Source organism: Desulforamulus putei DSM 12395, assembly GCF_900129195.1.
GTDB classification, from domain to species: Bacteria; Bacillota; Desulfotomaculia; order Desulfotomaculales; family Desulfotomaculaceae; genus Desulfotomaculum; species Desulfotomaculum putei.
Genome location: NZ_FQUY01000001.1, coordinates 173015 through 230685, shown reverse-complemented (window position 1 = coordinate 230685; position 57671 = coordinate 173015). Strand labels below are relative to the sequence as shown.

Annotated in this window: 47 protein-coding genes, 1 pseudogene, 1 riboswitch and 2 other annotated features (2 of these 51 running past the window's edge); of the genes and pseudogenes, 10 read left to right on the top strand and 38 right to left on the bottom strand. The window is 50.0% G+C overall.

The annotated features are described in order from the left end of the window. The 5 genes from ruvA to nadE all read right to left on the bottom strand — a co-directional run. Positions 1-364, bottom strand: the 5' portion of a protein-coding gene (gene ruvA, locus BUB67_RS00970) for a Holliday junction branch migration protein RuvA (protein WP_073234274.1). It extends 236 nt beyond the left edge of the window; the window shows 364 of its 600 coding nt (coding positions 1-364); the start codon lies at positions 362-364; its stop codon lies beyond the left edge, outside the window. Then, positions 361-852 (bottom strand): crossover junction endodeoxyribonuclease RuvC, encoded by a 492-nt coding sequence (ruvC, locus tag BUB67_RS00965; RefSeq protein WP_073234271.1) that lies wholly within the window; start codon positions 850-852, stop codon positions 361-363. The genes ruvA and ruvC overlap by 4 nt, the downstream gene beginning before the upstream one ends. A 110-nt stretch (positions 853-962) precedes the next feature. Continuing rightward, entirely contained in the window at positions 963-1580 is a 618-nt protein-coding gene (locus tag BUB67_RS00960; RefSeq protein WP_073234267.1) for a hypothetical protein, read from the bottom strand. Between the two features lie 99 nt (positions 1581-1679). Further along, a complete protein-coding gene (locus BUB67_RS00955; RefSeq protein WP_073234264.1) occupies positions 1680-2411 on the bottom strand; it encodes a YebC/PmpR family DNA-binding transcriptional regulator in 732 nt (243 codons plus the stop codon). Positions 2412-2495: 84 nt separating this feature from the next. Further along, a complete protein-coding gene (nadE, locus tag BUB67_RS00950) occupies positions 2496-3224 on the bottom strand; it encodes an NAD(+) synthase (RefSeq protein WP_073234261.1) in 729 nt (242 codons plus the stop codon). Positions 3225-3860: 636 nt separating this feature from the next. On the opposite strand from nadE, the gene nuoE (BUB67_RS00945) reads away from it, so the two are divergent. From nuoE (BUB67_RS00945) to BUB67_RS00910, 8 genes are all read left to right on the top strand, one after another. Beyond that, positions 3861-4349, top strand: a complete 489-nt coding sequence (nuoE, locus tag BUB67_RS00945) for an NADH-quinone oxidoreductase subunit NuoE (protein WP_073234258.1) — start codon at positions 3861-3863, stop codon at positions 4347-4349. A 13-nt stretch (positions 4350-4362) separates the two neighbouring features. Next, entirely contained in the window at positions 4363-6243 is a 1881-nt protein-coding gene (locus BUB67_RS00940; protein ID WP_073234253.1) for an NADH-quinone oxidoreductase subunit NuoF, read from the top strand. Positions 6244-6275: 32 nt separating this feature from the next. Next, positions 6276-8252, top strand: coding sequence for a [FeFe] hydrogenase, group A (locus BUB67_RS00935; RefSeq protein WP_073234250.1), 1977 nt, complete (start codon positions 6276-6278; stop codon positions 8250-8252). Between the two features lie 81 nt (positions 8253-8333). Then, entirely contained in the window at positions 8334-8792 is a 459-nt protein-coding gene (locus tag BUB67_RS00930; protein ID WP_073234248.1) for a phosphatase, read from the top strand. A 272-nt stretch (positions 8793-9064) separates the two neighbouring features. Beyond that, a complete protein-coding gene (locus tag BUB67_RS00925; protein WP_073234245.1) occupies positions 9065-9268 on the top strand; it encodes a hypothetical protein in 204 nt (67 codons plus the stop codon). 376 nt (positions 9269-9644) lie between these two features. Further along, positions 9645-10124 carry an NADH-quinone oxidoreductase subunit NuoE gene (gene nuoE / locus BUB67_RS00920; RefSeq protein WP_073234241.1) on the top strand — a complete coding sequence of 160 codons (480 nt, stop codon included), beginning with the start codon at positions 9645-9647 and terminating at the stop codon, positions 10122-10124. Between the two features lie 22 nt (positions 10125-10146). Continuing rightward, on the top strand, positions 10147-11856 hold the full coding sequence (nuoF, locus tag BUB67_RS00915; protein WP_073234238.1) for an NADH-quinone oxidoreductase subunit NuoF: 1710 nt from the start codon (positions 10147-10149) through the stop codon (positions 11854-11856). A gap of 20 nt (positions 11857-11876) precedes the next feature. After that, positions 11877-13658 carry an NADH-dependent [FeFe] hydrogenase, group A6 gene (locus tag BUB67_RS00910; protein WP_073234235.1) on the top strand — a complete coding sequence of 594 codons (1782 nt, stop codon included), beginning with the start codon at positions 11877-11879 and terminating at the stop codon, positions 13656-13658. 38 nt (positions 13659-13696) lie between these two features. Here BUB67_RS00910 and BUB67_RS00905 read toward each other — a convergent pair whose 3' ends face one another. The 5 genes from BUB67_RS00905 to tyrS all read right to left on the bottom strand — a co-directional run bounded on the left by BUB67_RS00905 (position 13697) and on the right by tyrS (position 18441). Then, complete coding sequence (locus BUB67_RS00905) at positions 13697-14437, bottom strand: YkgJ family cysteine cluster protein (protein ID WP_073234232.1); 741 nt, start codon at positions 14435-14437, stop codon at positions 13697-13699. 61 nt (positions 14438-14498) lie between these two features. Beyond that, on the bottom strand, positions 14499-15443 hold the full coding sequence (locus tag BUB67_RS00900; RefSeq protein ID WP_073234229.1) for an ABC transporter permease: 945 nt from the start codon (positions 15441-15443) through the stop codon (positions 14499-14501). A gap of 2 nt (positions 15444-15445) precedes the next feature. Next, on the bottom strand, positions 15446-16381 hold the full coding sequence (locus BUB67_RS00895) for an ABC transporter permease (protein ID WP_073234226.1): 936 nt from the start codon (positions 16379-16381) through the stop codon (positions 15446-15448). A 120-nt stretch (positions 16382-16501) separates the two neighbouring features. Then, positions 16502-17155 carry a sporulation protein YunB gene (yunB, locus tag BUB67_RS00890; protein ID WP_238456901.1) on the bottom strand — a complete coding sequence of 218 codons (654 nt, stop codon included), beginning with the start codon at positions 17153-17155 and terminating at the stop codon, positions 16502-16504. Between the two features lie 59 nt (positions 17156-17214). Continuing rightward, positions 17215-18441: a tyrosine--tRNA ligase gene (tyrS, locus tag BUB67_RS00885; protein ID WP_073234221.1), complete on the bottom strand. Its 1227-nt coding sequence runs from the start codon at positions 18439-18441 to the stop codon at positions 17215-17217. Positions 18442-18652: 211 nt separating this feature from the next. On the opposite strand from tyrS, the gene BUB67_RS00880 reads away from it, so the two are divergent. Next, positions 18653-21157 carry a transglycosylase domain-containing protein gene (locus tag BUB67_RS00880; protein WP_073234219.1) on the top strand — a complete coding sequence of 835 codons (2505 nt, stop codon included), beginning with the start codon at positions 18653-18655 and terminating at the stop codon, positions 21155-21157. Positions 21158-21215: 58 nt separating this feature from the next. On the opposite strand, the gene BUB67_RS00875 is transcribed toward BUB67_RS00880, so the two are convergent. Both BUB67_RS00875 and BUB67_RS00870 read right to left on the bottom strand, forming a co-directional pair. Next, complete coding sequence (locus BUB67_RS00875; RefSeq protein WP_084127606.1) at positions 21216-22172, bottom strand: EamA family transporter; 957 nt, start codon at positions 22170-22172, stop codon at positions 21216-21218. Positions 22173-22315: 143 nt separating this feature from the next. Further along, positions 22316-23878: a Na+/H+ antiporter NhaC family protein gene (locus tag BUB67_RS00870; RefSeq protein WP_073234217.1), complete on the bottom strand. Its 1563-nt coding sequence runs from the start codon at positions 23876-23878 to the stop codon at positions 22316-22318. Between the two features lie 100 nt (positions 23879-23978). Then, a riboswitch (Lysine riboswitch) is annotated at positions 23979-24170 on the bottom strand. A gap of 252 nt (positions 24171-24422) precedes the next feature. Between BUB67_RS00870 and BUB67_RS00865 the strand changes: the two are divergent. After that, positions 24423-24560, top strand: a pseudogene (locus tag BUB67_RS00865) (superoxide dismutase family protein); the annotation flags it as partial. Positions 24561-24600: 40 nt separating this feature from the next. Here BUB67_RS00865 and BUB67_RS00860 read toward each other — a convergent pair. The 26 genes from BUB67_RS00860 to thrS all read right to left on the bottom strand — a co-directional run. Next, the gene (locus BUB67_RS00860; RefSeq protein WP_238456900.1) at positions 24601-25932 is read right to left on the bottom strand and encodes a stalk domain-containing protein; all 1332 of its coding nucleotides are present in this window, start codon (positions 25930-25932) and stop codon (positions 24601-24603) included. 233 nt (positions 25933-26165) lie between these two features. Continuing rightward, the gene (gene cydC, locus BUB67_RS00855; RefSeq protein ID WP_073234213.1) at positions 26166-27896 is read right to left on the bottom strand and encodes a thiol reductant ABC exporter subunit CydC; all 1731 of its coding nucleotides are present in this window, start codon (positions 27894-27896) and stop codon (positions 26166-26168) included. Further along, the gene (cydD, locus tag BUB67_RS00850) at positions 27893-29626 is read right to left on the bottom strand and encodes a thiol reductant ABC exporter subunit CydD (RefSeq protein ID WP_073234211.1); all 1734 of its coding nucleotides are present in this window, start codon (positions 29624-29626) and stop codon (positions 27893-27895) included. Before cydD ends, cydC begins: the two co-directional genes overlap by 4 nt. A 134-nt stretch (positions 29627-29760) precedes the next feature. Beyond that, a complete protein-coding gene (gene cydB, locus BUB67_RS00845; protein WP_073234207.1) occupies positions 29761-30765 on the bottom strand; it encodes a cytochrome d ubiquinol oxidase subunit II in 1005 nt (334 codons plus the stop codon). Then, complete coding sequence (locus tag BUB67_RS00840) at positions 30756-32144, bottom strand: cytochrome ubiquinol oxidase subunit I (protein ID WP_073234204.1); 1389 nt, start codon at positions 32142-32144, stop codon at positions 30756-30758. The genes cydB and BUB67_RS00840 overlap by 10 nt, the downstream gene beginning before the upstream one ends. A 471-nt stretch (positions 32145-32615) precedes the next feature. Further along, complete coding sequence (locus BUB67_RS00835) at positions 32616-34964, bottom strand: endonuclease MutS2 (RefSeq protein WP_073234201.1); 2349 nt, start codon at positions 34962-34964, stop codon at positions 32616-32618. Between the two features lie 12 nt (positions 34965-34976). Further along, complete coding sequence (locus BUB67_RS00830; protein WP_073234199.1) at positions 34977-37523, bottom strand: U32 family peptidase; 2547 nt, start codon at positions 37521-37523, stop codon at positions 34977-34979. Positions 37524-37544: 21 nt separating this feature from the next. Next, positions 37545-38495, bottom strand: a complete 951-nt coding sequence (locus BUB67_RS00825) for a Nif3-like dinuclear metal center hexameric protein (RefSeq protein ID WP_073234196.1) — start codon at positions 38493-38495, stop codon at positions 37545-37547. Between the two features lie 42 nt (positions 38496-38537). Continuing rightward, entirely contained in the window at positions 38538-39113 is a 576-nt protein-coding gene (locus BUB67_RS00820) for a DNA-3-methyladenine glycosylase (RefSeq protein ID WP_073234193.1), read from the bottom strand. Next, positions 39113-40822 (bottom strand): DNA polymerase/3'-5' exonuclease PolX, encoded by a 1710-nt coding sequence (gene polX, locus BUB67_RS00815; RefSeq protein WP_073234190.1) that lies wholly within the window; start codon positions 40820-40822, stop codon positions 39113-39115. The genes BUB67_RS00820 and polX overlap by 1 nt, the downstream gene beginning before the upstream one ends. Positions 40823-40968: 146 nt before the next feature. Next, positions 40969-41241 carry a cell division protein ZapA gene (zapA, locus tag BUB67_RS00810; RefSeq protein ID WP_073234188.1) on the bottom strand — a complete coding sequence of 91 codons (273 nt, stop codon included), beginning with the start codon at positions 41239-41241 and terminating at the stop codon, positions 40969-40971. A gap of 214 nt (positions 41242-41455) precedes the next feature. Then, entirely contained in the window at positions 41456-42805 is a 1350-nt protein-coding gene (locus BUB67_RS00805) for a purine-cytosine permease family protein (RefSeq protein ID WP_073234186.1), read from the bottom strand. 28 nt (positions 42806-42833) lie between these two features. Next, positions 42834-43931: a M24 family metallopeptidase gene (locus tag BUB67_RS00800; protein WP_073234183.1), complete on the bottom strand. Its 1098-nt coding sequence runs from the start codon at positions 43929-43931 to the stop codon at positions 42834-42836. A 73-nt stretch (positions 43932-44004) separates the two neighbouring features. Then, on the bottom strand, positions 44005-44337 hold the full coding sequence (locus tag BUB67_RS00795; RefSeq protein WP_073234180.1) for a cupin domain-containing protein: 333 nt from the start codon (positions 44335-44337) through the stop codon (positions 44005-44007). Continuing rightward, positions 44338-46089 carry a hydantoinase B/oxoprolinase family protein gene (locus tag BUB67_RS00790; RefSeq protein WP_073234177.1) on the bottom strand — a complete coding sequence of 584 codons (1752 nt, stop codon included), beginning with the start codon at positions 46087-46089 and terminating at the stop codon, positions 44338-44340. A 3-nt stretch (positions 46090-46092) separates the two neighbouring features. Further along, a complete protein-coding gene (locus tag BUB67_RS00785; RefSeq protein ID WP_073235046.1) occupies positions 46093-48135 on the bottom strand; it encodes a hydantoinase/oxoprolinase family protein in 2043 nt (680 codons plus the stop codon). Between the two features lie 44 nt (positions 48136-48179). Next, positions 48180-48722, bottom strand: a complete 543-nt coding sequence (locus tag BUB67_RS00780) for a helix-turn-helix domain-containing protein (RefSeq protein ID WP_073234173.1) — start codon at positions 48720-48722, stop codon at positions 48180-48182. A 215-nt stretch (positions 48723-48937) separates the two neighbouring features. Then, positions 48938-51358: a phenylalanine--tRNA ligase subunit beta gene (pheT, locus tag BUB67_RS00775; protein ID WP_073234170.1), complete on the bottom strand. Its 2421-nt coding sequence runs from the start codon at positions 51356-51358 to the stop codon at positions 48938-48940. A gap of 29 nt (positions 51359-51387) precedes the next feature. Further along, positions 51388-52410: a phenylalanine--tRNA ligase subunit alpha gene (pheS, locus tag BUB67_RS00770; RefSeq protein WP_073234167.1), complete on the bottom strand. Its 1023-nt coding sequence runs from the start codon at positions 52408-52410 to the stop codon at positions 51388-51390. Between the two features lie 49 nt (positions 52411-52459). After that, positions 52460-52722, bottom strand: a binding site (T-box leader). Between the two features lie 189 nt (positions 52723-52911). After that, entirely contained in the window at positions 52912-53706 is a 795-nt protein-coding gene (locus BUB67_RS00765; RefSeq protein ID WP_416358818.1) for a TrmH family RNA methyltransferase, read from the bottom strand. Then, positions 53706-54359 carry a potassium channel family protein gene (locus tag BUB67_RS00760; protein WP_073234161.1) on the bottom strand — a complete coding sequence of 218 codons (654 nt, stop codon included), beginning with the start codon at positions 54357-54359 and terminating at the stop codon, positions 53706-53708. Before BUB67_RS00760 ends, BUB67_RS00765 begins: the two co-directional genes overlap by 1 nt. 14 nt (positions 54360-54373) lie before the next feature. Further along, positions 54374-55708: a TrkH family potassium uptake protein gene (locus BUB67_RS00755; RefSeq protein WP_073234158.1), complete on the bottom strand. Its 1335-nt coding sequence runs from the start codon at positions 55706-55708 to the stop codon at positions 54374-54376. Positions 55709-55847: 139 nt separating this feature from the next. Continuing rightward, entirely contained in the window at positions 55848-56204 is a 357-nt protein-coding gene (gene rplT, locus BUB67_RS00750; protein WP_073234155.1) for a 50S ribosomal protein L20, read from the bottom strand. Between the two features lie 39 nt (positions 56205-56243). Then, positions 56244-56438, bottom strand: coding sequence for a 50S ribosomal protein L35 (gene rpmI, locus BUB67_RS00745; RefSeq protein WP_008410091.1), 195 nt, complete (start codon positions 56436-56438; stop codon positions 56244-56246). A 16-nt stretch (positions 56439-56454) separates the two neighbouring features. Then, complete coding sequence (infC, locus tag BUB67_RS00740; RefSeq protein ID WP_073234152.1) at positions 56455-56976, bottom strand: translation initiation factor IF-3; 522 nt, start codon at positions 56974-56976, stop codon at positions 56455-56457. 27 nt (positions 56977-57003) lie between these two features. Next, positions 57004-57132: a sequence feature (ribosomal protein L20 leader region), on the bottom strand. A gap of 126 nt (positions 57133-57258) precedes the next feature. Next, a protein-coding gene (gene thrS, locus BUB67_RS00735; RefSeq protein ID WP_073234149.1) for a threonine--tRNA ligase crosses the window boundary here: on the bottom strand, positions 57259-57671 show its 3' end. The gene runs 1498 nt beyond the window's last position; only the last 413 of its 1911 coding nucleotides appear in the window; the start codon falls outside the window, past its right edge — the gene reads right to left on this strand; it ends in the stop codon at positions 57259-57261.

Below are 57671 nucleotides of genomic sequence, written 5' to 3'. Positions count from 1 at the left end.
TACGCTGGGCGGTTTTTTTGCCGACTCCCGGCACCTTCACCAGTTGGTTAACATCTCCGCCGGCAATGACCGCCCGCAAATGGTCGGGTAGCAGGTGGGAAACCACCGCCAGAGCCACCTTGGGACCAACCCCTGCCACATCCAGCAGCGCTAAAAAACAGTCCCGCTGCTCTTCATCGGAAAAGCCGTAAAATTGAATGCCGTCCTCCCTTACAGCCATATGAGTATGGAGTTTAATATCCTGCCCGACGCCGGGCAGCCTGGTTGTTAATGGAATGTGGATATGATAACCGATGCCTTGCACGTCAATCACCGCCCAGCCTGGACCACCGGCGGCCAGCTTTCCGCAAATATAAGCAATCATCTCATAAGTCCTCCCGGGTCTGAACTCCAGTGGGCGTGGCAAATGGCAACGGCCAGGGCATCTGCCACGTCATCTGGTTTGGGAATCTCTTTTAAGGAGAGCAGTGTTTTTACCATAAATTGAACCTGATGTTTATCAGCTTTGCCGTACCCGGTCACTGCTTGCTTAACCTGTAAAGGTGTATATTCCGCCACGGGAATACCGGCATTGGCCCCCGCCAGCAGGGCAATCCCCCTGGCATGGCCCACTGCCAGAGCCGTGCGGGCATTTTTATTAAAGAATAATTGTTCCACAGCCATAAAATCGGGCTTGTATGTTCCAATAATCTCCTGTAAACCCTGGTAAAGTCTTTGCAGTCGTAAATCCAGCGGAAGTTCCGGGTCGGTCCTCAGACAACTGTAAGCGATGGGTTTATAACGGTTTCCCAGGTATTCCACCAGACCAAAACCGGTAATGGCGGTGCCCGGATCTATGCCCAAAATAATCATATGAACCCCCATTTTTACCTGACTGCCAATATTATACTACAAACCTCTGTTCTGTTGGGTTATAAATTCATCAATATAAAAATAAAGACCCGGCTCTTCATCCCGGGTCCTTAGTCCTGCATTTCATCCAAGTTTTCCAAGATGGCGTTGAGTGCGTCCTCATTGGAAAATTCCAACTCATAACGAAGCTTGGCCTGGGTCTCCGGTGTCATGTGGTAAAAATCCATGACCTGTTGAAGTTTTACCTGAAAGGCCGCAGACAGGCTGTTCAGGGGAATTGACTCCTCTACCTTCAGCAGTTTTTGGTGATAGCCAAGGGGTCCCTGGTAAACCGCCAGCTTATTGTCATAAATGCCTAAATGCCTGAAGGAACGGTGGTAGCTGCAAAATTCATTGACCTTTTGCCGGACCAGCACTTCGTCGTTACGGACCTCCACCGAAAAGCCCGGGGCATGATATTTTTCCTTCAATTCCTTTTCGGTCTTGACACCCAAAGAACCTGCCGTTTTTCTGGCTATCTCTTCACTATCCCCGCACAGATAAACGTTCTCTTCTCTAATGATCAAATCCGGGGCGAGAGTCGGCTGAACCTGCTGGGCAAAGACCTGCAAAATTGACATGGCGGCCTTTGTACCATCGCCGGTCACCCTACCGCCCACCATGGCGATGCAGAATAACAATACCGCTAAAAATCCCCCCACACCGATCCACAGGAACCTGCTTATCATACTAACCACTCCTTCAGTTGGTTAGTATTGCCACTTTTTGCTTGATTATACCTGGGAAATGACGTAAAAAAGCCGGGTGTAACCCCGGCTTTAACCATCTTATCCTTCCATTTCAAAATTGGTATAGACGGCTTGCACATCGTCATTGTCTTCCAACAAGTCAATCATCCTGACCATCTTTTCCGCCTCTTCGCCTTGCAGCTTTACGGTGGTCTGGGGCACCATGGTGATTTCCGCATCGGCGATGGGAATACCTTGTTCAGCCAAGGCGGATCTCACATTTTCAAAGTATTCCGGTGCGGTGGTAATTTCAAAACTGTCTTCTTCCGCCTTCACATCCTCTGCACCGGCTTCAAGGGCCGCCAGCATTAAATCATCTTCACTGATATTGGCCTCCAGACGGTCAACGATAATGACGCCTTTCTCTTTAAAGATCCAGCTCACACAACCGGTTTCACCAAGGTTGCCGCCATGTTTGGAAAGAATATGCCGAACTTCTCCGGCAGTGCGGTTGCGATTATCCGTGGCTACATAAAGCAATATGGCAACACCGCCGGGCCCGTAACCTTCATAGGTGAATTCTTCAAAATTAGCTCCTTCGCCACCGCCGACGCCCTTTTGGATGGCCCGCTGAATATTTTCATTGGGTATGTTGGCAGCCTTGGCCTTTTCAATGGCGGCCTTCAGACGCATGTTACCCACCGGATCCGGTCCGCCGTTTCTGGCGGCAATGATAATTTCTTTGGATATTTTGGTGAAGATTTTTCCTCTCTGAGCATCAATTTTGGCCTTTTTACGTTTAATGGTTGACCATTTAGAATGTCCTGACATGAAAAAACCCCTCTTTCTCGAAAAAAGCCCGGTTCATACCAGACTCTCCTGGATGCACCCAGCTTTCATTAGGTTTCTATTCGTTTAAAACATTGGCGGGATTGGCGGCATATACCTCTTATGCGCTCTTTTCTTTTCCAATGTCTGAATGGTTTTCTTAACGGGTTCGGGAGCTTCTCCGGTAAGGATATAACGGTCAAGGTCTTTATAGGTGACACCCATTTCCTGCTCGTCGCAATGACCAAACCATAAACCGGCGGAGGGTGCTTTATCAATGATCCGCCGGGGAATTCCCAACTCTCTGGCCAGTTCCTTCACCTGGCATTTAACCAGATTGGCAATGGGCAGGAGGTCTACCCCGCCGTCGCCATATTTGGTATAGTGCCCCACCACCAGTTCGGCCCTGTTGCTTGTTCCCACGACTAAATAATTATGCCTGGCCGCCAGGTAATATAAGGTAATCATTCTTAACCTGGGCTTTATATTGGCAATGGCCAAATCACAGCTATGCAAGTCATAGTCTTGTCCGGTAAAACGGCGGACAAACCAATCGAAGGGTTCATTAAGGACCACTTCTTCATAGGGAACCGATAAGGTCTCCGCCACTAACTTGGCGTCTTCTGCATCTTGTGGATTGCTGTAACAAGGCATGATCACACCCAGAACATGATCCGGAAAAGCTCTTTTGCAGAGTGCAGCAACACAGGAAGAATCGATACCACCACTTAATCCAACAACTGCACCTTGGGCACCCGCCTTTTGTACTTCTTCTTTTATCCACAGTGTCAGTTTGTCTGCTAAGTCCTTCATCACTATAGACAAGCCCCCCTAGGCCATTGATAAATTCATAATATCATATCCGTCACGCCGGGCGCAAACCAAAACAAAATGAAGAAAAACTTCACAAACAGAAGCTATTTGAATTGTATTAATTTTTTTTATTGCCTGACTTGTTCATATATTTTCACTAGTTAATTAAGTTATACTATTTTATTTATTTGTACAATTTATTAAGCGGTTTTCATCAAGAAATGAGAATCTTTAATTGACAAGGAATTATTTGCAAGCCTATAATATATTCAGAATCTTTGAGATTTAGTAAAAATTTAGGCAAAAACCCTGCGCCTACATCCATTATACCTTGATTTTACTGGTTTCCGGAAGTTTATGTTAGGGTTTTGAATAATAAACCCGCTTTTCTAAGAAGCTTTCTAACTGTCTAACCAATTGTCTAAAAATAAAGACAAGATTATAAATTGTTGCTATTTAGGGAAAGTCAAATTTTCACCTTAAATAGTTAAATTATTTTAAGAAAATTAAAACTTTCCTTTTCTAAAACTAGTTTTTATTTTTTAGAAAAGAGGTGATATTCCAGAATTTGCTTCAGGTTGCGTCGTTGAATTTTTAGCAGATGTTCAAGTGGTTTCCTACACCAAAGGGGGGTTTATGATGGAGAACAGAGATATAAAATTCTTAAAACTACAGCAAATTATCGATTCACATGAAGGTAAGGTTTCTCACCTTATCGCCATACTTCAGGAGACCCAAGCAGAATATGGATATCTTCCAAAAGAAGCGCTGACGTACATAGCCACTGCCATGGGTATTTCCCCTGCCACTGTATTGGGTGTGGCAACTTTCTATGCCCAGTTTTCCCTTATTCCTAAAGGCAAATATGTGATCCGTGTTTGTGACGGCACCGCCTGTCACGTGCGGGGTTCCGAACCGATTATGATGGCGCTCCGTAAAGAGTTATCCCTTACGCCGGACAATCCCACCACCAGCGACCTCATGTTTACCGTTGAGACTGTCTCCTGCTTAGGGGCATGCGGATTGGCCCCGGTTGTCGTAGCCGATGAGGAAGTTCACGGGCAAATGACGCCGGACGGAATCTTAGAAATTATTAAAAAATTGGCAAACGCTGCCAGTGAAAACTAAGGGGGGACCATAGATGCTTAAGTCACGAGAAGATTTATTAAAGCTGCAACAAAAAGCCAAAGCTGCACTGGCCGACCAAAAAATGCGCATCTTGGTCTGTGCCGGTACCGGCTGTGTAGCCAATGGGTCGCTGAAGGTATATGAAAGTTTAAAAAATCTTATTGCTGAAAAAGGTCTGCTGGCCGAAGTTGACCTGGTGAAAGAAGTCAGTCATGAAGGCATAGGCGTAAGCATCAGCGGTTGCCATGGCTTCTGCCAGATGGGTCCCCTGGTACGCTTTGAACCCTCCGGTTTGCTTTACTGCAAAGTTCAGCAAGAGGACTGTGCAGAAATTGTTGAAACAACAATTGTGAATAACGGCATTGTTAACCGTTTGCTTTACGTGGATCCGAACACCGGGGAAAAAGTGAAAACCCAGGACGAGATTCCTTTCTATAAGCGCCAGGTAAGGGTTACTTTGAAAGAATGCGGTCGTATCGACCCCGATAATATCAATGACTACATTGCCCATGGCGGTTACCAGGCCATTGCCAAAATTTTAACCGGTATGAAACCCGAAGAAGTCATTAAAGAAGTTTCTGATTCCGGTCTGCGCGGCCGTGGCGGCGGCGGTTTCCCCACCGGTCGCAAGTGGTCCTTTGCCGCTGCCCAACCGGGCCCCAAAAAATACGTCATCTGCAACGGTGACGAAGGCGACCCGGGCGCTTTCATGGATCGTTCCGTTATGGAAGGCAACCCCCACTCGGTGCTGGAAGGCATGATGATTGCCGGTTTTGCCATCGGAGCGGACGAAGGTTATATTTACGCCCGCGCCGAATATCCGCTAGCCATCAAGCGCATGCGCAAGGCCATTGCCGACGCAGAAGCCTTGGGCTTACTGGGTAGAAACGTTTTAGGCACAGATTTCAACTTTAAGATTCACATTAAGGAGGGCGCCGGCGCTTTCGTCTGCGGTGAGGAAACTGCCCTGATCGCTTCCATCGAGGGTGAGCGCGGTATGCCCCGTCCCCGTCCTCCCTTCCCTGCCGTTAAAGGTCTGTGGGGCTGTCCTACCGTTATTAATAACGTAGAAACACTGGCCAACCTGCCCGCCATTATTATGAACGGCGCCGCATGGTTCAAAGGCTTTGGCACACCTGGCAGCGCCGGTACAAAGACCTTTGCCCTAGCCGGTCAGATCCAAAACACCGGTCTGGTGGAAGTTCCCATGGGTATGACCCTGCGGGAAATCGTATTTGATATCGGCGGCGGTTTGCGGGAGGGGAAAAAATACAAGTCCGTTCAAATCGGCGGTCCCTCCGGCGGCTGCTTAACCGAAGAAAAACTGGATCTGCCCCTGGATTATGATGAGCTCATGAAGGTCGGCGCCATGATCGGTTCCGGCGGTCTGGTGGTGATGGGCGACGATACCTGTATGGTTGAGACAGCCAAGTTCTTTATGGGCTTTGTACAAAACGAATCCTGTGGCAAATGTGTTCCCTGCCGCGAGGGCACCAAGCAAATGCTGGCTTTGTTAACCAAGATTACCGAGGGTAAAGGTACCGAGGAAGACCTGGCTCTGCTGGAGGAACTGGCCCAGAATGTTAAAGACGGCTCCCTTTGCGGTCTCGGTAAGACTGCTCCTAACCCGGTCCTCACCACTCTCCGTTACTTCCGTGATGAGTACATCGCACACGTCCGGGATAAAAAGTGCCCTGCCGGTGCTTGCCAGGCTCTGAAAGAATACTACATTGATCCTGAAAAATGCAAAGGTTGCACTGTTTGTGCCAGAGTATGTCCTGCCGGTGCCATTACCGGTGACAAAAAGCAGCCCCACGTTATCAATGTAGAGCTTTGCCTCAAGTGCGGCGCCTGCATGGAGAAATGTAAGTTTGGAGCCATCATGATCAGGTAGTACCTGAATATTGAGAGAAAGGGCGTGACGTGATGAGTGGTAAAATAACCATTAACGGACAAGTAATAGATTTTACCGATGAGAAAAATATTCTGGCTGTAGCACGTAAGGCCGGTATCGATATCCCTACCCTTTGTTACCACCCGGAACTGACCATTGCCGGCGCTTGCCGCCTCTGTGTAGTGGAAATTGAACGGATGGGCATTCAGGCCTCTTGCTCCACCGCTCCTGTCGACGGCATGGTGGTCTATACCAATTCCGAGCGGGTTAACAGAGTACGTAAAATGGTTCTTGAATTATTGTTGGCCAACCACGACCGTGAGTGCACCACCTGTGACTCCAGCGGCGCTTGCAAACTCCAAAAATATGCCAATGACTACGGCATCAAACGGCTGCGTTATCCCAGCCGCACCGTTAAGGCTCCGCTGGATACTTCCAGCCTGTCGGTGGTCCGCGATCCTAACAAATGCATCCTGTGCGGCCTCTGTGTGCGGGTTTGCAAGGAAAAACAGGGCATCGGCGTTTGGGACTTCAAAAACCGCGGCTCCCGTACCGAAATCGTGGCCGCCATGGACCAGCCCCTGGCTGAATCCTCCTGCATTAACTGCGGCCAGTGTATTGCCGTCTGTCCCTGTGGCGCTCTGACTTCCAATTCTTCTGCTATTGAAGAGGTCTGGGCAGCCATCCGCGATCCCAAGAAGACCGTAGTCTGCCAAATTGCCCCGGCACCCCGGGCTGCTCTGGGCGAAGAATTCGGCCTGGGTTCCGTTGATGTCACCGGTAAGATTGTTGCTGCCCTGCGCAGAATCGGTTTCAACAAGGTTTTTGATACAGCGTTCGCCGCAGATATGACAACCGTTGAAGAGTCCAATGAATTCTTAGCACGTTTGGTCAAGGGTGAAAACCTGCCGCTCTTTACCTCCTGCTGCCCCGGATGGGTAAAATATGCCGAGGAATTCCATCCCGAACTGTTGAATAATCTGTCCTCCTGCCGCTCACCGCAGCAGATGTTCGGTTCGGTATTAAAGAAGAAATACTCAAAAGACCTGGGTATCGCACCGGAGGACATGTTTGTGGTCTCCATCATGCCCTGCACCGCCAAGAAATACGAAGCCAGGCGGCCGGAATTCATGACCGAAGGCTCCTATGATGTAGACGCTGTTTTAACAACCGTGGAAGCAGCCCGTATGTTCAGAGAAGCCGGCATCATTTTCGATGCTCTGGAAGATTCCGAGTTCGACCAACCCATGCAGCAGACCACCGGTTCCGGCGTCCTTTTCGGTACCACCGGCGGCGTCATGGAGTCTGTGGTTCGATATGTAGCAGGCAAACTGCTTAACGCTGAAGGACGGGTTGACGTAGAGTTTACCAGGGGTATGGAAGATACCAAGATAGCCAGCATCAATGTCGGTGACAACAAGTTAACCCTGGCTGTGGTCAACGGCCTGGCAGCAGCTGAAGAACTGATTAAGAAAATCCAGTCCGGCGAACTGACGGTTCATGCCGTGGAGGTCATGGCTTGCCCCGGCGGCTGCGTCGGCGGCGGCGGACAGCCTTTCCAGAACGACGGTGAACGCCGTCAAGCCCGGGCCAGGGAGATTTATAATATTGATGCTAAATTGGTTCTGCACAAGGCCCAGGACAACGAGGACCTGGATAAGATTTTCGAAAAGTACTGGGGCGGTTGCTGCAACCATGAAACACACCATGATCTGCATACCCATTACCGTCCTAAAAAACGCATTGCCGGCAACGAAATCCTTATTAAAGACGGTGAAGGCCCCGAAATTACCGTTTGCCTGGGCGAAGGCTGCTTAAAGAAAGGCTCTCTGGCAGTGGTGGAAAAACTCCTTGCCCTGCCTGTCAAGGTGAAGGGTGTATTCTGTCTTGAAAGCTGCGGCGACGGTGTTTCCGTGAAGGTGAACAGCCAGATCCAAAACGTAAAGGCAGAGAATGTCATGGAAGCCATTAAAGCAAACTGCGGTTGCAACTGCAGTACCTGTTTGTAACCTGCAAAAAATGATTGTTTCCGGGTGCTAACAGTGGTTAGCACCTTCTTTTTTATGTTAAAATACATTTGGTGATGATAAATGATGGAAAAACATCTCTGTTTGCTCATTGGACCGGCAAAATATCCAGAAGATGATGAAAGAATGGTGTCCATGTTTTTAGCCGAGCCGGGTAAAAAAATCATTTGCGGCGCCAGTACGGCCAATATGGTTTCCCGCTACTTGCCCAACAGCCAAACACTCTCCGATGTTACAGGCCTGGTGCTGGTTACAGACGGCACATTAATTTTAAGCCAGGCGCTGGACATCCTTTTAAAGGACCATTTAGAGGCCTTGCCCGCTGATAATAAGGATGCCGGCCTGCTGGTGGCCGCTTTGTTAGAGGCTGACTCCATCTCCTTTTTAATTGGTATGGCGTTCAATAAATCACAGCGAAGCCTCAGTTTGCCGGCAAAACCCATAGTGAAGAGCCGGTTTGCCAGGGAACTGGTGGATTTGCTCAAGAAAAAAGGTAAAAAGGTAATGGTGGAGTATTTTTAACTCCACCATTTATTATTTTACTCATTCTTATTTTAATGATTTGGTTCTTCACCGGGATTGTTTATTGTCGAAAAATTGCTTTAAAATCACCTTAAAACCACTTGACGCTCCCGAACGTTCTAGGTTAGAATTATTGTAGTTAATTGTTTGAATATTTATAATGTTTTAAGTAATTAAACTTGTCTAATTAAATTTTCAATTATGTCATATTTCAGACGGTTTTCACCGTAGGAAAACATTAGAATATTATGCAGGGAATGGAGGTGTGACGGTTGGGTACACAACAACTGGTCAACGGGCAAATGATCATCTCAAGTATTGCCAAATACTCCATTACCAACGAAAGTAGCTTTCATTTACCAAAGTTTGAACCATGTGTCGATGCTTATGATCAACTTATTTTTATGATTACCAAGGAATATCCGGAATTAAAACCCTCTTTTGATCTATACGGTCAACTGATCAGCATTTCTTAACTCAATCCACCCTCAATGTTGTTCAACCAGCAAAAGTTCTCTACACGAAAAGGTCATATTCTAAATCTTTTATCATAAATTTTCAATACCAGACCATAATTTTTTTGCTTGTCCTCTTTTATTCGCTAATTAATTTCGTTATAGTTTAGGTAATCCAGGTATTTATTGGAAGGTGGTGGTATCAAAAATAATTTATGACTCTTCTTGATTTGCAATTGTTTTCAGGGGTTTGATGGGGGTAGCAAAAGAAATACAAAGACACGCTACCTTTCTTTCCACGAATTAGCAGTACAGGCCTTCGCAATCCATCAAGCCAAGGTGTACAAACAGGTAGTTGTAAAAAATATGCGCTTCCGACGAAAGGAGGAACCATCGCATGGGTGCAGAGTGCAAATGCCATTGTGAACAGGATAATAAACTGGATGCCCTGTTTGCTCAATACAAGGGCAATCCCAACGGTCTGATTGTGGTAATGGCCGCCATCCAAGAGACTCACGGTTATCTGCCGAAGGACCTTCTCATTAAAACAGCTGAGGAATTAGGTGTTCCTCTCAGTGACGTATACGGGGTGGCCACCTTTTATGCAGCCTTCAGCCTCCGTCCCAGAGGCAGACATACCGTCAACCTGTGTCTGGGAACTGCTTGCTACGTGAAGGGCGCTCCCGAAGTGCAAGCCATGCTGGAAAAAGAAATGGGCATTAAAGCCGGCAACACCACAGAAGACCGCCGCTTTAGCTTGGATCTGGTAAGATGCCTGGGCGCCTGTGGTATTGCGCCGGTTATGACGGTAAACGGCGAAGTTTATCCGCGCATGACTGCCGAAAAAGTAGCTGAAGTACTGGCTAAATACGAATAAAACCTCCAGGGAGGTGAAATATATGAATTTTGCTGAACTCGAATTATTAAGAGCAACTGCTAAGGAAGCTATTAAATTACGCCTGGGCGAAGAGCCCTCCGACAATTATAAATACCATGTGCTGGTTTGCGGTGGTACCGGATGTATATCAATTGGTTGTCAAAATACCCTGGAAGCTCTCCGGAAGGCCATTGACAGCCATGGTTTGCAGGACACCGTAAAGGTCGTCGTAACCGGTTGCATGGGTACCTGTGAAATGGGTCCCGTGATCACCGTCTTCCCCGAAGGATATTACTACTGCCGCGTACAACCCGAGGATGCTGAAGAAATTGTTACTTCCCACCTGAAGCTGGGTAAGTATGTAGAACGCCTCTGCTACCATGCGGCTGACGGGTCTGTTCAGCCCCGCAAGTCCGACATGACTTTCTTTAAAAAGCAAAAGCGCAATGCCCTGCGCAACTGCGGTCTGATCAACCAGACCTCCATTGAAGAATACATTGCCATGGACGGCTATAAAGCGCTGGCCAAAGTCCTGCAGGAAATGACTCCCCAGCAGGTGGTGGATGAAGTTAAGAAATCCGGTCTGCGTGGTCGCGGCGGCGCCGGCTTCCCCACCGGGGTCAAATGGCAATTTGTGCTGGATCAAAAGGCTGACCAGAAATATATCGTCTGCAACGGCGACGAAGGCGACCCGGGCGCCTTTATGGACCGCTCGGTTCTGGAAGATGACCCCTATTCCGTCATCGAAGCCATGACCATTGGCGGTTTCGCCGTTGGCGCCAACAAAGGTTACGCTTACATTCGTTTGGAATATCCCAGGGCCATTGAGCACTTCACCAAAGCCCTCAACCGGGCCAGAGAAGTTGGCCTGCTTGGCAACAACATTTTGGGTACCGATTTTAGTTTTGACATTGAAATCCGTGTAGGTGCCGGAGCCTTCGTATGCGGTGAAGAAACCGCCCTGCTGGCCTCCATCGAAGGTCGGCGCGGCGAGCCCCGTCCACGCCCCCCCTTCCCGGCTGTTTCCGGTTTGTTCGGTAAACCTACCGTTATTAACAACGTCGAAACCTGGGCCAACATTTGCCCCATCATTATTAACGGCGGCGACTGGTATGCTTCCATGGGCACCGAAAAGAGTAAAGGCACCAAGGTCTTTACGCTGGCCGGTAAGATTACCAATACCGGTCTGGTAGAAGTGCCAATGGGCATTACGCTCCGGGAAATGGTGGAAGACATCGGCGGCGGTGTCCCAGGCGGTAAAGCCTTTAAGGCTGCCCAAACCGGTGGTCCGTCCGGCGGCTGCATTCCGGCAGCTTATCTGGATACTCCTATTGATTATGAAAACCTGGCAGCCCTTGGTTCTATTGTTGGTTCCGGCGGTATGATTATTGTGGATGAAGGAACCTGTATGGTTGACCTGGCGAAGTTCTACCTGGGCTTTACCCAGGACGAATCCTGCGGCAAATGTACCCCCTGCCGTATCGGTACCAAGAGAATGCTGGAAATTCTTGAGCGCATCACAAAGGGGTTAGGCAAGGAAGGCGATTTGGAACTGTTAATTGAACTAGCCAACTCCATCAAGGCTTCTGCCCTGTGCGGCCTGGGTCAAACCGCTCCGAACCCCGTCCTCAGCACCCTGCGTTATTTCCGTGATGAATATGAAGCGCACATTAAGGATAAAACCTGCCCGGCCGGCGTTTGTAAAATGCCCCGCAAAGGCCTAAAATCCTAGTGGATAGGAGGGGAAAAGGCATGGCAACCGTAACACTAACCATTGATAATATAAAAGTTGAGGTTGAACAGGGTTCAACGATCTTAGAAGCTGCAAAAAAAATTGGCATTAATATTCCCACCCTTTGCTATATGAAGGATATCAATGCCATTGGAGCATGTCGTATTTGCGTGGTCGAAGTACAAGGCGCCCGGGCCCTCCAGGCTGCCTGTGTTACCCCCGTTGCTGAAGGAATGGTTGTTAAAACCAATTCCGCAGCAGTCAGGGCGTCCCGCAAAATGACCCTGGAACTGATTCAATCCAACCACCCGCAGGAGTGCAATACCTGCCTGCGCAACAATAACTGCGAACTGCAATCCCTGTCCGAAGCCATGGGCCTGAAGGAAATCCGTTTTGTCAGACCGGCCCAGAGCCACAGCAAGGACGATATTGATAACTCTTCGCCCTCAATTGTCCGTGATCCCCGTAAGTGCATCCTGTGCCGCCGTTGTGTGGCCGTTTGTGAAAAGGTACAGGGCGTCAAGTGCATCAGCGCTGTGAATAGGGGTTTTGAAACCATCGTTGCTCCTCCCTTTAATCAGGGTCTTATGGATGTAAACTGCACCATGTGCGGCCAGTGCTCCTTGGTTTGCCCCACCGGCGCCATTACCGAAGTAGATGACACCGACAAAGTATGGCAAGCCTTGGATGACCCGAACAAGCATGTTGTGGTGCAAACCGCCCCTGCCGTTCGTGTAGCCATCGCCGAAGAATTTGGTATGGAACCCGGCACCGTCAGCACCGGCAAACTGGTTGCCGCTCTGCGTCGTCTGGGCTTTGACAGTGTCATGGATACCGACTTCACGGCCGACCTGACCATCATTGAAGAAGGCAATGAGTTCATCAAGCGCGTCACCGAAGGCGGCGTGCTGCCAATGATTACTTCCTGCAGCCCCGGCTGGATTAAGTACATTGAAATGTACTATCCTGATCTGCTGGCTCACCTGTCCACCTGTAAGTCTCCCCAGCAAATGTTCGGGGCCCTGGTCAAGACCTTCTATGCTGAAAAGAAAGGTATTGATCCTGCCAACATCGTCAGCGTATCCATCATGCCCTGTACCGCCAAGAAGTTCGAGGCCCAGCGGGATGAGCTGAAAGACAGCGGCTACCAGGATGTGGACGTTGTGCTGACCACCCGTGAGCTGGCCCGTATGCTGCGTGAAATCGGTATCGATTGGGAAAACCTGCCCGAAGAAGATTACGATGCTCCCATGGGCCTCTCCACCGGCGCCGCGGTTATCTTTGGCGCCACCGGCGGCGTCATGGAGGCTGCTGTACGTACCGTTTACGAAGTTATAACTAAGGAACCGATGCCGGATATCAACCTGACCCCGGTTCGTGGTATGGAAGGCATTAAGGAAGCCACCCTGAAGGTTGGCGATCTGGACGTTAAAGTTGCCGTTGCCCATACCCTGGGCAACGCCCGCAAGCTGCTGGATAAGATCCGGGCCGGTGAAGCGGATTACCACTTCATTGAAATTATGTGCTGCCCCGGCGGCTGCATCGGCGGCGGCGGCCAGCCCATCCCAACCAACCTGGAAGTACGGCTCAAGCGTATCGGTGGTATCTATAAGGCCGACGAAGCAATGCCGATCCGTAAATCGCACGAGAACCCGGCCATCAAAGCCATTTACGAAGAGTTCCTGGGTGAACCCCTGGGCGAAAAATCCCATAAGCTGCTGCACACCTATTATGTACCGCGCGGCGTTTACAGGAAGCCCGAAGGGCTGCCTGATAAAGTGCCCAGCGGAGATCATCACTAGAAAAACCGGAGGGCTTGCTAAATGCAAGCCCTCTTTAATTAAGACATACAAGATACAATTGTATTTTTGAGCCTAAGAACCTTATCAGAATTACTTAGTTGAATGGGTAACCACTCAAAGGCAAATTTCATTAAAGCAACGTCATCATCCATGGCATCCTTTATTTTTTCTTCAGATTCGTTTTCTGTCAAAGAGGGGTGCTTCTTTAGTATTGTTAGTATTGTTCTGAACCTGTCCAGGTCATAACAGGCAATCAAAATCATTTCCATCATAAATTGATCCAGCCCTTTATCTCCGGTGAGCTTGATCTTTAAAGGTATTTGACCGAAGTGTTTCTCCGGTTCTTCGTAAGCAGTCAATCCCTGGTTGTCCATCCATTCCTTCACAGTCCATTCCTTTGATTCATTTAGCCCGTGACAGCGGGATTTATCAAAGGCAATTCCATACTCCCCCACCCCTCTAACTTCCAACGGCGCCATGCGGCAGGACCACGGGCGCACATGATAAACCTGGCAGCCGAAATCGGTAATAAAAGGACAGACCAGATTGTCCTCCCTCATTTTAAGAATAACAACCGGAAAACCCGAATGTGGAGCCCTTAAGACATGGGTGTATTTAGTCAGAAATTCGCCTGAGGTTATTTTTAATTCATTTTTCATTCGTAACACGTCAAAGGGAGTTAAAAAGATATTGATGTCCCGGCAGCATTTCTTAAAACAGGCCAGTTTTTCATGACAGGAGAAAGAAAATTTGTCCTCTAACTTTAGACTTTTGCCCATGCCTCTGCTCCTTAATTTTTTTCTAAAATACCAACAGCAATATTATATCATAATTCAATCTTTATTTGATTAAATTCACGTTGTTATTACCAACCCGGACTCTGTTTTCTGCCCTGGGGTCCAAAGCATCCCGCAGCCCGTCCCCGACAAAATTAAAGGCCAGTATGGTCAAACACAAAAAAAGAGACGGAAAGAATAACTGCCATGGATAGTTACGTATGCCTTCCAGTCCCTCGCTGGCCAACACACCCCAGCTGGCCATAGGCGCAGACACCCCCAGCCCTAAAAAGCTCAAAAAAGCCTCTGTAAAAATTGCCTCGGGAATTAAAAGGGTTATGGTTACAAGAATGGGACCTGTTGCGTTGGGAAGGATATGTCTTAATAAAATTCGACAGGCGCTGGCCCCCATCATGCGGGCCGCCAAAACATATTCCTGCTCCTTAAGCATCAGTACCTGTCCCCTGACCGCACGCGCTAAATTGAGCCAGTACACTGCTCCCAGGGCAATAAAGATCCCTTTTAGCCCTGGTCCCAACAATACCAGTAACAAGATACAGTAGAGTAAAAAAGGTACGCTGGAGAGAACCTCGACAAATCTCATCATGATCTCATCCACCCAGCCACCCACATAGCCAGAGATCCCACCATAAGCAACACCCACCACCAGGCAAATAAGGCTGGTTATGATGCCAATGGCAAGGGAAATCCTGGCTCCATACACTATTCTGGCAAAAAGGTCCCGGCCCAGGGAATCGGTTCCGAACCAGTGAGTAAGGCCGGGAGCCTGATTAATGCTTAACAAGTCCTGTTGGTCATAGCGATAATCGGAAAAAAAGGGTCCAAAGCAAGCCAGAATAATCAGAAACAAAATGATTACCATACCGGCCATGGCCAATCTGTTTTGTTTTAACCGGTGCCATGTCCCCCGCCAATATCCCATGCTTACTTCTTCCGTTTCCTTAATGTCCTCCGGGTTTTCTTTAAAAAGCTCTGGTGATAATTCCACTCTTAGACCTCCTTGCTGCCCGTTATTTTAATCCGCGGATCAATCAAGGTGTAGGCAAGGTCTACCAGTAAGTTCATCAGCATTAAAAGGACACTGTAAAACACCGTGACGCCTAAAATGACAGTATAGTCACGGTTAATCACACTTAAAACAAACCAGCGCCCTAATCCCGGAATAGCAAAAATGGATTCCACCACAAAACTGCCGGTCAAAATGGTGGCGACCATCGGCCCCATGTAAGTGACTACGGGTAGAATAGCATTTCGTACGGCGTGCCGCAAGACAACGGTCGTTTCAGACAGTCCCTTCGCCCTGGCTGTTCTTAAGTAATCCTGCCTTAATACCTCCAGCATACTGGAACGCATCAACCTGGCGATAAATGCTGTAGGGAATGCCGATAAAGCGATGGTAGGTAAAACGGCCTGCTGCCAGGTCCCCCACATGGCAGCAGGCAGCCAGCCCAGTTGATAGGCAAAGGCATACATTAATATGCCTGAGAGTATAAAGCTTGGCACCGAAAAACAGAGGGTTGCTAAAAACATGGTTAGGTAGTCCACCCACCGGTTTTGCTTGAGGGCTGCCATAATGCCTGCCGACAGCCCAACCATTAAGGAAAAAAAGATGGCCAAGGATCCCAGGGTTGCTGAAACCGGAAAACAAGTCTTAATGATACTGTTCACTGTTTGGTGTTCATAAATAAAGGACGGTCCCAGGTCCCCTTGCAACAAGTTGCTAAAATAATCGATATACTGCTTCCACAGGGGATCATTAAGATGATATCGTTCTTCCAAGTTCTTTTTTATGGCGTCAGGCAGTTTTTTCTCAGAAGCAAAGGGTCCTCCCGGTACAGCATGCATGATCACAAAGGTAATGGTGATAATCAGCCACAGGGCTACGGCCATAGTAAACAGTCGCCGCAGTAAATACCAGATTACCATGGGGTTCCTCCCTATTGCTTTGTAATAATACTAATCTTTTTGACAAATCAAGTCTCGAGACTTCCGGTAATTTCCACATAGGAGGAGGATTATCCTTCAAGAATGTACAAGCAAACCTGTCTAATTTCCTAAAACTCCACCGGGTAGTGTAACAAGGGCCGGCGGCACATCGCCTACGATGATGTCCTGGGCCAAAGGTACCTTTGTGTGCACCTTAAATACTTCTTTATATAAAGGAATAGCAATTTGAAATTCCGAATTGAGATCCAACCAAATGAGATGTCTGGTCTGGTTAATCCCTGCCCCTTCAAACTTATCGATAATGTCCACTCGTAAAACTCCCAGGGGAATCATACGGACATTAAGTTCCGGTCCCAAGGCAGCCAGCAAGCGGATACCCAGAAGTTGACCAACGGGAATCCCTATACTTTCATTATCCAGATTACGAAATTGTTCCTGAATATTTAAAGTTATTTCATTGGAGATCCTGTTTATTTTCATGGTATCCGCCTGCACAAGGACAATCTTACCTTGCGAATCCTTATGAACTTGAACAATGTCCTTATACTCTATATTTTGTTTAGCTAGGTGGTCCATTACAGTTTTATTCATGATCTCGGTAGCCACATGAATGGCTTTGACCCTGGCGATGGCAAACAAAGTAGGCTGCAGGCAACGATCTATAAATACAAACATGGCTGTAAAGCCCAGCAGAAATAACAACACAAAGAATTTCCGGGGCACTTGTCTTCTTCTTTTAAACAAAACTTTCACCTCCACATGATATCTATATGTGGAGGTGAAGCAAAAGGTGATAAACTATAGGAACTTGTCTAATTTTTTAGTGTCAGTCTGGCAAAACGGCGCTTCCCTGCCCGGATAATCATGCCATCCTCCGGTTGGAAACGCAGGTTGGGGTCGGATACTTTTTCACCGTTGATCTTTACGGCGCCTTCTTTTACGAGCCGCCTGGCTTCACTGTTGCTGGCTGCCAGCTTGGCCTTGGTAAGCAGCCTGGGTAGGGAAACCAATCCCTCTTCGTAGAGGTCTTCGGTGACAACAAATTCATCAATTTCATCCGGCAATTCACGTTTTTGGAATACCTTCTTAAAATGCTCCTCAGCCTGTCGGGCAGCTTCTGCACCATGATAAAAGGTTACGATTTCTCTGGCTAGGCGCATTTTAACATCCCTGGGATGGAGGGTTCCCTCCTCCAAACCCCTGGCAATGGCTCTGACCTCTTCCAGAGGAACAGGGGTAACCAGTTCAAAATACCTCACCATCAGTTCATCGGGAATGGACATGGTCTTACCATACATTTCCTGGGGCGCTTCGTCAATGCCAATATAATTCCCCAGGCTCTTACTCATCTTATTTACCCCGTCTAAGCCCTCAAGAATCGGCATCATCAGGGCAACCTGGGGTTCCTGCCCAAATTCTTTTTGCAGAGTGCGACCCATCAACAAATTAAACTTTTGGTCTGTTCCTCCCAGTTCTACATCTGCTTCCAGGGCAACGGAATCATAACCCTGCATTAAGGGATAGAAAAATTCATGAATACTGATAGGAAGGTTTTCTTTAAAGCGCTTGGAAAAATCCTCCCTTTCCAGCATTCTGGCAACGGTGGTGGTGGCCGCCAGCCTGATGACATCTTCAAACTTTAACGGGGCCAGCCAGGTGCTGTTAAACCGCACATTTGTTTTCTCAGGGTCAAGAATTTTAAAAATCTGCTGTTCATAGGTCCGGGCGTTGGCCAGCACCTCTTCTTCGGTTAATTGTTTTCTTGTTTCCGATTTCCCTGTGGGGTCGCCGATACGGCCGGTGTAATCGCCGAGAATAATCGTAACTTGATGGCCTAACTCCTGGAATTGTCTCAGTTTTTGCAGCACAACCGTATGGCCTAAATGAATGTCCGGTGCAGTGGGATCAAGACCCAACTTTATGTGGAGGGGTTTATTATTGGCAATGGATTTCTTTAATTTTTCAACCAGTTCCTCTTCAGGAACAATCTCCGCAGTGCCTCTTTTAATGATTTCCAGCTGTTTTTGGACGTCTAGCATCGACTGAACTCCTTTCGAAAAACCTTACGACTCAAAAAGCTCTAGCTTAGCGTAATACGTAATAATAGATGAAGGCTATCAAAATCTTAATAATTATACCAGAGCTAGCAGTATGTGACAAGAAAATTAAAAACGCTGTTATGAGTTCCTGCAATTATGATATAATTCTGTTATCGTTGACCTTTACTTTTCATAAAGGAGGATTATACTTTTGGCCACACGTAAAAGCCGAAGGCTTAGACCCGGACGCTTACTTTTTCTGATAGCAGTCTTTTTTATTTTGATTGGTGGTTTTGCTTCACTGGGGTATGTCGCCTATGCATTGTCGGACATGCCTGCCTTTGATCCTGTGTCTTTGGAAAATATGGTACCGACCTCCATTTATGATAAGGACGGAAATCTGGTAACCAGAATCGGCACAGAAAACAGAGAGCCCATTAAACTGGACGAAGTACCGCAGGTGGTGAAAGATGCCTTCCTGGCCACCGAAGACGAGCGTTTCTATGACCACCATGGCATCAACTTTCGCAGCTTAGGTCGGGCTCTATTTAAAAACCTTGCGTCCGGTGAAATTCGTGAAGGTTTTAGTACCATTACGATGCAATTAGTTAAATTGTCCTATTTATCCCCTGAACGCAGTATAAAAAGAAAACTGCAGGAAATCGTACTGACTCTGCAGATGGAAAGGCACTTTACCAAAGATGAAATCTTTGAAATGTACCTGAACAAGATTTACTTTGGGCAAGGCGCCTATGGCATTCAATCAGCAGCCCAAACTTATTTTGGCAAAGATTTAAAGAAAGATCAACTGACATTGGAGGAAGCTGCCTTTTTGGCCGGTCTGCCCCAGGCTCCGTCTACTTATTCCCGTTACCTGGATGGTGCGGCATCCATAGACGGTGAATTAAACAAGCAAAAATCTGACAAGAACAAACAAAAAGACCTTGAAAAACAGCAAAGGGATTATGAGTTGGCCTTAAACCGACGCAATACGGTATTACTTAGAATGAAAGAAGCGGGCAAAATTACTGAACAGCAGCGTCAGGAGGCGGCCGCCAAGCCCCTGCCGGACGGCAGTAAGATGCAGGCCACCAGGTATCCCTACCCCTATTTTATTGATTATGTTACGGAAAAGTTAGTTCAAAAATACGGTCCGGACATGGTTTACAAGGGTGGTCTTAAGGTCTATACCACCCTGGACCCCAAAATTCAAAGAATTGCCGAAATGGCACTGGCCAACCCGAAAAACTTTCCCAATTACCCGCCTGATAAAAATGGCTTGCCCCAACCCCAGGGAGCTGCCGTCTTTATGGAACCCGGGACGGGTTATCTAAGGGCCATTGTGGGGGGGCGCGAACATAAACAACAGCGACAACTTAACCGGGCGACCCAATACCAGGTACTGGCAGACGGTCGCAAAATCGGACGCCAGCCGGGTTCCGCCATTAAACCTATCGTGGCTTACGGTCCGGCCATAGAATTTAATGGCATGGGTCCTGCTTCGGTCATTGATGATATACCCACCAGCTTTGGCAGTTACAGCCCCAAAAACTCCGATGGTACTTTCAGGGGATTAATTACCATGCGGACTGCCTTAACACATTCCGTTAATATCGTGGCCATTAAGCTTCTGCAGCAAACCGGGCTGGAAAAGGCGGTAAAATTTGCTCAAGGACTGGGCATTACCACCCTGGATGCCAACCGGGACGGTCTGGCCATGGCCCTGGGCGGTGTCAGTTCCGGTGTGGTACCGCTGGATATGGTGGGGGCCTACGGCGCCTTTGCCAACCAGGGTATCTATGTGAAACCCCATGCCATCACCAGGGTGGAAAGTTTTGACGGAACCTTGATTGACGAGTTTAAACCCGAGAAAAGACGGGCCATGAAGGCCACCACTGCTTACTTAATTACCGATATGCTGCGTTCCGTTGTGCAATCCGGTACCGGCACTAGGGCGAATTTGGGAGCAAGGCCTGTGGCCGGAAAAACCGGTACCACGGATGACGGAAAAGACATTTGGTTTATAGGTTATACCCCGGAACTGGTTGGCGCCGTCTGGATCGGTCATGATTCTCCGAAGAAAATGCCCCAGGCCTACGGTGGTATTTACCCGGCCATGATTTGGCGGGAAATAATGAGCAAGGCTTTATCCGATGTACCGATTCGCCAATTTTCCAGACCTGCAGGTATCGTAACCGCCACCGTGGACAGTAAATCCGGCCTGTTACCGGGTCCCAACACCCCTTCGGATCACATGGTGACAGACTTGTTTGCTGAAGGAACGGTCCCTAAAGAAGTGGATAACCTGCACCAGGTGATGGAGATTTGTGCCACCACCGGTGAACTGCCCAACGATTACTGCCCGGACCGTATTACCAAGGTGGTCATTAAACTGCCTTATACAGTTCCTCCCACTGTGGCAGACTATGCCCTGCGGGCACCGTTGAATACCTGCACCCTGCATACTGCAGATGGTATTGACCCCGCCGCAGCGGAAAAATATAAAATTCCTACTTTTTTACCTAATCCTAATATACCTCAGTCCAACGATGATCAAGGTGACAGAGGTGAACTACCAACTGAACCGGGGAACGGCGACAGCTGGCTCCCCGGCACCACCGGCAGCCGTCAACCGGAGGGTGAAATTGGCAATAACATCCGTAAAGCTGCTAAAATCAGAGAGGCATTAAGGGAAAAAATCAGAGAGTATAACTAGAGCAAAAATACCGGTGCCCTTAAAGGGAACCGGTATTTTGATGCTTTAACGCCTTTGATCAGGAATAATCTGCCGTCTTGTCTTGAACTCTGGGCTTTGTTTTTTGATTTCGGAAGGTACCTGCAACTCCAAGCAGCACCAGGGCTGTGCCCGCAAAGGTCCAAATATTGATGGGTTCGTGCAAAATAAGCCAGCCCAAAAACACCGCTACCACCGGATTGACATAGGCATAGGTCATAACGATGCTGGTGGGCAGCAGCCTGAGCGCCATAATGAAAGAAGTAAAGGCCAGGAATGAACCAAAGACAACCAGATAACCAAAGGCCCACCAGGCCTCAGCGGTAGGAGTGGGCGAGGGTTCGCCCAGAACAAAGGCCAGTACTGCAAACCCGATGCCGCCGAAAACCTGCTGATAACCTGAACTGACAATAGGGCTTAAGGAAACCGGTTTCCTGCGCTGCAGCAGCGATCCTAAACCCCAGCTTAAAGGCGCCGTTAATAAGGCAATGACACTTAAAACGTCCGCCCGGGAGCTCTCTTTAAGCACAGGCGTCGTAAGTAAAGCAATTCCGGCAAAACCAATTAACAGCGAGACCACAAAAAGTTTGGATGGTGATTTGCGATCCAGTACAGCTTCCGTCAATGCCACCCACATGGGGGTTGTGCCCACCAGCAGGGCTGCGTATCCGGAATCCGCAAATTGTTCAGCCCACATAACCAGGCCGTTACCGCCTATCCATAGAAAGATTCCGGATACCGCCAGAATCTTAAATTCCTGCCAGGACAGTTTGAGAGCCTGCCTGAACAAAAATGCCCCCAGTAAAAGAATGCAGCCGGCAAACAGCAGCCGCAAAGCTCCCATTGTAAAAGGGGGAAATCCAGACCCCTCGCGTACTGCAACACGGATGGCAAGATAAGTGCTGCCCCAAACAATGTAGACCACAAGCAAATGAAAAAAACCTACCCAGTTGGAGGAGGTTTGCGTTGCCAGACCGACCTGAGTAGTGTTAGACATTATTAAAAACTCCCTTTTCTTATTCCTTCATAAAGCTAATTTTAAACCTCTTTCATTAGAGTTACAATATTCAGCATTAGAAAAATTATGTATACATATAGGAAAATGCCCCTACCTTTTTGGGCAGGGGCATCTTGGTTTTGTTATACCACAGACACCTTACTTCTTGACGCTCTGGCAACGCGTAAGCGATTCAGGAAATTTAAGGAGAAAACTAAAAGACCTAAAGAAATTGTCATCGTGAAAGCAGCATTTAGCAGCAGGCTGCCGGTAACTTTGGTTAGGAATGCTGAGATAACATAACCTATAAAGCATATACCGGCCACCAGTGTGGCATAGGGCAATTGCGTGCTTACATGGTCAATGTGCTTGCAAGCAGCGCCGGTGGAAGACAAAATGGTTGTATCGGAAATGGGAGAACAGTGGTCTCCATAAACCGCCCCTGCCAGTACAGAGGCCATCAGCAGGATTAACAATTGGGGATCCACCACCAAGGCCAGATCAATGGCAATGGGAATCATAATGGCAAAGGTTCCCCAGGAGGTGCCGGTTGCAAAGGCCATAAAACCGGAAAGAATAAAGGCCAGGGCAGGGTAAGCCCAGAATGGAAGTTTATCCCCCAGCTGGTTTGCCAAAAACACACCGGTACCCAACTCACTGATGATACCGCCAATGGTCCAGGCAAAAATAAGAATCAGGTTGGCAGGCAGCATGGCCATGAAACCGCCATAGGCAGCCCTAGGTAATTGTCCCCAGGAAACAACACCCCTGGGCAGGAAGATCAGCAAACTTAGCAGTAAAGCTGCGGTACCGCCATAAAGCAACGATTTGGCAGCATCGGTATTTTTGATGGCATCTAAAACAGAGATCCCGCCATCAAAGTAACCGCCGGTATAGGTCATGGCAATTAAGACAAATACCACCAAGCCGGCAATGGGAATCACCAAATCCCAAACAGTCCCTTTGCTGCTGGCCTCCCGGTAGACGTTCTCTCCCATGCTCAAGCCACCTACATCGCCGCTTGTAAGGGCTCTTTCCTCATGGATGGCCATGGGGCCAAATTCAATTTTTGAAAAGCAGATGATAAGCATCATGGCAATGGTTAACCAGGCATAAAAATTAAAGGGTATCGTCATCATAAAGGCAGAAAAGGGCTCCATGCCAATACCTGCGGTTTTAAATTTATCGCCCATGGTTGACAAAATCGTTGCCACCCAGCTGGAAACAGGTGCAATAATACAGATAGGTGCCGCAGTGGCATCAAGAATGTATGCCAGCTTTGCCCGGGAAATGTTAAATTTGTCGGTTACCGGCCTCATTACAGTCCCTACGGTTAAACTGTTAAAATAGTCGTCGATAAAGATCATGATACCCAGAAATACGGTGGCCAACTGGGCTCCGGCCCTTGATTTTATTTTAGATGCAGCCCATTTGCCATAGGCGGCGGAACCGCCTGCAATGGTCACCAGGTGAACCAGGATGCCTAAAATCACAAGAAAAGATAAGATTGACAAATTCCAGCTGTCGGTCAATTTTTCACTCATAATACCAAAGACCTTGGTAACGGTAGCAACAGGCTGGTAACTGCTGAGAATAAAAGCGCCGGATATAATTCCTAAAGCAAGAGAAGGAAGAACTCTCTTTGTAATTAAAGCCAAACCAATGGCCAGCACAGGCGGTATGATCGATAGCCATTGATATTCCATAAAACACGACTCCTTTACAATAAAATTAAAAAACAAAAACAACCAGGGCTTACCACCAGTTGTTTTTAATAATACCCATGCCTCCTCCTTTCCTTCCAAATAGTAAGATAGTGCTCCACAGGAAATATGAAGGGAATATTTCCTGTGACAGTGTTGTACCTGTTCGGCACAACCCCAGCATTTAGAGCGGGAAACTCTAAATGCTTCGGCAGGTATTCCTTTCCTTGAAATTCATTGACTCTCCCAGTCTCATCTCAAGTACTCTTAATAACCCGCGACCTCTACCTCACCTTTGATAAAACTAAGATGAGGCATAATATTCAATTCCAATCTTAATAGTATAACAACCCTATTGATAAGTCAACTGAAAAAGTGATTTAATATTCAATCGTGTAGCGGTATATTTATACAAAAACAATATCTGTTTACACCAGGATATAACAAGACACACACTAAATGCAAATAATCATTGCATGTGATTTTGCTATTACCTACTTATCTGTTATATCTACAAAATATTGAATTAATATTGTTTAACTAACTTTTTACCAACAAATTTTATGTTGCTCAGGCCATAGGAAAGGCCGTTATTATTCACCAGAACCCGGACGATTACCGCACCCAGCCGGCGGGTGACGCGGGGAAACGTTTGACCTGCGGGGTCATCAGAAAGCTCCGGTAAAAAATCCCGAGGGACTCCCCTCGGGATTTTACTGCCGTGATTATTTTGCCAGGGCAGGCTTCCAATAATCGTGAATAATACTTTGCCCATAGGTTGTGCCGGGAACTGCCCAGCGGGCATTCAATTTTTGCCAGGTGGGAGCAATGCCGCGGTTCACCAAAGTAAATCTCGGGTCAATAAGAACCTTGCCCGGTGGCAGCGGGTCTTTGGTGGCGTAGGCGTACAGGTGCTGAATATGGGCCTCCACTCCGGCCTCGGGCGTCACAAAGATGGCCCCGTGAACACCCGGCTCAAAACGGACCTGTGTGGGGTCAGCGCCGTTTAAGGATTCCTGTCCGGTACAGGGACTTCCGGTGGCCCATAGCCCACAGAAGTTGTTCTGCCAGGGTTGTACATCCCCGGTAAACTGCCAGTAATGGGTCTCTTTGGCAGCCTGGGCAAAGGCCAAATCACCCCGGACGCCATATTCGGCGCCAATTTTTATATAGAGTTCGGCCAAATCCGGTATGGGAATAAACTTACGTTTCAACTGTTGTTCCATCTTGGCCCGAATGCGTGGCGTTTCTGCCGCAATCCAGGCCCTTAACTGGTCAGCCGTAGCCACTGACGATCCCATAATGGTCAAGTCTGCCGTATTTATCACGGTGCCGCCGGGCAGTTTAATTTTAGCATCATATTTGCTTAGTTGATCCCTGTACTGCCTAAACAACTGCATTTGTTCCGGACTGAAGCTTGCCGGGTCCATTTTAAGCAGTTCCTCGGAGTTGATGACGGTTTTATCTACCAAACGCAGGTTTGTCTTATATCCGGCCAGTTCCTGCAGCAATGACAGGTCTGCCGGAGATGACTTTGGCGTGCTGTCCGCCGGTGGCTGGCCGGGAGGTTCCGGGGTTGACGGCTTTGTTTTTATCTCCACCGTACGGCTGGACTGTTGCCAGCTCACCTCACATCCCAGTGCTTCGCCAACCACCCGCAAAGGGACCACCGTTCGGTTCATGGCAGTGATAAAGGGTTGTCCAAGCTCCGGAGACACTTGTAACACCTTACCGTCTATAACGATTTGTATATCCCTGGGCTTCTCCGATCGTTCAGGCAGACTTGAGGATAAGTTATTTGCGGTGGCGATAACCACTTGTTTGGTTGCCGGCAACCACTGCACCCTGATACCCAGATGTTCACTAATGACCCGTAAAGGTACATAGGTTCTCCCGTTCAGGATCATCGCTGGTTGATCTCCGGCGGCAATGACAACCGGGGACCCATTAATCACGATGTTAGCCTCATGGGTCATGGTGGCTCCTGCCGGTGCCGCGGCAAAAAGCAGTATTCCTCCACATAAAAGAGATACCAGTGATTTTCTAAATTTACTCAAAGGGAAAATGGTCACCATCCTTTCATTTGGACAACACTTAGACTGTTAATTAATTAGCTAAATAATACCCGTACACCTTCCTGTTTCGACAAATAATTAAATCCAATAGAATTTCCTGTCAGTGGTGCCGGTTGAGGAAGAACACCGGCACATAAAAGCAAAATAGCTGTTGGCTATTGGTTTTTGTCCAATAGCCAATAACCAATGACCAACAGCCAATGGCTACCCGGTACCTAACTTATTATTTGGTGTGCAAGATCCCACATTTTCCGGAAGAGCCCGTGCTGCCGGAGAAGTTCCTCCTGTGTCCCACGTTCCACCACCTGCCCCCTGTCCAGAACCACGATCTCATCCATAACCTCCAGCCCCGTCAACCGGTGGGTAATGACCAGGGTGGTCCGTCCCTTCATTAATTCGTAAATGTCTTCCATCACCTCTTTTTCAGTGACCGGGTCAAGTCCCGCCGTGGCCTCGTCCAGGATCAGGACGGGAGCATCCTTAAGGAGCGCTCTGGCAATGGCCAGGCGCTGCCGCTGGCCGCCGGAAAGTTTAAACCCGCCCTCCCCGATATAAGTTTCATAGCCTTGCGGCAGACTTTCAATAAAGGAATGGATCCTGGCCCGCCGGGCCGCCTGGATGACTTCCTCCTGGCCGGCGCCGGGCCTGGCCAGCAAAAGATTTTCCCGGACGGTGGCGTTAAAGAGATGGGTACGCTGTGTCACCACTCCGATCAAACTCAGGATATCCTCCTGGCTGTATTCCTTAAGGCTTCTACTTCCTAAACAAATGGAACCCCGGTCATAATCCCAGAAGCGCAGCAGCAGGTTGACCAGGGTGCTCTTGCCGGCTCCGCTGGGGCCAACCACCGCCACTCGCCCGCCCTGGGGCAAGCAGAAATCAAGATTTTTCAATGCCCAGGGACTCTCGGCATCATAACGGAAACTTACACCTGTCACCTGTAGATCATATTTTTCCGGCCTGCCGGCTGAAACCGCAGGGCTTTGGACGGCAGGTTCGGCATCGGTAATATCAAAAAGCCGTTTGGCCGCCGCCATGCTCTCCTCTAAATGGGGAAAGATTAAAGGTAAGGGCGCCACAGCCTCGAAACTGCTGAGCACAGCCAGGGCTAACATGGCTAAATAGATCCCCTTCAATTCACCGCTTTCTACCATTGGAATGGCCAGGACCAGCACTGTCCACATGGCCAAATTCATGGCGAACCCGGTTAAAGAACCCGTGAGTCCGGCAAGGGTGGACATCCTGCCCTGCAGTTGCAGCAACTCTCGGTTTAAGCTGTTCATCTTTGTCAGCCGCTGTTCCGCCTGATGAAAGGCCACAATTTCGGTCATGCCCTGAATGCTGTCCACCAGATGAGCGTGCAGCCGGGCCCTGGTCTCTACCCTTTGCCGCCCCACCCGGCGCCCCAGAAGCCTGATGCCCAGCGGAACCACCACGCCTGCCAGAAGGAAGAAAAATATCACTACATAAGCAAACTTCGTTTGAAAATGGGCCAGCAATGCAAATACCGGCCCAAGTATCATCAGGGCCACCAGCGGTGGAGAAAGCACCCGCAGGTAAAAATTCTTTAAGGTTTCCACATCCGCCACAATACGGCTCAAAAGATCCCCGCTGCGATAATCCATTAGCCGGGCCGGAGCCAGGGTCTCAAGGGCCTGATAAAACCATACCCGGAGCTGGCTGAGCAGCCGGAAGGTAACGTGATGGGAAAAATAACGTTCAAGGTAACGGAACACCGCTCTGGCAATGCCAAAGAAACGTACAGCTGCAGTGGCCCCCATCAAATTAAGTATCGGCGGGTGCAGTGCCGCCCAGGCAATCAGATAGGCCGATGTGGCCATTAATCCCACATTGCTGCCAATCGTACAGAAACCTAACAGAACTGCCCACAGCATCATTTTCCAATGGGGGGCCAACAGGCGCAGCAGACGGAGAAATGTTTTCATACAGCCTCACCCCGGTAAGCAGTCACCAAACGGTAGTACAGACCTTTCATATCCACCAGTTCCTGATGACGCCCCTGCTCCACCACCTTGCCGCCGGCCAACACCAGGATACGGTCAGCCCGGTAAACAGTGGACAACCGGTGGGCGATAACCAGAACGGTGCGCCCCTGCATCAGTCGTTCCAGCGCCTCCTGTATAACCTGCTCGCTGGCCGGGTCCAGCCCGGCCGTAGCCTCATCTAAAATCAAAAGGGGCGCGTCCTTTAAAAAGGCCCGGGCCAGGGCTAAACGCCGGGCCTGCCCCCCGCTGAGCCGCAGGCCCAATTCCCCCACCGGCGTGTCGTAACCCCGGGGCAATTTCATAATGAATTCATGGGCTCCGGCCAGCTCTGCCGCTTCCCTCACCTGGTCCATAGAGGCGCCGGGTCGACCCAGCAGTATATTATCTGCCACCGATCCATAAAAAAGATAAGGATGCTGGGGCACATAGGAAATCAACCTGCGCCACTGATCGGCAGGGATTTGCTGCAGCGGTATCCCGTTCACCTCAATGATACCTTCCCCGGGATCAGCAAATCGTAAAAGCAAGTTGGCTATGCTGGTTTTCCCGGCGCCGCTGGGCCCTACCAGAGCCACCCGTTCTCCCGCCCGCAGATCAAAGGTAACCCCTTGCAGGGCCGGGCGGTCGCCACCCGGGTAAGTGAAACCCACCTCTTTAAAGGAGATGCGTAGCAGTTGAGTTTCCGGCTGCAACCCTTCCTGCCTGTCACCGGTTTTCGGCAAAGGCGTCTGCAAAACTGCAAAGATGCGGTTGGCTGCTGTGACCCCGGCCATGCCGGCATGGAACTGGTTTCCCAGGAGCCTCAGGGGTAAATAAAATTCAGGCGCCAGTAAAAGCAGAAAAAAGGCATGTTCAAAGGAAATACGGTCATACACCAGGCGCAGCCCCAAGGCAACCGCCACCAGAGCCGTACTGATAGTGGACAGCAGTTCCAACACCAGGGCCGACAGGAAAGCCACCCGCAGCACCCCCATGGTGGTTTTCCGGAATTCGTTACTGATTCTGGCGATGACTGTAATTTGGGCTTTGCTCTTCCCGAACAGCTTTAAAGTGGTAAGTCCCTGCAGAACATCCAGGAAATGGGCGTTCATCCGGCTTAAGTGACCCCACTGCCGTTTTGTCAGGTGGTCTGCCCATTTACCGATCAAAATCATAAAGAAAGGAATCAGCGGGGCCGTCAAGAAAAGGATCAGTCCGGAGGTTAAATCGATGGGAAAAACAAAGACCAGGATGGTCAGGGGGATGATGGCAGCTAGGGCCAACTGGGGTAAATAACGGGCAAAATAATCTTCCAGCGCCTCGATGCCCTCCGTCATCAGGTTGACCAACTCTCCTGTACGCTCCCCCCGAACATGCAACGGGCCCAGCGCAAACAGGCGCTGCAACAACTGCCGGCGCAAGTCTCCCTTAATCCGGGCGGCAGCCCGGTGAGACAAGACCTCGCTTCCCCAGGCCAGAATCGCCCGCAGAAAAATCAGCCCTAAAAGCATGATTAAAAGGGGCCACACTTCCTTAAGATTGCGACCCTGGAGATAAACCTGGTTCACCACCCGGGCCAGGGAAGCCGCCTGCAGCACCACAATCAGACCGGCAGCCAGCCCCAGGCCAACGGTAAAGGCTAAAAAAAGACGGACCTTGCGGGCCTCACCCAACAACCGTTTATCAATCATCACCGTTTACCCCTCATTAATAAAAAATCGGAACGGGGCAAAGTTTACATCCTTGCCCCGCCTCCATTCGCCGTTACCTATTATAACCTATTTGGCCAGCCCTTTGTCATCATTTCTTAAACATGTTTTTTATTCTAGTAATGCAACTCTTTAGCGGTGACCCGGTGGCGGAATACCCAGTAGGTCCATGCCTGGTACAGCAAAACAATGGGCACCATGGTAAGAGCTACCACCGTCATCACTTTCAGGGTATAGGGGCTGGAAGACGCGTTATAGATCGTCAGACTCCATTCAGGACTGAGACTGGATACCATCAGCCTTGGGAAAAGGGCCCAGAACATGGACACCGTAAACAGGACGATGGTTAAACTGTTGGCAATGAAGGCCCAACCGTTTTTGCCGGCCCGCAGGAGCAGCCAGGCCAGCACCAGGAATGCAGCAGATGCCAGAAAAACCACGGCAGCGCCGGTCTTACTAAACAGGTCGGTCCGGGTGTAAGTAAGAATTGCCAGCAAAAGAACCACCGGTATGGCCAGCGCCCCTGTCTTGCCAGCGATAGCGCGGGCCCGCTCCTCCATCTCCCCCTCGGTTTTCAGGGTCAGGAAAAGGGCCCCATGCAGGGTAAATACCAGTAAGGTGGTAAGTCCCCCCGCCAGGGTATAGGGACTCAACAGGTCGAAAAAGGTCCCGACGTACTGCATGTTGGCATCGATGGGAACCCCCTGCAGGAGGTTGGTTACCGCCACACCCCACAGCAGAGCGGAGACAAAGCTTCCCCCGAAAATCATCCAGTCCCACAGGTTACGCCAAGCGGGATTTCTGTCACTGCTGCGGAACTCAAAGGCCACACCACGGACAATGAGGCCCAGCAGGATTAAGAAAAGGGCCAGGTAAAACCCGCTGAACAGGGTGGCATACCAGTTGGGGAAAGCTGCAAAGGATGCGCCCCCTGCCGTAATCAACCAAACTTCGTTACCGTCCCAAACCGGTCCGATGGTATTGATGACCACCCGGCGTTCAGTATCGTTTTTTCCCAAAAAAGGCAGCAGGATCCCCACCCCGTAGTCAAAACCTTCCAGAAAGAAAAAGCCGATGAACAGGACAGTGACCAGAATAAACCAGAGAATGTTTAAGTCCATAATGACACCTCCTTGCCGGATGTCCCCAGGTCAATGGACACGGGCGTTTCTTCAGGCCCCTGCTTAATAAATTTTACCAGCAAGTATAAATCTAGCACGGCTAAAATCCCGTAAACCAAGGTAAAGCCAATCAAGGTGGTAAGAATTTCTCCCGTGGATACCGACGGTGAAACAGCGCTTTCCACCTTCTGCAGACCGTAAACCATCCAGGGTTGGCGGCCAACCTCCGCCAGGTACCAACCGGTGGAGTTGGCAATATAGGGCACAGGAATACTCCAGAACAGGGCCTTGAGGGCCAACGGCTTTGCTTCTAACTGACCGGACTTCCACAGGTACAGGCTCACAAAGGCCATCAGTACCAACCATGCACCGGCCGCCACCATGATGCGGAAACTCCAGAAGACCGAGGTGACCGGCGGTATATAGTTCCCGGGGCCGTATTTGGCTTCCGCTTCCGCCTGTAAATCCTTGAGCCCCTTGACCTCGCCGCTGAAACTGTTATAAGACAGGAAGCTCAGCATCCTGGGAATGGCAATCTCAAAGGTGTTGGTTTGATTTTTCTCATCCACCGCCGCCACCACCGCAAAGGCCGCCGGGTCGGCGGTCTCCCAGTGGGCCTCTGCCGCAGCCATCTTCATGGGCTGGGCTTTAACCAGATACTGGGCCTGGAAGTGACCCACGGCGGTGACCAAAATGATGCTGACGAGACCGAAAACCAGACCAATTTTAAAGGAGCGGCGGAAAAAGTCCGGGTGATTTTTACGCAGCAGGTGGTAAGCGCTGATGCCTATAACAAAAAAGGCGGCGGTTACGTATCCGCCTAGGACGGTGTGCGGAAACTGGTAAAACACATGGGGATTGGTGATAAGGGCAAAGAAATCAGTCATTTCAGCCCGCCCGTTGCGGATGGCGTAACCCACCGGCTGCTGCATAAAGGAGTTGGCAATCAGAATCCAGAGGGCCGAAAGGTTGCTGCCGACGGCCACCATCCAAATACTCAGGGCATGAAGTTTCTTGGGCAATTTATCCCAGCCAAAGATCCATATGCCCAGAAAGGTGGATTCCAGGAAGAAAGCCAGCAGCGCTTCAATGGCCAGGGGCGCGCCAAAAATATCACCGACAAACCGTGAATATTCCGACCAGTTCATACCAAAGTGAAATTCCTGAACGATACCGGTGACCACACCCATGGCAAAGTTAATCAAAAACAATTTGCCCCAGAACTTGGTCATCTTTTTATAGGTTTCATTACCTGTCCGGACATAAATGGTGTGCATGATGGCAACCAGCACGGACAGCCCCAGTGTTAAAGGAACAAACAGAAAGTGATACACCGAGGTGATGCCGAACTGCCACCTGGCCAGCAAAAGTTCAGTCATGAATATCCCCCCTCATTTTTTCTATCATCCTCATAAATAAGTTCGTCATTGGCCCGGGCAAAATCTTAGTCTGAGGTATGCTGACTCCTCCCCCTTTCCAAAAGTATACAAAAAATTTGCTGCAGTGGCTGCTTTGTTTGTAAAAGTTCATGTATTTGTAATTTAAAAGAAGAAAAATGTAATAACAAAAGTATACTATTTTAGTGTACTTTTAAGGAAACTATAACGTACTTACTGGTTGATGTCAATTACAAATTTCTTGCGTTTTTATTACGTAAATTGGTTAATAACGGACCCGGGTAAAAAACGAACCTTGAAATGTGTTTTACAAATGCTTGGCAAGATCTGGCTGTCTCCTCTTATTACTTTCATATTTCTCCGCAAACTTAAAATCATCATAATGGCAACAGAATATAAAAACCCTGCAACGCTGCAGGGTTATTAGAAGATTCCATCTGCTTATTATAGAATTCACTTTAACTGAACCACCGTGGCCCCGGCGCCGCCTTCGCCTGCTTCGCCCAGGCGGAAGGATTTGACCCGGGGGTGGTTTTTTAATTCCCGGTGCACCGCGGCCCGCAGGGCGCCGGTGCCCTTGCCGTGGATTAAAATGACACTGTTGAGGCCGGCCAGGAAGGCATCGTCCAGGTATTTTTCAATTTCCAGCAGGGCTTCGTCTCCGGTCATGCCCCTGAGGTCCAGACTGGTAGCGACGGATCGGGCTTTATCCGCCAGAACTTTGCCCACCCTGGTTTCACCGGTGGTGACCCGGGGCTCTTTGACCCTGCGCAGTTCTTTGATGGGTACAAACATTTTCATAATGCCCACCTGGACTTGCACGTTGTCATCGGACACACCCAGCACATAAGCCTTCTGATTGTACCTGGGCAGAAAAACTTCCTCACCGGGCTTGACCTGGCGGGGAATTTCACCGGTGTCCGCGGGCTCCGGCGCTTTGGCCGCCACTTTGTCCGTTACCTGCTGCAGCTTGCTGCGGGCCTGTTGAATGGCCTCTTCCCGGTTCCTGGTATTTTCTTCGGCCAATTTGGCACGCAGTTCCTTGACGGCTTCCTCCGCCTCCAGGCGGGCCCGGCGGACCAGCCTGCGGGCTTCTTCGTGGGCCTTGGCTAAAATCTCTTCCTTCCTAGCCCTTAACTCCTCTGCCAGCTTGCGGTATTTTTCCTTCAGCTGTTCGCTTTCCCGCCGCAGGGCCTCCGCTTCCTCCCGATCCTTTTCCGCTGCCTGCTGGGTTTTTTCCAACTTGTTAATCAAATCAGCCACCTGAACCTGTTCCGTGGTGAGAAATTGCCGGGCCCTGCTGACAATTTCCGGCCGCAAACCCAACCTGGCGGAGATTTCAAAGGCGTTGCTGCGGCCGGGTCGGCCGATTAACAGGCGGTAGGTGGGACGCAGGGTCTCCACGTCAAATTCCACACTGGCATTTTCTACCCCGGGCGTTGTATAGGCATAGTTTTTTAATTCACTGTAGTGGGTGGTGGCGATGGTACAGGCGCCCCGGCCATGCAGTTCTTCCAGGATGGCCCGGGCCAGCGCCGCCCCCTCGGTGGGGTCGGTGCCCGCTCCCAGTTCATCCAGCAGTACCAGGGAGTCCTCGCCGGCATGCTCCAAAATATTCACGATATTGGTCATGTGGGAGGAAAAGGTACTGAGGGATTGTTCAATGCTTTGCTCATCCCCGATATCCGCAAAGACCTTTTTAAAGACTCCCATTTCGGTGCCTGATTCAGCCGGAATATGCAACCCTGACTGGGTCATGAGAGTAAATAACCCTACGGTCTTCAGGGTCACGGTTTTGCCCCCGGTGTTGGGACCGGTAATCACCAGGGTTTTAAAGTTTTTCCCCAGTGAAATGGTGGCGGGTACCGCATCCCCGGGCAACAGGGGGTGGCGTCCCTTTTTGATGTCGATCAGAGCCCCTTCGATAATTTTAGGGCTCCAGGCCTTCAGCTTGTGGCTGTAACGGGCTTTGGCCATGATAAAGTCCAGTTCACCCAAAGCCTCCAGAGCAATGGAGATCTCCTCGGCAACGGCGCTGACACCGTGCGAGAGTTCCGCCAGAATTCTTTGTATTTCTTGTTTCTCCGCCGCCACCAGCCGGCGTACCTCGTTGTTGGCCTCTACTACTGACATGGGCTCCACAAAAAGGGTGGCGCCGCTGGCGGACTGATCATGAACAATGCCGGGGATTTGACTGCGGTATTCCTGCTTAACCGGCACCACATAGCGATCATTGCGGATGGTAATGATGGGTTCCTGCAGGTATTTCTGGTTTTCAGGCGCACGAATGATGCTTTCCACTCGCTCCCGGATGCGGTTTTGGGCCCGCAGGATGCCCCGCCGGATTTGCAGCAACTGCGGTGAAGCATCATCTGCCATTTCGCCGCCCGGCAGGATGGCCTGCAGAATATTTTTTTCCAATTGGGCCTGGTTGGTCAGGGATGCCGCAATCTCCGAGAGTAGCGGGTAGCGGTCGCTCTTTTCACTGAAAAACTTTTTAATCCGGCGGGATGCTGCCAGGGTTTCTCCCACGGCAAACAATTCCTCCGCCGCAAGCACGGCAAAACGGGCCGCCCTGGTGAGGGCCTCCCGGATGTCATGCCAGCCGGACAGTTCTGCCATGGGGTCCAACCGTAATAATTCCCTGCCCTCCGTGGTTTCCGCCTGCCAGCGCTTGATGAGAACCGGGTCGGTACTGGGTACCAGCGCCTTAATTTTTTCCCGTGCTAAATCCGATTGGGCACAGGCCGCCAGTCGTTCTAAAACCTTGTCAAATTCCAAACGTCTTATGGTTCGTTCCATTCGTAAAACTCCTTAAATGACTCCCCTGAAATAATGCCCCTTGGTAATGCCGGCAGCGCTCAGTTGTTCCAAGTCCTCTTTGGCTTCCCGGTCCTTTCGTTCGTCCCGCATTCCATGTTTGTATCTTGTAATGGCTTTACGATAATGGTTTACCGTTCTCGCCACATACTCATGGTTTTCCTTTTTAGCCTCAATACGCAGCACCGTAATGCCGGAAGCCAGCAGGACAGGCACGTCTTCAATGACACACAGGTCCTTGGCGTTAAACAGGTGCATGCGGCAGTACCGGTCCACCTCAATGGGGAAGACCAGACCCATCCTGTCCTTGAGACCGCACCTTTTGCTGCTGCAGGGGCCGGTGCATTTTTTCCCGGTAGAAAAATCCCCCAGCACGCTTCCCACCGGGCAGTACTTGGAGTTCATCAGGGGAAGGGCCCCCTGCACCAGCGCCTCCAGGGGCAGCGGGGTGGTTGCGGCCATTTCTTGCATTTGTTTGATGGTTAATTCCGGAGACAGGACCGCCCTGGCAACCCCCTGTTCCTTTAAATAGTGGAGAGTGGCGGTATTAAAGACATTAAGGGTGAAATCACCAATCACCGGTTTATCGGTGTACTCTTTGATGATTTTTAATAAGCCAAGATTGCCCACCAGAATCCCGTTGAGGGGCAGATCGACAACACGTTGTAACAGGCCGGTAAAACTACTGAGCTCATTGTCGTGCAAAATCCTGGGGGAATTCAGCACCAGCGACACGCCGTTTTTCTGGCAAAACTCCAGACCGTATTGCAAGTCTTTTTCGGTGACAATCCCCTTGGAACGGTAACTTTCCCCGCCGAAATAAACAATATCGGCGCCGTAGCTGACCGCCGCCTGCAATGAAGTGATGTCGGTTACATTGACCGCCAGCAGCGGTTCCGTCGTACGGGGCGGTTCATGTTTATGAATTCTACTGAAGGCTCCCCGTAAACGCTGCTTGAAAAGGTGTTCCGCTAAGCCGGGCCGCCTGAAGGTCCCGGCCCTTTTTTGTTCCAGGTCAGCCAGTACCCGGCGCCGCAGTTCATTGATTTCCCGCACCGGTAAGATGACCCGATCCTCCAGATCAGCTTCCAGGTCAGCCAGGGCAAAGGGCGTGTTGCCCAGCCTGTCCAGCTGTTCCTTTAAGAATTCAGCGGTTAACGGGCGCTTCCGGGCTTCCTGGCATATTTCATCACTGTAGCCCTCCGCAGTAAACCCCTGGTGGTCCACCACCCGCAGGTACATAGGTTCTCCCACTCTGGCCCGGACCCAAAGCTGCAGGGGTATTTTTCTGGTTTCCCGGGGTGAGGTAAAGGTCTCCCTGGCCCTTTCCATCAATGCCGCATCATGCGTTTTGAAGACCCGGTCCCCGGGTCTGATCTTGCCGGGGATGGACAGACCCACCAAGGTTCCTGCCGGGGCAAACTCCACCGGTTTGTCGTTAACCAAGATGCTGTTGACCTCTACCCCGCTACGACCCCCTTCGCTAACCCATACCTCAATACCGTCCCCGACGCGCAGGGGTTCTTCCAACATAATTTCAATGGTTTTATTCCCGGGGTTATAGCCTTTTACTCTGCCCAGCCGCACCCCCCGGTTGTTGGGGCGCTTGAAACTCATTAAATCTCTGCCCGGGTTGCCAAACAAGTAACCGGGGCTGAAATCCCTGTTAAAAATTTGTGCCAAATCCCTAGCCTCTTTTTTCTCCACCCGGTAATGATTCTTATTTTCCAGGGCCCGGTCAATCAAATTACGATAGATGCGAACCACCGTGGCCACATACTCGGGGCGTTTCATACGTCCTTCGATCTTAAAGGAGTTGATGCCCGCGTCAATTAACTGCGGGATGTAGGCGCCGGTGTTAATATCCCTGGGACTGAGCAGGTATTCGCCCACCCGGCCGGGGTCCGCCAGGGTCCTGCCTTTTTCGTCCACCAAACGGTACTGCAGCCGGCAGGGCTGGGCACACTTGCCCCGGTTACCGCTGCGGCCGCCGATCAGGCTGGACATCAGGCACTGGCCGGAATAACACACGCACAGGGCGCCATGGACAAAGACCTCCAAATCAGCTCCTGTCTCCTGTTTAATGGCTGCGATTTCCTCCAGGCTCATTTCTCTGGCCAGGACGATGCGGTCAAACCCGGACTGCTGCATCAACCGGACACCCGGTATGTTATGCACGGTCATCTGGGTGCTGGCATGGATGGAAAGTTCCGGGATCACTTCCCTGGCCAGCCTGGCCAGCCCCAGGTCTTGTAAAATGGCCGCATCCACACCTGCATTCTGCAGGAAGTGGAGGAAGCCCAAGGCTTCCTCCAACTCGTGATCCGCCAATAAGATATTGACCGTGACGTAAATCCTAACCCCACGAATATGGGCGTATTCCACCGCCCGGGCCAGTTCATCGTGATCAAAGTTGTTGGCAGATTGCCTGGCATTAAACATCTTCCCGCCCAGGTAAACGGCATCCGCCCCGTTTTGCACGGCCGCCACCAGCGCCTCCCAGCTACCCGCCGGGGCCAGCAGCTCGGGTCCTTGAATCATGAGGGTACCTCCTATCGGGAATTATCTTTGTACCCTGATTAAGCCGGAACAAGTCAGGATCTCCACACCCTGTTTGGCGATTTCATCAAGGATCAGGTTCATGCCCAGGGAATCACTGGCCATGTGCCCGGCAATAATCACGTTGACGTGGTTTTTCTCGGCCTCCTTGCGGTGTTTCTCGCTGATGTGCATGACCACCAGGGTCCCCACGCCGGCAGTGGCCAGCCTGGCATAGGCGTCCTCGGAACCGCTGGTGCCGCCGGTCATGTCCACAAAGACCTTGCCTGCCCGGCGTTCCTTGGAACCCACCACAATGGTGGGACCGGCGCCGGTTTTAACAGCCTCTGCATACTCCGGTATTTCCTTCAGGACCTTGATAATATCCCCCAGGGTCTCACAGTTATTCTCATCAATCTTCTTTTGTACAAATTCCGTTACCATATTGTCCGCCGGTGTATGGCAGCACAGCAGCGGAATATCCAGCAGCCTGGCCGCGTCCACCGCCCTGTTGTGGTTCAGGGGCAACAATCCCCGGCGCACTTCGGCGATGCGCCCGGCCATGATTCCCTCGGCAACGTTGATGGGAACACCCAGCCGGGCCAGCAGGTCCTCCTGCAGGTGCATCACGTCATACAGGCCGGCGGTTGCCTTTCCTTCCGGGTGGTGGGCCATCATTAAATCAACAGGCCGGCCCTTTTCACCCAGCCGATCCGCCAGAAGGACCTCTCCCACTTCCATATCAATGCCTGCCAGGATTCGCTTGACCTGCCGCTCCGGATCACCGTACAGAACCCTGGTGTCGGTGTAGGGATTAAACAAGCGGTCCTGGTCCACTTCTTTCTTTTCTTCCTCTTTCATTTCTTCGATTTTCTTTTTCTCTTTTGCCAGTTGCTTTTGCACTGCTTCGGTTCCCCTGGGGTCGTGTTCAATGCCCATTTTAATAATTAAATCATAGATTTCCTTTAATTTCATCGTAATCGTTTCCCCTCTCTGGTTATATTATTTACTTATCATTTACTTCTTGGAGATGAATTTATTGCCTTTTATGTAAAAACGCAAAGGTAAATCCGCTCCTTCTTTGATGCCAATACGGGTGGTGACATGAATCTCCGGGGGCGGTTCTGGGGCAGGAGCAATAAATAACGGTCCCCGGGTTAAATCAGCTCTGTTGTGCTCCCCGGTGATGCCAAAGGCCTGTACCAGCCGGGCGGGACCGGCACACAACTCATGCAACCGGTCCCTACCCCGGCGTTTTCTCATTAAATCCAGCCCTTCCAGGGGTTCCACAGCCCGAATGAGCACCGCTTCGCCCACCCCTTCGGCGGCAGTTACAGCATTGAAACAGTAATGCATGCCATAGGTGAAATAAACATAGGCCCGACCCGGCGGGCCGAACATGACGCTGTTGCGGGGTGTCATGCCCCTGGCAGCATGGCAAGCTGGATCCCCCTGCAGGTAGGCCTCGGTTTCCACAATTTTTCCTATGGTGGTTCCTTCATCCGTAACATGGACCAGTAAAGTACCCAATAATTCCCTGGCCACCAGGACGGTATCCCGGGCATAAAATTCCACGGGGAGCGGTCGTAACATTATCGCAGCACCTCACGCAATGACTCGATATCCAACGTATTGACGACATCCCGTGGTTCCAGCCAGGCCCTGCGGGCCACAGCCACCCCGTAGGGCATTTCGTCCAGCCTTCTGGCATCGTGAGCGTCTGTATTGATGCATATTTTTACACCCGCATCCCTGGCCATACGGGCATAAACATCGTTAATATCCAACCGGTCCGGCGAAGCATTAATCTCCAGGATGGTGCCGGTCTTGGCCGCCGTTTCAATGAGCGCTTCCACATCCAGGTCATAGGATTCCCTTCTTCCCAAAACGCGGCCGGTCATGTGGGCAATGATGTCCACATGTTCGTTTTCCATGGCCTTTGTAATGCGCTCGGTGATTTCCTTTCTGCTCTGCTTGAAGCCGCTGTGCACCGAGGCGATGACCACATCCATCGGCTCTAAAATTTCATCCGGGTAGTCCAAATCACCGTTTGGCAGGATATCCACCTCCACCCCGGTGAGCAGTGTAAAATCTTCCAGCTGCTCATTCATCTCCCGGATGATCCGGTGCTGCTCCTGCAGCCGGTCCAGTTCCAGGCCGTTGGCGATCCTCAGGGAGCGGGAATGATCGGTGATGGCCGCGTAGGCATACCCCTTTTCCCGGCAGCGTTTCACCACATCCTCCAGTTCCATGACCGAGTCGCTCCAGGTGGTATGGATATGCAAATCCCCTTTAATATCTGCCAGCTGAATGATGGACGGCAGGCTTCCGGCAAGGGCTGCCTCCACCTCACCACGGTCCTCCCGCAGTTCCGGTGGTATATACTCCATATGCAGGGCTTCATAAATGTCTTTTTCATGCTGTATGGGCAGGCATTGCCCTCCCTGGTTGAACAAGCCATGGTGGTTCAGTTTAAAGCCTTGACTTTGCGCAACTTCCTGCAGTTTGGCATAATGGGCTTTGGAACCTGTATTACGGTGCAGGGTTGCGATGTATTCCTGCGGGGCAACCACCTGCAGGTCCACGGACAACCCCCACCATGTATAGACACGGATGCGATTGCTTTGCTGCTCGGTGACTTCTTTCACCCTGGGATGGGTGGCCAGAGCGGTTAATACCGGTGCCGGGTCCGCAGCGGAAGCCACCAGATCCAGGTCCCCGACGGTTTCCCTCCAGCGCCGGGTACTGCCCGCCTCTGACACTTCCTTGACGCCAGGCAGCAGTTTGATAAACTCCGTCAACTCAGCGGCTAATTCCCGGGCCACCGACAGGCGGGTCCTGCCCTGGCGGTGGCGGACCATTTCGATGCCGTTCAGGATATCCCATTCCATCTTGGAACTGAAACCTCTAAGGGTGCGCACCCGGCGTTCTTTAGCGGCCTGCTCCAGTTCAGCCAAATTGGTGACACCCAGTTCCTTAAACAACACCCTAGCCCGGACCGGGCCGATGCCGGGCAGTTGTTTAACGGCAAGAACCCCCGGCGGTATTTCCCTTAAAAGTTCCTGATGTTTTTCCAGTTTCCCTGTCTCCAGGATTTCCTTTATTTTCCCTTCGATGGCTTTACCAATGCCTGGAACTTTGGACAGCATGTGCCGGCGGTACAATTCCTGCACTGGTTGTTCCAGATGAGCCAAGACTTGGGCCGCCCGGCGGTAGGCCCTTACTTTAAAAAAATCCTCACCCTTTATTTCCAGCAAATCAGCCAGCTCGCTGAAAATCCAGGCAATCTCAATGTTTTGCATGCACACCGCCCCGTTTTTGTTATACTACTATACTTTACAAATTACAAAAATCTTATAAATGGCGCTTAGAATGACCCGGCTGACGCCGCGCAGGCAGCAGCCATGGCTTTTTTGCTTTCAAGGTGAAAAATAAAACTCATGATTGCTCATGAGTTGCTGGAGTTTTCATTTTCCGGGTCCATCATTCGCAACAGGTTATTGTACTGCTCCTGCAGTTTCAGAAGTTCATCCACCAGATTGACAGCCGTCAGGACAGCCACTTTATTGGTAGACAATCTGGTATTTCTCTGGCTTACCTCAACCATTTTTTTATCAACAATTTGTGCCACTTTCATCATATATTCCGGGGATTCATTGCCCTTTAAGGTGTAGTACTCACCAAAAATTTCGACCTCCACCCTGTTTGTCTGATCGGACATGGAACGTACCTCCCAAACCTTTGCTGTATGTCTATTCGCTGTCAACCTGCAAAATCCTTCATGTTTTAACAATTAACAGTATATAACATTTCAATAATTTAATGTCTTACAGATATTTTTTCGATTTAAAATGGAGAGCCCCGGGATTGACCAGGGCTGCAAAAAATAAGCATAAAGGCACTAACCCTATTCCGGGTAGTGCCTTTCGCGTCCTTTACACGCTTTCCTGTATGCCTTTAGAAAAATTAGGATCCTTCCAATGATCAGGTGTAAAATGATCCGGTGAAATCTTCGCCTTAATTCTCATGCAGGCATAATAACAGATTCCTGTCACAAGCAATGACTGTACTGCTGGCAGACCGAAGGGGTTGACATATTGGGTGTAATAGCCGCAATAGGTTCCGATGACGATGGCAATGGTGGCCATCCAGTTCCAACCGGGGTTATCCACCCACTGTTGATTCCGTAGGAAAAAGAAATCAACAAATACAACCCCTGCAATGGCCGGGTAAATCAAAGCCGTCATATATAAGAAATCCATAAAATAATCTAAAATGCCGGCCAGAGCAATACCTATAGCAATTAATGTACCAATAAAAGTAAGGAAAGCACGACCTTTGCCGGAGTTTACATTCAGTAAATTAGAAAGGGCCAGGCCCATACTGTAGTTGTTAACCAATTGACTGGTCCATGTTGCCAACCACAAAATTAAGAAGCCCCAGAACGGAAAACCCAGATTAACCATGACTTGCACGATATCAGCATTGCCAACGCCGACAGACATGATAGCGCCAACATAAAACAGCGGAAAACCAACCAGGATGATCCCCAGGGGGATTAGTATGTTGTCTTTTATTCGGGGTTTGGCATACCGGGTATAATCAGCCGAAATGACCCACTGGGAAACGTTCACGCCAATAATCAAACTTACAGCAGCCAGAAATGTCATGGTGGGTTCAGGAGACCATGAGGATATTTTTTCCCAACCAATGTTTTTAAAAGCCAAATAAATACTTGCTATGATCAGTATAAGTCCGGAAGGAACGGCTAAGTAGTCGGTCCATTTCATGGATGAATACCCAATGATGGATGGTAGAGCAAAGACTAAACCGATAATCACAGTAATTATAGCCCAGGTAAACCATTCCGTTTTGTAATCAATGCCCAGCATAGCAGAGATTGCATTACTGGCCACAGCTGTTTGCAGGGCCCACCAGCAGGTTGATACAACAAAGATAGTTAAAGCCACTATCACTTTGGCCTGGGCTGAACCAAAACCGGTCCGGGCAATCACCGAAGAAGCTCGGCCCGTTTTTGCCCCAATGTACCCGTTAATAGCATTGCCGGCCCATTGAAAAGTGAACAACGCAATTGCCAGAATCCAAAAAATTTGAGATAAACTAAAACTGGCGGTCAACATGGCTCCTACCATGAGCACCGGAATGGTAAATTCCAATCCGCCAAAAATCATCGCCGGTGTCAACCAGTGTTGTCGCTCGGACTCGGGTATTGCCGATAAGGCTTCATCCATTTCGATACTCTTGTTTAATACGTTATCTTCCATAATACATTCGATCCCCCTTTTTAAATTTTTACTTTTGTACCTCAGTACAAATCAAATGGCGGGGAAAATGATTCAGTCTTTCAGCACCGCTGGCCGTGACCACAACAATATCTTCAATCCGGATACCAAATTGTCCGGGCAGGTAAATTCCAGGCTCTACGCTGACGACCATTCCCTCTTCCAATAACTGTTGGTTTCCCGGTGCTAGATAGGGCTCCTCATGAACCTCAATCCCCAAACCGTGTCCGGTACGATGGGTAAAATAGGGGCCATACCCTGCTTCAGTAATGATCCTTCTGGCTGTCTGATCAATTTCTTGCATGGGAATCCCCGGTCGGATGGCATTCACCGCCTCTTCCTGTGCCAAGCGAACCACTTCGTATACTTTTTTAATCTCCGGGGTTGCTTCTCCCAGCACAATGGTCCGGGTAATATCGGAGCAGTAATGATTTTTAATCCCTCCCATATCAATCACCAGAGTGTCCCCTTCCCGCAGAACGGTATCATCCGGAGTGTGATGCGGGATAGCAGCATTGCCGCCGGTGGCTACGATGGGTTCGAAGGAAAGCTCATAGATCCCCTCTTCTTTAAAGAGTCGTTTAATTTCTTCTGCCACTTCTATCTCCGTAAAGCCAGGTTTGATAAACTGAATAATTCTGTCCATAATTTGGTCAGCACAATTTCCAGACTCTTTCAATAATTTAATTTCTGTTTCGTCCTTTTGTAAACGGAGACCCCCCAGAATATGTGTGCTGTTAACAAAAGTAAGTTCCGGCCTGAGACCCATCAGCTGAATTAAATTGCCGCTGGGCCACTGGTTGTCAATGGAGACAATTCCGGTTGAGGGTAAAACATTGGCCAATAGCTCCAGAGCAGGTGTCCCATCGGACCAAAATATTGGCTCCACACCTGCGTGGGGATTTACTTCTTCCCTGAACATTTCATGCACAATCATCTTTGGTGTGCCTGTTTTGGGAATGATAATGGCCTGTAATCTTTCTTTTGAATCCAGCCACATACCACTGAAATAGAAAAAATTAGGAGGAGATGTTACCACCACCGCTCCCAGTTCATTTCCTGAGAGCAGACCTTGAGCCTTTATAAATCTTTGCAGGTGTACACTCAATATACCACCTTCCTTTGACATGGTTTATTGGGAGGGAGCCTTGCCCCAAATCAGGTAAGGCTCCCTAAAGACCCTAACGTTTCACCAAAACCCAAATAATTTCGCAGTTTTCATTCCCGTCATTAAGGCACCAGTGGGCTTCACCGGCAGGTATAAAGGTTGCCTGGCCACTGGTCACTCTGTATTCTTTCCCGCCGCTCATGGTCACAATAGAGCCTTTGAGGACAACAGAGTATTCATCTGCATCATGGGAACTCGCTCCCTGGGCGGGGATTCTAATTCCCGGTGGAATCATAACAGTACCAAATCGGGTACGCCCATCATTTACATTGTCACCAAACAAAGTCTTCATAATGACATCGGAGCTCTGATCGGCCTCTGCATCTTTAATGGTTACAATCTCCAATTACTTTCTCTCCTTTTGTAAACGCTCTTCGGTAAATCCAACCACTGCAAAGGTTTCTGGATCGATAATGACTCCGTAGTCAATTCTGGCCTGTTCCAGAGTGATAAATTCATTTTTGACATCCATGGCCACCTTTTCAGCCGGCCGCTTAAAGGGATCCCCGTAACCCCCACCGGTGGCGGTTACCAGGCGAACAACATCGTTTTTATTGAGGGGATAGCGGGCATATTTACCAAAGGGACCATCGGTCTCCCCATTGGCTTTAATAATGGTGAAGGAGTTTTCGGAACCGTCCTTACCCCCGTTAAATCCCCAGGGGAGATATTTATGTCGGCCAAAAGTAGCAGTGACAAACTGGTTATCCGTTAGGGCCCGGTAAGTACGGATGCAACCGGAACCACCCCGGAACTCACCGGCACCGGCGCCGTCAGTCCGGAAGCTGTATTCTTCAACCATAACACCATAGCGAGTTTCCGCAACCTCAACCGGTACGTTAAAGGTTTCACCGTCACCAATGCAGAATTGCCCGGGTTCACCATCTTTTCCTTGACCGGCACCCCAGCCGCCCACCGATGGTTCAACAATCAGAAATGGTTCATTGGTATCCGGGTGCATACCGGAAACGATGACGGCACATACAGACAACAGGTGACCTGCTGTAAGACGATGGGGCAGCACCGGAGCCAGGGCTTTCCAGATAAGGTCGGCCCCGTAATTCATGGTTTCCCAATAAGTAGAAACTGCTGCCGGGCGCTCGCAGGAGAAAATGGATCCCTTATCAGAAATCACCTCAAGGGGGCGGAAAATGCCGTCATTGACATCCTGTGACGGGTTAGTAATGGCCATGAATATGATGCGAACAGCGGAAACCAGCGCTGCATAGGAGCAGTTCACCGGGCCCAGCACTTGCGGGTGGCTGCCACGAAAATCGCAGATAAATTTTTCATCTGTAATGGTAACCTTAACCTGCACTTTCAGGGGGCCATTGCCTACCCCATCGTCGTCAATATAATCAACCGCCTCGAAGGTTCCCTTGGGCAGCAGGGCCAACTGCTTGCGGGTCATCTGTTCCCCGTGCTCCAGCAAGCGATCAATGGAAGCCATCACAACATCCTTACCGTACTTGTCGCAAAGTTCGATAAACCGTCTTTCTCCGGTACGCAGAGCAGCAATCTGAGCCCACATATCGCCCAGGGAGAGATCCGGAAATCGAACATTGGCTGCGATAATATCCACCAAGGCCTGGTTCAATTTACCCTCTTCATAAATCTTGACACAGGGGAATTGCAGACCCTCCTGAAATATTTCCGTAGAATCCGTGGTCCAGGAACCGGGATCCTTGCCGCCCACTTCGGTCCAGTGGGCTTTGTTGGCCGAAAAGGCCACCAGTTCTCCCTGATAGAAAATGGGGAGCACCAGACCCACGTCAGAAAGGTGCGAACCACCACCGACGTAGGGATCGTTGATAATGATAATATCGCCCGGTTTCAGACCTTCTTTACCAAACTTGGCAATGGTTTCCTTCACCATAAAGGTCAGTAAGCCAATAAACCCCGTGGCCCCGTTCCCCTGGGTAAGCAGTTGTCCGTTGACATCTGTCAGGCCACTGGCATAGTCCAATACTTCATAGATAATGGGACTCATAGAGGTACGTGCCAAGGCGTAGAACATCTCTTCGCCGATGGCGATAAGGGAGTCCTTGACAATATCCAGGGTAAAAGCATCTATCTGTTGGTTAACGGATTGACTCATAGATTACACCCCCGTCCGAATAATCAGGTTGCCATAGATATCAACAGTTAAAGATTGTCCCGGGTAAATGACGGTAGATGCTGAGGGTTCCTCTACAATGGCCGGTCCTTCGACAATTACTCCAGCTGCCAGTTTTTCACGGGTATAGACCCTGGTTTCGATCCAGCCTTCACCTTCATAAAGTACCGGCCGGGTCTCCAATAAGGCATCTTCGGCGGAACCGCCTACCATTTCCATCTTATACATTTCCGGCTTCTTAACGGTGCCAAAGGACACCAGGTGCAGGTTGACGATTTCCGTTGCAGCCCCTTCCAATTTAAACGTGTAATGCTGTTCGTGCACCTTGTGGAACCGGCTGATCACTTCTTCCACCACAGCTTGATCCCATCCTCCGTTGGGAACCGGTACCTTCACAGTATGTTCCTGACCTAAATAACGCATATCAACAAAACGCGAGAAAACAACTTTGCCGGGCTCAATGTCTTCGGCCCGGAATTGCGCCAGGGCCTGTTCCTCTATCTTTTGCCACTCTTGATTGAGTTCTTTAGGATCCACTTCATTAACCCTGCGAATAAAGGTTTGAATATAGTCGTGACGGAGGTCGGTCATTAACATGCCCCAGGCAGAAAATACCGAGGCTGCCACCGGTACAATGACCTTTTTAACCCCCAATTCCCTGGCCAGGGCTGGTGCATGCATGGGGCCGCCGCCACCAAAGGCAACCATCGTAAACTCACGGGGGTCATAGCCCCTTCTGACAGAAATCAATTTCAGGGCATTTAACATGTTGGAATTAGCAATGCGGATAATCCCTAATGCTGCTTCGTCAACGGATAAATTAAAATGTTGCGCCACCTTATCGTGGATAGCTTTGCTCACTTGCACCATATTCACTTCATTATCAAAGTTTTTGGGTGAGAGCCGGCCGGTGATTAGGCTGGCATCGGTGGTGGTAGGTTCCATACCTCCCCGTCCATAGGCAACCGGCCCCGGCAGGGCACCGGCGGACTGGGGACCTACTTTTAAAGAACCGGCATCATCAATCCAGGCAATGGAACCGCCGCCATTACCAATTTCCACAATATCCACCACAGGCACCTTGATGGGGTAACCGGCGGTGCGATCGGTTTTTTCAATCTTATATTCTGTCGTGACCTTAACCTCGCCATTATCAATCAAGGAGCATTTTGCCGTGGTTCCGCCAATATCAAAGGCGATGATATTCTTTTCGCCCAGCATCTGGCCCAATACTGCGGCGCCAAAAACACCGGCCACCGGACCGGATTCCACCATATTGATGGGCGTGATCTTGGATTGGGCAAAGGTGGTAGTCCCGCCATTGGACTGCATGATATATTTTTTGCCTTTGGTACCTATTTCGCTGAGTTTTGATTCCAATCGATCGATGTATAAGGCTGCGATGGGTTTGACATAAGAGTTTAAAACACAGGTACTGGTGCGTTCATACTCACGCCATTCCTTGGTTACTTCGTGGGAGGCTGTAACGGCTACTTCCGGCCAGAGTTCCTTAATGATTTCTACGGTTTGCTGTTCATGAACCGGATTGGCATAGGCATGCAGGTAGGTTACTGCAATGGCTTCCACCTTTTCTTGTTTAAAATATTCAACCACAGCCTTAACCTGTTCTTTGTTTAAAGGGGTAAGGACTTCTCCTTTATAATTCAGTCTCTCCTCCACTTCCTGACGAAGGTAGCGGGGAACAAAGGGTGTGGGTTTCTGATAGCGAACGTTATACAAATCGGGCCGGTTGCCCCGTCCGATTTCCAAAACGTCACGAAATCCTTTGGTTGTAATCAGGCCTGTTTTGGCTCCTTTTCGCTCGGTCAGGGCGTTAATGATCACCGTGGTGCCGTGGATAAATGCCTCAATTTCCCCGGGTTCAATACCACTCTTTTGGATGACGTCAATGACCCCTTGTTCAAAATTGGGAGGAGTCGTGTGACTTTTTGCAATACTGATTCTTCCTTGCTCATCAACGGAAACCAGGTCTGTAAAGGTTCCCCCGATGTCAGTTGCAACCCGCATAAGTACCACCTTTCCTTTAAAAATTTTATAGGATTCCGGTCGACTTAAAAAATGACCGGTGTCAAAACACACAAAACCTTCGCCTTTTGTTCCAACGGGTTAAGCCAAAAATGGGGCAATTCCGATGGATAGTGGATGGAGTCCCCTTTCTTCACCAAATATTCCTTACCATCCACATTAAAAATGACAGCCCCTTCTAAAACGTAATAGAACTCCTCGCCCGGATGACTGAAAACATTTTCGTGGGTTTTTCCGGGATCCAGCGTAACAAGCAGAGGTTCCAATACCTTACCGGAAAATTCCCCGCCCAATCTGGTGTACTCTGCCTTTGATCCCTCAATCCGAAAGGGTTTTTGCTCCTCGGCCTTAACCAGGAAATTTTGATTGTTTTCACTGTCAAAAAAGCTGGTGATGGGAACATTAAAGGCATCCGCTATTTTTTTTAAAGAGGTGATGGCTAAAGAGGAAGTGCCCCTTTCCACCTGTGAAAGAAAACTGACGGATAACCCTGTTTTCTCGCTTAGTTCCTTCAACGTTAAATTCTGTTGAACCCGCAACGTCCGAATTTTTTCGTAAATTTCCTCCATTCGTTGTCCTCCTGCTGCCACTTAAAATGATTTCGAGTTAATGACTTAAAATTATGATATTTTGAAATTAATTACACTATAACTGAAATTTTTCCTGCTCCACTGTAATAATTTTTAGAATGTATATTGTATTCATACAAATGGTAATGTCTTTCACTGTACAAAAAAAGAACACCGGCTAGCCTGCTCTTGGCTACCGGTGTCTTGTGCTAGCCTTATTTTCTTAACACCGCCCCTGTTTGGGCCGTCAGGGAATTGGTAATGCGCTGCATCTTATCATTGATTTCTTCGTCGGTGAGGGTTCTGTCCGGCGCCTGGAATTTCATGCTGAAGGCCACACTCTTGTATCCTTCAGGTACCTGGGAACCCTGGTAAACATCGAAGATGTCTACTTTCTTTAACAGGTTGCCGCCGGCCTTTTTAATGATGGATAGCATCTCTGCCGCCGGTACATCCTGTTTGACCAGGACAGCCAGGTCCCGCTCCACCATGGGGAATTTGGGCAGGCCCTGGTATTGCTTAACCGGGCGGTTGACCTGGGCCAGCACCTTCAGGTCCAGCTTCAGGGCCACTGCCCTGCCGCCCAGGTCGTAATTTTCAATGACGTCGGGATGAAGCTCGCCCACAACACCCAGCAGTTGACCGTTTACCTCAATCCTGGCGCAGCGTCCGGGGTGAAAACTGGGGTCCTGGTGACGGGTAAATGCCACCCCTGGAACGCCCAGGGAATCCATAAGCTGTTCGGCCACACCCTTCATAAAGAAGAAATCCATGGGCCGGGACGGCTGGTTCCAGGTCTTCGGCATATTGCCGATGGCCACTGCAGCTAAGACCGGTATTTCTTCCGGCAGAGGCTGGCCCTCCACCGGGTAAAATACCCGGGCAATCTCAAACAAAGCGCCCTTTTGCACCCTGCGATTCAAGTTGCGCTGCAGGACTTCCAGCAAGCTGGGCACCAGCACGGTACGCATGACGGATTGTTCTTCACTGAGGGGATTTTGGAGCCTCACTGCGCTGCGGAACCTGCTGTCCTCCGGTAAATTCATCAAATCAAAAACCCTGGGATGAACAAAGCTATAGGTAATGACTTCATGGAACCCGCAGGCGGTCATAACGTCCCGAATGTCCCAGGTTAATTGTTGTTCCGTTGTACGAATCCCCTGGGTCGAGGCGCCAAAGGGAAGGGTCTCGGGAATCCGGTTAAAGCCATACAACCGGGCCACTTCTTCCACCAGGTCCCATTCCCCGGTAATGTCCGGCCGGAAGGTGGGAATGGTCACCAGTAAATCTTCTCCCTGCTCCTGAACCCTGAATTGCAAACGCCGCATAATGTCAATGATGTCCTGCCGGGAGATTTCAACCCCCAGGACCCAGTTGACCCGCCGGGGTCGCAAGAGGATGGTTTTTTCTGTAATGGGGTTCGGGAAATTATCAATAGCCCCGGATACGACGGTTCCCCCGGCTAACTGCTGGATTAATTCCACAGCCCGGTCGGCCGCCCTGAGGCATCCGTTGATATCAATACCCTTCTCAAATCTAATGGAGGATTCCGAGCGCAACCCCAAGGCTTTGGAAGTACGGCGAATGCTGATGGGATGGAAGTAGGCCGATTCAATGAGAACATTTACTGTATCCTCAGTCACTTCACTGTCCAATCCACCCATTATGCCAGCAACAGCAACCGGCCCCGCCTCATCGGTAATGGCCAACATATCGGCATTTAAGGTGCGTTCAACGCCGTCCAAGGAGACAATTTTTTCCCCCTCCCCGGCCCGGCGGACAATAATATGACGGTCTTTGATTTTGTCATAATCAAAGGCGTGCAGAGGCTGGCCTAACTCCAGCATAACATAGTTGGTGATATCCACCACATTGTTAATGGACCTGATACCGGCTGACCGCAGCCTGTTTTGCAGCCACATGGGAGACGGGCCGATGTTAATTCCTTTGATCAGCCGGGCCACATAACGGCGGCAGAGGTCTGGATCTTCTATATCGATTTTAACCAGGTCCTCAATCTTTTCCTCACCCTCGGTGAATTGGGGATGCGGTATTTTTAATTCCTTATTTAACAGGGCGGCCACATCCCTGGCTACACCGGTAATACACAAGGCATCTCCGCGGTTGGGGGTTAGATCCAGTTCCAACACGGCATCATTGAGTCCCAGCACTTCTCTGGCGTCCAGCCCGACGGCCACATCATCCGCTAAAATGAGAATGCCATGGGCCATTTCCGGCGTAAGCAGTTTGCTTTCCATCCCCAGTTCCTGACCGGAACATAGCATGCCCCTGGACTCCACACCCCTTAATTTGGAGCGCTTGATCTGAAGTCCGCCAGCCAGTTTGGCCCCTTCCAGCGCCACCGGCACCACGTGCCCCTCACGGACGTTGGTGGCCCCGGTGACAATTTGCAGGGGTTCCCCCTGGCCCACATCAACGGTACACACCACCAGCTTATCGGCGTTGGGGTGCTTTTCAATTTTCAGAATGCGGCCGGTCACCACTTTTTCGATGCCTGCCCCCGGTTCATCCACGGCATCCACTGCCAGCCCGGCCAGAGTCAGCCGCTCGGCCAGCTCCCGGGGACTTATATCAACATCCACATAATCTTTCAACCATTGATAGGAAACTCGCATGATCCTCCATAGACCTCCCGATGGTAAACTTAGAATTGTTCCAGGAACCGTAAATCATTGTCAAACAACAGGCGGAGATCGTCGATGCCGAATTTTAACATGGCAATCCGTTCAACCCCCATACCAAAGGCAAAGCCGGTAACCTCCTCCGGGTTGTAGCCGGACATCTCCAGCACCCTGGGGTGCACCATGCCGGAACCCAGAATCTCCAGCCAGCCGCTGCCTTTGCAAACCCGGCAGCCGTTGCCCTTGCAATTAAAGCAGGAAATGTCCACCTCGGCGCTGGGCTCAGTAAAGGGAAAATAACTGGGACGCAGGCGGGTCCGGGTATCCGGCCCGAACATCTGACGGGCAAAGGTGGCCAGTACGCCCTTCAAATCAGCGAAGGTAATATGCTTGTCGACCACCAGGCCTTCCACCTGGTGAAACATGGGAGAGTGGGTGGCATCATCATCCCGGCGGTAAACTCGGCCCGGGCAAATCACCTTCACCGGCACATGGGGGACTGTTTTTTCCATTGTCCTCACCTGTACAGGGGAGGTGTGGGTCCGCAGCAGCACCTCCGGATTAATGAAAAAGGTATCCTGCATATCCCGGGCAGGATGGTCTTTGGGTAAATTGAGGGCTTCAAAGTTATAGTAATCCAGTTCAATCTCCGGACCTTCGGCAATCTTAAAGCCCAGACCCAGGAAAATGGTTTCGATTTCCCTTAGCACCTGGGTCAGCGGGTGCAATTTGCCCAGGTCAAACCGGACGCCCGGCAGAGTCACATCCAGGGTTTCAGCCGCCAACCGGAGAGACCTTTGGACTTCTTTCACATGTTGATTCCTGGCTGCCAGGGCTGTTTCAATCTGTTCCCTTACTTCATTGGCAACCTGACCGATGCGGGGTCTCTCCTCGGCGGACAATGCGCCCATCCCCCGCAGCACCTGTGTAACTTCGCCTTTTTTACCCAGGTATTTAACCCGGATATCATTGATTTCTTCCGGAGTATTGGCCACCTCCAGGGCCTGCAGGGCCTCCCGGGCCAGTTCTCTTAACCTCTGTTCCATGACAACCTCCTGTTAAATAACATTTATTAAAATAAAAACCGCCCCTGAAAGCAGGGACGGAATGTCTCCGTGGTACCACCCAAATTTGTTCCTACAAAAGCTGTAAAGAACCACTCAGAGGATAAATAAGCAATTTATCCACTTCTGATAACGGTAGAAGGACCGGCGCACCCTACTGGTATGAATCCCATACGTTCAGATGGCAGTTCAGGGGCGAACTTTCCGAAGAGTTTCTTTAAGAGGGCTTCCAGTCACGACCCTCTCTCCCTGCAAAGAAAAAATCAACGTACTTCTCCCCGTCATAACCCTTAAACAATATTTAGTGTAAAAGCAATCTCCTGTAAATCATGTAAGCATTTACAGAACCGGTTGCTTCGAACAGCCTCCAAAAAAATTCGGCGGTTAACAACATGTAACCACAACCTTTCATGCTTTTTTGGGGACCTTTCGACACTGATTATATCATAAGGGTTTTTGCAAAACAAGGAAGTTTACTGAATTTTATGTCCTCTGCCTGACAGCTTCGTACAGCATGATGGACGTGGCCATGGCCACATTGAGAGATTCGGCCCGTCCGGGCATGGGAATGGTAACTTTTCGGTGCTTATATCCATATATTGCCGGCCGGGGTCCGACTCCTTCATTGCCAACCACAAAGGCCACGGGACCCTTCAGGTCAGCATGAAAGACCGGTTGTCCGCCGGCGGGGTCTCCCACCACCAGCGTTATCCCCGCCGATGCCAGGTAGTCCAGGGCCCCTGTTACATCCTCCGCCGTCACCACCGGCAGGTGGAACAAAGACCCCATGGTGGACCGGAGGGTCTTGGGGTTGTAGAGATCCACTGTTCCCTTCAATAAAATCACCCCGCCGGCCCCGGCAGCATCTGCGGAACGGATGATGGTCCCCAGATTGCCCGGATCCTGTACACCGTCCACCATCACAACCAGCGGCGGCTGCCCCGGAGCCAATACATCGGCCAGTGTGTAATCCGGCTGCCAGAGCACCGCCAGTACACCCTGGGGGGTCTCAGTGGCCGCCAGTTCAGCCATCAAACTGTCGGGTACCTGGAAGATCTGGGCTCCCTTTTGTACCGCGGCTTCCAACAGGCAGCCCCCCCGGTGGGACTGAATGCCCCGGGAGGTGTAGACAAAACACTCGGTGCGCCAGGGACTGTTTAAAGCCTCCTCCACCAGGCGGATACCCTCCACCAGGAACTTTCTTTCCTTTTGACGGAAAGTCCGTTGGGACAATTTTCGTATGTACTTGATTTTCGGGTTCTGGGATGAGGTAATCATCATATCTCCACCGTCTCAAACTTTTGCAGTTTTTCAGTCCTGCCGATGACAACCAGGATATCCCCTTCTTGAATCATCTGGTTGGCACCGGGGGATATGATCATTTCATCGCCTCTTCTGATGGCCAGGATGCTGACACCGTATTTATTTCTGGCGCCGGACTGTGCCAGGGTTTTATTAACAAATTGGGCCGGCGCCAGCATCTCAACCAGACTGTAATCGGGTGACAGGGAGATCTGCTCCATGACATTTTTGGAAACCAGGGCATGGGCCACCTTCACCCCCATATCCCGTTCCGGAAAGACGACCTTGTCTGCCCCCACCCGTTCCAGCACCTTGCCGTGCAGGGCATTTTGGGCCTTGGCCACCACGTATTTCACACCCATTTCTTTCAGCATAACGGTAACCAGTATGCTGGCCTGTACATCCTGGCCAATGGCCACCACAACCACATCAAAGTTGCGGATCCCCACCGCCTTGAGGGCATGCTCGTCCAGGGCATCGATCTGAACCCCGTGGGTCACTTCCTCAATGATTTCATTAACACGTTCTTCATCACTGTCAAGGGCCAAAACCTCATAACCCATTTTAGCAAGGGTCAGGGCCACGCTGGAGCCAAAGCGGCCCAGTCCGATGACGGCAAATTGTTTCATGAATAAAAAGCCTCCTAACCAATAATAATCCGTTCCTCCGGATAGCGAAATTGCTGTTTCCTCTGCTGCCGGGTGGCCAGCGCATAGGCTATGGTTAAGGGTCCCAGTCGCCCAAAGAACATGGTGAGAATAATAATAAGCCTTCCTGTATCGGAAAGGGTTGGCGTCAGTCCTGCGGAAAGTCCTACCGTAGCCAGTGCAGACACCACTTCAAACATGATTTTCAAGAAATCTGCCCTTTCAACCGCATCAAGAATTAATGTGGCAAAGACCACCCAGCATTGGGCCAGAAAGATAACTCCCAGCCCTTTATATATTTGCTCCTTGGGTATTCTCCGTTTAAAGATTTCCGCGTCTTCCTTGCCTCTGGCCAGGGAAATGACGGCTAAACTGAGTATGCCGAAGGTGGTGGTTTTAATACCGCCCCCGGTGGAACCCGGGGAGGCCCCGATAAACATTAATATGATGATGAATAACAACGTTGCCGGACGCAGCGCCGTCACATCAAGGGTGTTAAAACCGGCAGTGCGGGGGGTAACGGACTGGAACCAGCTGGCCCATAACTTGCCGCTTACACTTAAGGGAGCCAGTGTGTTATCGAATTCCAACACAAAAATAACCATCATCCCCAGCAACAGTAAAAGGGCGGTCATTAAAAGCGTTAACTTGGTGTGTAAACTTACTTTTTTTCTTTTACGGTAGTGAAGCAGGTCCGCCAATACCGTAAAACCGATCCCTCCCAGGATGATGTCCAAACTGATGACGGTATTCACAACGGGGTCTTCCACATACTGAGTCAGGCTCCGAAAATCGCCAAAGAGATCAAAACCGGCATTGTTGAAAGCGGAGATGGCGTGAAACAGACCGTACCCGATGCCTCTGGCAACCCCGAGGTCGGGAATAAAGCGAAGGGAAAGAACCAGAGCAGCCAGAAATTCAATGGAAAAAGTTAAAATAATAACCTGCCTGGTCAACCTGACTAACCCGCTGAGTTCAATCACATTGAGAGATTCCTGAATTAACAGGCGTTCCCTGAAGGTGACACGACGGCCCATGATCAGCCAAAACAAGACTGCCATGGTCATAAACCCCAGGCCGCCCACCTGTATCAGGCAGATGATCACCGTTTGCCCGAAGGTACTCCAGTAGGTACCGGTGTCCACCACCACCAGACCAGTGACACAGACGGCGGAGGTTGACGTAAAAAGCGCCGTCAGAAAGTCCGTGGGCTGTCCGGTGGCGGATGAAATGGGTAAAGTCAACAGTATGGCGCCGACTAAAATAACCGCGGCAAAGCCGGTGACCAGCACCCTGGGCGGATGGCTGAGAAATCCGTTCCTGGTTTGCAAGTGATTCGCCTCTTCCCAATCATATGGTAACGGATAAATTATAACAAATCATATATTTTATGCTAGGGGGATAATTAAAAAAGCATGGCGCTGTGACCATGCTTTAGTGTTCATCGAGATGCTGTTTTTATACCAACACTTAAGCCAGATTGGCTTTAGCCACCTCTACCAGTTGGCTGAAGGCCCTGGCATCGTTAACGGCCAGGTCAGCCAACATCTTGCGGTTTACTTCTACACCGGCCTTTTTCAGACCGTTGATGAAGCGGCTGTAGGACAGGCCGTTCATACGGGTAGCGGCGTTAATACGGGCGATCCAGAGCTTACGGAAATCACGCTTCTTCTGACGGCGGTCTCTGTAAGCGTAGAACAGGGCCTTCATAACGGCCTGGTTGGCTACCCTGTACAGCTTGCTGCGGGAACCTCTGTAGCCCTTGGCCAGCTTGAGAATTTTTCTGTGTCTATTACGGGAAACCACACTGCTTTTAGCCCGTGGCATGATAATGACCTCCTTCTACTTGAACAAAATTTCCAGCTATTAATAGGGCAGCAGTCTGCTCAGACGGCCGGCATCTGCCTCGCTGATAATTAAAGACTTGCGCAGGTTACGCTTACGCTTGGCAGTCTTCTTGCCAAGAATGTGGCTATGAAAAGCGTGCCAACCACGAATTTTACCAGTGGCAGTTTTCTTAAATCTCTTAGCAGCCCCGCGGTGGGTTTTAATTTTGGGCATCTAGGGCAACTCCTTTCTAGTCCTGCTTATCATTTTTTGGTGCTAAGATCATAATCATATTCTTGCCTTCCAGCTTAGGTTGCCTTTCCACGATGCAGAGATCCTTTAAATCTTCAGCCAGACGGTCCAGCAAGTTTTTCCCCAGGTCTGTATGAACGATTTCTCTGCCTCGGAACATAATGGTAACCTTAACCTTGTCACCATCTTTTAAGAAACGCTCGGCATTTTTGGCTTTGACTGTATAGTCATGGTCCTCAATACGGGGACGCAGCTTGACTTCTTTAACCTGGATAATACGCTGCTTCTTCTTGGCCTCTTTTTCCCGCTTGCTTTGCTCGTATTTGAATTTGCCATAATCCATAATACGGCAAACCGGGGGCTTGGCCTGGGGGGCCACTTCCACCAGATCCAGCTGCCTTTCCTCGGCAATACGCAGGGCTTCTTTCACAGACATAATACCCAGCTGGTTGTTGTCAGAGTCTACCACCCGTACCTCGCGAGCTCGAATTTCTTCATTAATGCGTTGCTCTTTGGAAATACATAATCACCTCCATAATTATAAAATGGCAAATAATAAAAGCGGGCACAAAACACCCGCTTGCAGACGCAATACAACAAGGAAGACTTATTGTATAACACGCAACCTTACGAACCGCAGTTGTAAGGTGAGAAGCGGATGCTTCTTCTTTAAACAAAAGTTATTAATTTCTAGCACTTGAATCAATATACCATACTCTACCTGATGAGTCAAGGTTTTCGGCCCTCATTTTAGCAGTCAGCTTTTGGCTTTTGGCTCTTGGCCTGTGGCTTTGAGCTGATGCTAGAAAATAGTTTTATTTTTGATTTCTTCTTGAATCTTAACCAAAAACTCATCTACTGCAATGGCGCCTGTATCCCCTTTACCGCGCCGGCGAACGGCCACAGCGCCCTGCTCCATTTCCCGGTCGCCGATGACCAGCATGTAGGGAATTTTTTGGGTCTGGGCCTCTCTGATCTTGTAATTGATTTTCTCGTTCCTGGCGTCCAGTTCCACCCGAATGTCCAGGGCTTCCATTTTCTTTACCAACTCCCTGGCATAAGCGTGGTGCCTGTCGGTGATGGGCATGACCCGTACCTGAACCGGAGCCAGCCAAACCGGGAAGGCGCCGGCAAAGTGCTCGGTCAGGATGCCGATAAAACGTTCAATACTGCCAAAGACCACCCTGTGGATCATCACCGGGCGGTGTTTCTGAC

Coding starts and splice junctions, on each gene's coding strand:
- BUB67_RS00905 (WP_073234232.1), bottom strand. CDS start 14,437: ATGGGCAAAAGTCTAAAGTTAGAGGACAAATTTTCTTTCTCCTGTCAT.
- BUB67_RS00820 (WP_073234193.1), bottom strand. CDS start 39,113: ATGTTACGACCGCTCCCCGTGGAATTTTATGCCCGGGATACCGTCCTG.
- BUB67_RS00790 (WP_073234177.1), bottom strand. CDS start 46,089: ATGAGTCAATCCGTTAACCAACAGATAGATGCTTTTACCCTGGATATT.
- tyrS (WP_073234221.1), bottom strand. CDS start 18,441: ATGCTAGACGTCCAAAAACAGCTGGAAATCATTAAAAGAGGCACTGCG.
- rpmI (WP_008410091.1), bottom strand. CDS start 56,438: ATGCCCAAAATTAAAACCCACCGCGGGGCTGCTAAGAGATTTAAGAAA.
- nuoE (WP_073234258.1), top strand. CDS start 3,861: ATGGAGAACAGAGATATAAAATTCTTAAAACTACAGCAAATTATCGAT.
- BUB67_RS00785 (WP_073235046.1), bottom strand. CDS start 48,135: ATGCGGGTTGCAACTGACATCGGGGGAACCTTTACAGACCTGGTTTCC.
- zapA (WP_073234188.1), bottom strand. CDS start 41,241: ATGTCCGATCAGACAAACAGGGTGGAGGTCGAAATTTTTGGTGAGTAC.
- BUB67_RS00955 (WP_073234264.1), bottom strand. CDS start 2,411: ATGTCAGGACATTCTAAATGGTCAACCATTAAACGTAAAAAGGCCAAA.
- ruvC (WP_073234271.1), bottom strand. CDS start 852: ATGATTATTTTGGGCATAGATCCGGGCACCGCCATTACCGGTTTTGGT.
- BUB67_RS00935 (WP_073234250.1), top strand. CDS start 6,276: ATGAGTGGTAAAATAACCATTAACGGACAAGTAATAGATTTTACCGAT.
- polX (WP_073234190.1), bottom strand. CDS start 40,822: ATGCAAAACATTGAGATTGCCTGGATTTTCAGCGAGCTGGCTGATTTG.
- nuoF (WP_073234238.1), top strand. CDS start 10,147: ATGAATTTTGCTGAACTCGAATTATTAAGAGCAACTGCTAAGGAAGCT.
- cydC (WP_073234213.1), bottom strand. CDS start 27,896: ATGAAAACATTTCTCCGTCTGCTGCGCCTGTTGGCCCCCCATTGGAAA.
- BUB67_RS00840 (WP_073234204.1), bottom strand. CDS start 32,144: ATGACTGAACTTTTGCTGGCCAGGTGGCAGTTCGGCATCACCTCGGTG.
- pheS (WP_073234167.1), bottom strand. CDS start 52,410: ATGGAACAGAGGTTAAGAGAACTGGCCCGGGAGGCCCTGCAGGCCCTG.
- BUB67_RS00805 (WP_073234186.1), bottom strand. CDS start 42,805: ATGGAAGATAACGTATTAAACAAGAGTATCGAAATGGATGAAGCCTTA.
- BUB67_RS00940 (WP_073234253.1), top strand. CDS start 4,363: ATGCTTAAGTCACGAGAAGATTTATTAAAGCTGCAACAAAAAGCCAAA.
- pheT (WP_073234170.1), bottom strand. CDS start 51,358: ATGCGAGTTTCCTATCAATGGTTGAAAGATTATGTGGATGTTGATATA.
- nuoE (WP_073234241.1), top strand. CDS start 9,645: ATGGGTGCAGAGTGCAAATGCCATTGTGAACAGGATAATAAACTGGAT.
- BUB67_RS00825 (WP_073234196.1), bottom strand. CDS start 38,495: ATGAAATTAAAGGAAATCTATGATTTAATTATTAAAATGGGCATTGAA.
- cydB (WP_073234207.1), bottom strand. CDS start 30,765: ATGGACTTAAACATTCTCTGGTTTATTCTGGTCACTGTCCTGTTCATC.
- cydD (WP_073234211.1), bottom strand. CDS start 29,626: ATGATTGATAAACGGTTGTTGGGTGAGGCCCGCAAGGTCCGTCTTTTT.
- BUB67_RS00910 (WP_073234235.1), top strand. CDS start 11,877: ATGGCAACCGTAACACTAACCATTGATAATATAAAAGTTGAGGTTGAA.
- BUB67_RS00960 (WP_073234267.1), bottom strand. CDS start 1,580: ATGATAAGCAGGTTCCTGTGGATCGGTGTGGGGGGATTTTTAGCGGTA.
- BUB67_RS00930 (WP_073234248.1), top strand. CDS start 8,334: ATGATGGAAAAACATCTCTGTTTGCTCATTGGACCGGCAAAATATCCA.
- BUB67_RS00895 (WP_073234226.1), bottom strand. CDS start 16,381: ATGGTAATCTGGTATTTACTGCGGCGACTGTTTACTATGGCCGTAGCC.
- BUB67_RS00830 (WP_073234199.1), bottom strand. CDS start 37,523: ATGATTCAAGGACCCGAGCTGCTGGCCCCGGCGGGTAGCTGGGAGGCG.
- BUB67_RS00765 (WP_416358818.1), bottom strand. CDS start 53,706: ATGATTACCTCATCCCAGAACCCGAAAATCAAGTACATACGAAAATTG.
- BUB67_RS00760 (WP_073234161.1), bottom strand. CDS start 54,359: ATGAAACAATTTGCCGTCATCGGACTGGGCCGCTTTGGCTCCAGCGTG.
- BUB67_RS00780 (WP_073234173.1), bottom strand. CDS start 48,722: ATGGAGGAAATTTACGAAAAAATTCGGACGTTGCGGGTTCAACAGAAT.
- rplT (WP_073234155.1), bottom strand. CDS start 56,204: ATGCCACGGGCTAAAAGCAGTGTGGTTTCCCGTAATAGACACAGAAAA.
- BUB67_RS00875 (WP_084127606.1), bottom strand. CDS start 22,172: ATGTCTAACACTACTCAGGTCGGTCTGGCAACGCAAACCTCCTCCAAC.
- BUB67_RS00870 (WP_073234217.1), bottom strand. CDS start 23,878: ATGGAATATCAATGGCTATCGATCATACCGCCTGTGCTGGCCATTGGT.
- BUB67_RS00835 (WP_073234201.1), bottom strand. CDS start 34,964: ATGGAACGAACCATAAGACGTTTGGAATTTGACAAGGTTTTAGAACGA.